The sequence below is a fragment of the Vibrio ezurae NBRC 102218 genome (assembly GCF_000467185.1).
Classification (GTDB): Bacteria; Pseudomonadota; Gammaproteobacteria; order Enterobacterales; family Vibrionaceae; genus Vibrio; species Vibrio ezurae.
On sequence record NZ_BATM01000008.1, the window covers coordinates 115344 to 171896 of the forward strand.

The 56553-nt window shown below is 44.6% G+C and carries 56 protein-coding genes (2 of these 56 running past the window's edge); 25 read left to right on the plus strand and 31 right to left on the minus strand.

Going from position 1 to position 56553, the window contains the following annotated elements; translation table 11 throughout:
* From VEZ01S_RS04255 to artP, 5 genes are all read right to left on the minus strand, one after another.
* Nucleotides 1-906, minus strand: the 5' portion of a protein-coding gene (locus VEZ01S_RS04255) for a long-chain-fatty-acid--CoA ligase (RefSeq protein WP_021712774.1). 759 nt of this gene lie to the left of the window's left edge; only the first 906 of its 1665 coding nucleotides appear in the window; it begins with the start codon at nucleotides 904-906; its stop codon lies beyond the left edge, outside the window.
* Between the two features lie 246 nt (nucleotides 907-1152).
* Nucleotides 1153-1824, minus strand: a complete 672-nt coding sequence (gene artM / locus VEZ01S_RS04260) for an arginine ABC transporter permease ArtM (RefSeq protein ID WP_021712775.1) — start codon at nucleotides 1822-1824, stop codon at nucleotides 1153-1155.
* Nucleotides 1821-2510, minus strand: a complete 690-nt coding sequence (gene artQ, locus VEZ01S_RS04265; protein WP_021712776.1) for an arginine ABC transporter permease ArtQ — start codon at nucleotides 2508-2510, stop codon at nucleotides 1821-1823. Before artQ ends, artM begins: the two co-directional genes overlap by 4 nt.
* Nucleotide 2511: 1 nt before the next feature.
* Nucleotides 2512-3246, minus strand: a complete 735-nt coding sequence (locus VEZ01S_RS04270) for an arginine ABC transporter substrate-binding protein (RefSeq protein ID WP_021712777.1) — start codon at nucleotides 3244-3246, stop codon at nucleotides 2512-2514.
* Between the two features lie 59 nt (nucleotides 3247-3305).
* On the minus strand, nucleotides 3306-4034 hold the full coding sequence (artP, locus tag VEZ01S_RS04275) for an arginine ABC transporter ATP-binding protein ArtP (RefSeq protein ID WP_021712778.1): 729 nt from the start codon (nucleotides 4032-4034) through the stop codon (nucleotides 3306-3308).
* 378 nt (nucleotides 4035-4412) lie between these two features.
* Here artP and VEZ01S_RS04280 point away from each other — a divergent pair, with 378 nt between their 5' ends.
* The 3 genes from VEZ01S_RS04280 (at nucleotide 4413) to recQ (ending at nucleotide 7439) form a co-directional block, all read left to right on the plus strand.
* Complete coding sequence (locus tag VEZ01S_RS04280; protein ID WP_021712779.1) at nucleotides 4413-4706, plus strand: hypothetical protein; 294 nt, start codon at nucleotides 4413-4415, stop codon at nucleotides 4704-4706.
* Between the two features lie 20 nt (nucleotides 4707-4726).
* Entirely contained in the window at nucleotides 4727-5071 is a 345-nt protein-coding gene (locus VEZ01S_RS04285) for a rhodanese-like domain-containing protein (RefSeq protein WP_021712780.1), read from the plus strand.
* Nucleotides 5072-5234: 163 nt separating this feature from the next.
* Nucleotides 5235-7439 carry a DNA helicase RecQ gene (gene recQ, locus VEZ01S_RS04290; protein ID WP_021712781.1) on the plus strand — a complete coding sequence of 735 codons (2205 nt, stop codon included), beginning with the start codon at nucleotides 5235-5237 and terminating at the stop codon, nucleotides 7437-7439.
* 44 nt (nucleotides 7440-7483) lie between these two features.
* On the opposite strand, the gene VEZ01S_RS04295 is transcribed toward recQ, so the two are convergent.
* The 7 genes from VEZ01S_RS04295 to VEZ01S_RS04325 form a co-directional block, all read right to left on the minus strand.
* Nucleotides 7484-9181, minus strand: coding sequence for an RluA family pseudouridine synthase (locus VEZ01S_RS04295; RefSeq protein ID WP_021712782.1), 1698 nt, complete (start codon nucleotides 9179-9181; stop codon nucleotides 7484-7486).
* Between the two features lie 189 nt (nucleotides 9182-9370).
* On the minus strand, nucleotides 9371-11185 hold the full coding sequence (locus VEZ01S_RS04300; protein ID WP_021712783.1) for a bifunctional molybdopterin-guanine dinucleotide biosynthesis adaptor protein MobB/molybdopterin molybdotransferase MoeA: 1815 nt from the start codon (nucleotides 11183-11185) through the stop codon (nucleotides 9371-9373).
* 3 nt (nucleotides 11186-11188) lie between these two features.
* A complete protein-coding gene (gene mobA / locus VEZ01S_RS04305) occupies nucleotides 11189-11758 on the minus strand; it encodes a molybdenum cofactor guanylyltransferase MobA (protein WP_021712784.1) in 570 nt (189 codons plus the stop codon).
* Nucleotides 11755-12483 carry an ABC transporter ATP-binding protein gene (locus tag VEZ01S_RS04310; RefSeq protein WP_021712785.1) on the minus strand — a complete coding sequence of 243 codons (729 nt, stop codon included), beginning with the start codon at nucleotides 12481-12483 and terminating at the stop codon, nucleotides 11755-11757. The genes mobA and VEZ01S_RS04310 overlap by 4 nt, the downstream gene beginning before the upstream one ends.
* Nucleotides 12484-12495: 12 nt before the next feature.
* Entirely contained in the window at nucleotides 12496-13194 is a 699-nt protein-coding gene (locus VEZ01S_RS04315) for an ABC transporter permease (protein ID WP_021712786.1), read from the minus strand.
* Nucleotides 13194-14039, minus strand: a complete 846-nt coding sequence (locus VEZ01S_RS04320) for an ABC transporter substrate-binding protein (RefSeq protein WP_021712787.1) — start codon at nucleotides 14037-14039, stop codon at nucleotides 13194-13196. Before VEZ01S_RS04320 ends, VEZ01S_RS04315 begins: the two co-directional genes overlap by 1 nt.
* 3 nt (nucleotides 14040-14042) lie before the next feature.
* Nucleotides 14043-14897, minus strand: a complete 855-nt coding sequence (locus tag VEZ01S_RS04325; protein ID WP_021712788.1) for a formate dehydrogenase accessory sulfurtransferase FdhD — start codon at nucleotides 14895-14897, stop codon at nucleotides 14043-14045.
* A 130-nt stretch (nucleotides 14898-15027) separates the two neighbouring features.
* Between VEZ01S_RS04325 and VEZ01S_RS04330 the strand changes: the two genes are divergently transcribed.
* The 9 genes from VEZ01S_RS04330 (at nucleotide 15028) to VEZ01S_RS04370 (ending at nucleotide 23880) form a co-directional block, all read left to right on the plus strand.
* Entirely contained in the window at nucleotides 15028-15453 is a 426-nt protein-coding gene (locus VEZ01S_RS04330; protein WP_021712789.1) for a DUF3305 domain-containing protein, read from the plus strand.
* 36 nt (nucleotides 15454-15489) lie between these two features.
* Nucleotides 15490-16182, plus strand: coding sequence for a DUF3306 domain-containing protein (locus VEZ01S_RS04335; RefSeq protein WP_021712790.1), 693 nt, complete (start codon nucleotides 15490-15492; stop codon nucleotides 16180-16182).
* Between the two features lie 232 nt (nucleotides 16183-16414).
* Nucleotides 16415-18100, plus strand: coding sequence for a 4Fe-4S binding protein (locus VEZ01S_RS04340; protein ID WP_021712791.1), 1686 nt, complete (start codon nucleotides 16415-16417; stop codon nucleotides 18098-18100).
* Between the two features lie 8 nt (nucleotides 18101-18108).
* Nucleotides 18109-18708, plus strand: coding sequence for a TorD/DmsD family molecular chaperone (locus tag VEZ01S_RS04345; RefSeq protein ID WP_040890114.1), 600 nt, complete (start codon nucleotides 18109-18111; stop codon nucleotides 18706-18708).
* Between the two features lie 15 nt (nucleotides 18709-18723).
* On the plus strand, nucleotides 18724-18924 hold the full coding sequence (locus VEZ01S_RS04350; protein ID WP_021712793.1) for a hypothetical protein: 201 nt from the start codon (nucleotides 18724-18726) through the stop codon (nucleotides 18922-18924).
* A gap of 12 nt (nucleotides 18925-18936) precedes the next feature.
* Nucleotides 18937-21795, plus strand: coding sequence for a formate dehydrogenase subunit alpha (locus tag VEZ01S_RS04355; RefSeq protein WP_021712794.1), 2859 nt, complete (start codon nucleotides 18937-18939; stop codon nucleotides 21793-21795).
* 13 nt (nucleotides 21796-21808) lie between these two features.
* Nucleotides 21809-22417 carry a formate dehydrogenase FDH3 subunit beta gene (gene fdh3B, locus VEZ01S_RS04360; RefSeq protein WP_021712795.1) on the plus strand — a complete coding sequence of 203 codons (609 nt, stop codon included), beginning with the start codon at nucleotides 21809-21811 and terminating at the stop codon, nucleotides 22415-22417.
* A 55-nt stretch (nucleotides 22418-22472) separates the two neighbouring features.
* Complete coding sequence (locus VEZ01S_RS04365) at nucleotides 22473-23468, plus strand: formate dehydrogenase subunit gamma (protein ID WP_439654001.1); 996 nt, start codon at nucleotides 22473-22475, stop codon at nucleotides 23466-23468.
* On the plus strand, nucleotides 23461-23880 hold the full coding sequence (locus tag VEZ01S_RS04370) for a hypothetical protein (RefSeq protein WP_021712797.1): 420 nt from the start codon (nucleotides 23461-23463) through the stop codon (nucleotides 23878-23880). The genes VEZ01S_RS04365 and VEZ01S_RS04370 overlap by 8 nt, the downstream gene beginning before the upstream one ends.
* Before the next feature lie 91 nt (nucleotides 23881-23971).
* Here VEZ01S_RS04370 and VEZ01S_RS04375 read toward each other — a convergent pair whose 3' ends face one another.
* Nucleotides 23972-25198, minus strand: coding sequence for a DEAD/DEAH box helicase (locus VEZ01S_RS04375; RefSeq protein WP_021712798.1), 1227 nt, complete (start codon nucleotides 25196-25198; stop codon nucleotides 23972-23974).
* 27 nt (nucleotides 25199-25225) lie between these two features.
* Nucleotides 25226-25702 (minus strand): YehS family protein, encoded by a 477-nt coding sequence (locus tag VEZ01S_RS04380; protein WP_021712799.1) that lies wholly within the window; start codon nucleotides 25700-25702, stop codon nucleotides 25226-25228.
* 227 nt (nucleotides 25703-25929) lie between these two features.
* On the opposite strand from VEZ01S_RS04380, the gene VEZ01S_RS04385 reads away from it, so the two are divergent.
* Nucleotides 25930-26232, plus strand: a complete 303-nt coding sequence (locus tag VEZ01S_RS04385; RefSeq protein ID WP_021712800.1) for a DUF3861 domain-containing protein — start codon at nucleotides 25930-25932, stop codon at nucleotides 26230-26232.
* Nucleotides 26233-26365: 133 nt separating this feature from the next.
* On the opposite strand, the gene VEZ01S_RS04390 is transcribed toward VEZ01S_RS04385, so the two are convergent.
* Complete coding sequence (locus VEZ01S_RS04390) at nucleotides 26366-27322, minus strand: AEC family transporter (RefSeq protein WP_021712801.1); 957 nt, start codon at nucleotides 27320-27322, stop codon at nucleotides 26366-26368.
* Between the two features lie 224 nt (nucleotides 27323-27546).
* On the opposite strand from VEZ01S_RS04390, the gene VEZ01S_RS04395 reads away from it, so the two are divergent.
* Entirely contained in the window at nucleotides 27547-29538 is a 1992-nt protein-coding gene (locus tag VEZ01S_RS04395) for a peptidase U32 family protein (protein ID WP_021712802.1), read from the plus strand.
* 519 nt (nucleotides 29539-30057) lie between these two features.
* Here the strand turns inward: VEZ01S_RS04395 and tnpC are convergent.
* The 3 genes from tnpC to tnpA (VEZ01S_RS04410) are packed head-to-tail and all read right to left on the minus strand — an operon-like array spanning nucleotide 30058 to nucleotide 32308.
* The gene (gene tnpC / locus VEZ01S_RS04400; RefSeq protein WP_021712803.1) at nucleotides 30058-31587 is read right to left on the minus strand and encodes an IS66 family transposase; all 1530 of its coding nucleotides are present in this window, start codon (nucleotides 31585-31587) and stop codon (nucleotides 30058-30060) included.
* Between the two features lie 59 nt (nucleotides 31588-31646).
* Complete coding sequence (gene tnpB, locus VEZ01S_RS04405) at nucleotides 31647-32000, minus strand: IS66 family insertion sequence element accessory protein TnpB (protein ID WP_021712804.1); 354 nt, start codon at nucleotides 31998-32000, stop codon at nucleotides 31647-31649.
* Nucleotides 31997-32308 (minus strand): IS66 family insertion sequence element accessory protein TnpA, encoded by a 312-nt coding sequence (gene tnpA, locus VEZ01S_RS04410; protein WP_021712805.1) that lies wholly within the window; start codon nucleotides 32306-32308, stop codon nucleotides 31997-31999. Before tnpA (VEZ01S_RS04410) ends, tnpB begins: the two co-directional genes overlap by 4 nt.
* Before the next feature lie 532 nt (nucleotides 32309-32840).
* Between tnpA (VEZ01S_RS04410) and VEZ01S_RS04415 the strand changes: the two genes are divergently transcribed.
* Nucleotides 32841-33404: a hypothetical protein gene (locus VEZ01S_RS04415; protein ID WP_021712806.1), complete on the plus strand. Its 564-nt coding sequence runs from the start codon at nucleotides 32841-32843 to the stop codon at nucleotides 33402-33404.
* Nucleotides 33405-33604: 200 nt separating this feature from the next.
* Here VEZ01S_RS04415 and VEZ01S_RS04420 read toward each other — a convergent pair whose 3' ends face one another.
* Nucleotides 33605-33784, minus strand: coding sequence for a type II toxin-antitoxin system CcdA family antitoxin (locus VEZ01S_RS04420; protein WP_021712807.1), 180 nt, complete (start codon nucleotides 33782-33784; stop codon nucleotides 33605-33607).
* Between the two features lie 83 nt (nucleotides 33785-33867).
* On the opposite strand from VEZ01S_RS04420, the gene tnpA (VEZ01S_RS04425) reads away from it, so the two are divergent.
* The gene (tnpA, locus tag VEZ01S_RS04425; RefSeq protein ID WP_021712808.1) at nucleotides 33868-34206 is read left to right on the plus strand and encodes an IS66 family insertion sequence element accessory protein TnpA; all 339 of its coding nucleotides are present in this window, start codon (nucleotides 33868-33870) and stop codon (nucleotides 34204-34206) included.
* A gap of 173 nt (nucleotides 34207-34379) precedes the next feature.
* Here tnpA (VEZ01S_RS04425) and VEZ01S_RS04430 read toward each other — a convergent pair whose 3' ends face one another.
* Both VEZ01S_RS04430 and VEZ01S_RS04435 read right to left on the minus strand, forming a co-directional pair.
* The gene (locus VEZ01S_RS04430) at nucleotides 34380-35648 is read right to left on the minus strand and encodes an NRAMP family divalent metal transporter (RefSeq protein ID WP_021712809.1); all 1269 of its coding nucleotides are present in this window, start codon (nucleotides 35646-35648) and stop codon (nucleotides 34380-34382) included.
* Between the two features lie 164 nt (nucleotides 35649-35812).
* On the minus strand, nucleotides 35813-36676 hold the full coding sequence (locus VEZ01S_RS04435; RefSeq protein ID WP_021712810.1) for a DMT family transporter: 864 nt from the start codon (nucleotides 36674-36676) through the stop codon (nucleotides 35813-35815).
* Nucleotides 36677-37027: 351 nt separating this feature from the next.
* Between VEZ01S_RS04435 and VEZ01S_RS04440 the strand changes: the two genes are divergently transcribed.
* The gene (locus VEZ01S_RS04440) at nucleotides 37028-37948 is read left to right on the plus strand and encodes a ParB/Srx family N-terminal domain-containing protein (protein WP_040890120.1); all 921 of its coding nucleotides are present in this window, start codon (nucleotides 37028-37030) and stop codon (nucleotides 37946-37948) included.
* 93 nt (nucleotides 37949-38041) lie between these two features.
* On the opposite strand, the gene VEZ01S_RS04445 is transcribed toward VEZ01S_RS04440, so the two are convergent.
* Both VEZ01S_RS04445 and VEZ01S_RS04450 read right to left on the minus strand, forming a co-directional pair.
* Nucleotides 38042-38497: a DUF411 domain-containing protein gene (locus VEZ01S_RS04445; RefSeq protein WP_021712812.1), complete on the minus strand. Its 456-nt coding sequence runs from the start codon at nucleotides 38495-38497 to the stop codon at nucleotides 38042-38044.
* A gap of 114 nt (nucleotides 38498-38611) precedes the next feature.
* Entirely contained in the window at nucleotides 38612-38998 is a 387-nt protein-coding gene (locus tag VEZ01S_RS04450; RefSeq protein WP_021712813.1) for a hypothetical protein, read from the minus strand.
* A gap of 359 nt (nucleotides 38999-39357) precedes the next feature.
* On the opposite strand from VEZ01S_RS04450, the gene VEZ01S_RS04455 reads away from it, so the two are divergent.
* From VEZ01S_RS04455 to VEZ01S_RS04470, 4 genes are all read left to right on the plus strand, one after another.
* On the plus strand, nucleotides 39358-39774 hold the full coding sequence (locus VEZ01S_RS04455; protein WP_021712814.1) for a MerR family transcriptional regulator: 417 nt from the start codon (nucleotides 39358-39360) through the stop codon (nucleotides 39772-39774).
* A complete protein-coding gene (locus VEZ01S_RS04460; RefSeq protein WP_021712815.1) occupies nucleotides 39771-42557 on the plus strand; it encodes a heavy metal translocating P-type ATPase in 2787 nt (928 codons plus the stop codon). Before VEZ01S_RS04455 ends, VEZ01S_RS04460 begins: the two co-directional genes overlap by 4 nt.
* 208 nt (nucleotides 42558-42765) lie before the next feature.
* Complete coding sequence (locus VEZ01S_RS04465; protein ID WP_021712816.1) at nucleotides 42766-44106, plus strand: hypothetical protein; 1341 nt, start codon at nucleotides 42766-42768, stop codon at nucleotides 44104-44106.
* A gap of 39 nt (nucleotides 44107-44145) precedes the next feature.
* Nucleotides 44146-44574: a hypothetical protein gene (locus tag VEZ01S_RS04470; protein ID WP_021712817.1), complete on the plus strand. Its 429-nt coding sequence runs from the start codon at nucleotides 44146-44148 to the stop codon at nucleotides 44572-44574.
* Here the strand turns inward: VEZ01S_RS04470 and VEZ01S_RS04475 are convergent.
* The 7 genes from VEZ01S_RS04475 to VEZ01S_RS04505 form a co-directional block, all read right to left on the minus strand.
* Nucleotides 44558-45847 carry a BamA/TamA family outer membrane protein gene (locus VEZ01S_RS04475; protein ID WP_255209328.1) on the minus strand — a complete coding sequence of 430 codons (1290 nt, stop codon included), beginning with the start codon at nucleotides 45845-45847 and terminating at the stop codon, nucleotides 44558-44560. The genes VEZ01S_RS04470 and VEZ01S_RS04475 overlap by 17 nt on opposite strands.
* 594 nt (nucleotides 45848-46441) lie before the next feature.
* Nucleotides 46442-47047 (minus strand): HNH endonuclease, encoded by a 606-nt coding sequence (locus VEZ01S_RS04480; protein ID WP_021712819.1) that lies wholly within the window; start codon nucleotides 47045-47047, stop codon nucleotides 46442-46444.
* Nucleotides 47044-47496 (minus strand): hypothetical protein, encoded by a 453-nt coding sequence (locus VEZ01S_RS04485; protein WP_021712820.1) that lies wholly within the window; start codon nucleotides 47494-47496, stop codon nucleotides 47044-47046. The genes VEZ01S_RS04480 and VEZ01S_RS04485 overlap by 4 nt, the downstream gene beginning before the upstream one ends.
* An 8-nt stretch (nucleotides 47497-47504) precedes the next feature.
* On the minus strand, nucleotides 47505-47957 hold the full coding sequence (locus VEZ01S_RS04490) for a DnaJ domain-containing protein (RefSeq protein ID WP_021712821.1): 453 nt from the start codon (nucleotides 47955-47957) through the stop codon (nucleotides 47505-47507).
* A gap of 329 nt (nucleotides 47958-48286) precedes the next feature.
* On the minus strand, nucleotides 48287-49672 hold the full coding sequence (locus tag VEZ01S_RS04495) for an SLC13 family permease (RefSeq protein ID WP_021712822.1): 1386 nt from the start codon (nucleotides 49670-49672) through the stop codon (nucleotides 48287-48289).
* A 518-nt stretch (nucleotides 49673-50190) separates the two neighbouring features.
* Nucleotides 50191-51600, minus strand: coding sequence for a PTS glucose transporter subunit IIBC (gene ptsG, locus VEZ01S_RS04500; RefSeq protein WP_021712823.1), 1410 nt, complete (start codon nucleotides 51598-51600; stop codon nucleotides 50191-50193).
* 251 nt (nucleotides 51601-51851) lie between these two features.
* Nucleotides 51852-52352, minus strand: a complete 501-nt coding sequence (locus tag VEZ01S_RS04505; protein WP_021712824.1) for an opioid growth factor receptor-related protein — start codon at nucleotides 52350-52352, stop codon at nucleotides 51852-51854.
* 238 nt (nucleotides 52353-52590) lie between these two features.
* Between VEZ01S_RS04505 and phnD the strand changes: the two genes are divergently transcribed.
* The 4 genes from phnD (at nucleotide 52591) to phnE (VEZ01S_RS04525) (ending at nucleotide 56073) form a co-directional block, all read left to right on the plus strand.
* Nucleotides 52591-53529 carry a phosphate/phosphite/phosphonate ABC transporter substrate-binding protein gene (gene phnD, locus VEZ01S_RS04510; protein ID WP_021712825.1) on the plus strand — a complete coding sequence of 313 codons (939 nt, stop codon included), beginning with the start codon at nucleotides 52591-52593 and terminating at the stop codon, nucleotides 53527-53529.
* A gap of 116 nt (nucleotides 53530-53645) precedes the next feature.
* Nucleotides 53646-54464 (plus strand): phosphonate ABC transporter ATP-binding protein, encoded by an 819-nt coding sequence (gene phnC / locus VEZ01S_RS04515; RefSeq protein ID WP_040890123.1) that lies wholly within the window; start codon nucleotides 53646-53648, stop codon nucleotides 54462-54464.
* Nucleotides 54461-55261: a phosphonate ABC transporter, permease protein PhnE gene (phnE, locus tag VEZ01S_RS04520; protein ID WP_021712827.1), complete on the plus strand. Its 801-nt coding sequence runs from the start codon at nucleotides 54461-54463 to the stop codon at nucleotides 55259-55261. Before phnC ends, phnE (VEZ01S_RS04520) begins: the two co-directional genes overlap by 4 nt.
* Nucleotides 55261-56073, plus strand: a complete 813-nt coding sequence (gene phnE, locus VEZ01S_RS04525; RefSeq protein ID WP_021712828.1) for a phosphonate ABC transporter, permease protein PhnE — start codon at nucleotides 55261-55263, stop codon at nucleotides 56071-56073. The genes phnE (VEZ01S_RS04520) and phnE (VEZ01S_RS04525) overlap by 1 nt, the downstream gene beginning before the upstream one ends.
* A 75-nt stretch (nucleotides 56074-56148) precedes the next feature.
* Here phnE (VEZ01S_RS04525) and VEZ01S_RS04530 read toward each other — a convergent pair whose 3' ends face one another.
* Nucleotides 56149-56553 carry the 3' portion of a YoaK family protein gene (locus VEZ01S_RS04530; RefSeq protein WP_021712829.1) on the minus strand. It continues 264 nt past the right edge of the window, so only the last 405 of its 669 coding nucleotides appear in the window; its start codon lies beyond the right edge, outside the window; the stop codon is at nucleotides 56149-56151.

Sequence of the window (56553 nt, forward strand, 5' to 3'; positions counted from 1 at the left end):
TGGGTATTTGCTTAAATCAGAGACAAAACTTTTTAGGTCACGCGGGTTGGTGATCAGTAAGTTAGTGCCCCCCATATACATCATTAACATCATGCTGACGGAGTTAGCAAAGATGTGATAAAGCGGCAGTGGGGTGACGGCCAGTTCATTTTCTTTGGCGGTTCTTGGGCCAAAGTGGGCGAACACTTGCAGGACATTTGCAATGATGTTTTTGTGAGTCAGCATTGCGCCTTTTGCCACACCTGTGGTGCCTCCAGTGTATTGAAGATAGGCAAGATCATCATGCTCAAGGGTAGGGGCATTAAACTCCATACGCTTGCCTTCGGTTAATACGCGACGCAGAGAGATGGCGCTAGGAAGGTGATATTTAGGCACCATCTTTTTGACGTATTTCACCACAAAATTGACTAATGTGCGTTTATGGGGAGCCAGCTGGTCGCCAATGCTGGTCAGTATGACGTGCTTGAGGCTGGTTTTATCAATGACTTTTTGTAAGCTGTCACCAAAGTTTGTGACCGCAACAATGATGCTTGCACCTGAATCACGCAACTGATGTTCAAGCTCTCGTGGTGTGTACAGAGGATTGACATTGACCACGACTAACCCTGCTTTTAGCGCTCCGAGAATAGTGATTGGGTATTGAAGAAGGTTGGGCATCATTAGCGCAATTCTATCGCCTTTCTTCGCTTTTAATTCACATTGTAGATAAGCGGCAAAAGCATCGCTTTTGTCATTGAGTTCTTGATAGGTGAGCGAGTGCCCCATGTTTACAAAGGCCGTCTTATCAGCAAACTTGCTGAACGAGTTAACAAACATCTCATTGATGTTATTGTATTTGCTCGGCTCTATGAATTCAGGAACGTCGGTTGGATAAGTGTTTATCCATGGTTTGTGGCTTGTGCTCATTGGTATTCTCACGCTTTTTGTATACGTGCATTTTAATGAAATATTCACAGGAATGAATTGGATTTAATCATTATTCAAATAATATTGAGATCGTTAGGTGGTTTTATAAGCAAATATCTGAAGCAAGATGAGCAGTACGCTTTGACAATTTGACCCTGTTCTCAACAGGTTGGGGGGATTAGGTGATTTGATGCTATTCGTTAGGAGGAGGTTGAGAGCCTAATTCTAGGCTCTCAGAATTTCTGATTATCGAGCGTTTTCAAAAGCCAGCGCTTTACGCTCAATGCGGCGGAACAACAGCGTTAATAGTCCATTTACGGTTAGGTAGAACACACCAGCAACACCGAACACGGTAAGGGTATCGTAGGTCTGTGCGTTGATACGCTGTGCATAACCCATTACGTCCATAATGGTGATTGTGCTGGCAAGGGACGTGCCCTTAAAGACTAAAATCACTTCATTAGAGTAGGCGGGGATGGCGCGACGAATAGCGTAAGGTAAAAGCACTCGCAAACTTTGTGCGTTATTCATGCCCAGAGCACGACATGCTTGCCATTGACCGGATGGGATAGCATTAAAGGCGCCTTTGAATAGCTGCGTACTGTATGCCGCGGTATTGAGGGCCAGCGCGAGCATGGCGCAAAACCAAGGTTGGCTCAACCACTGCCAAATAAAGCTGTTGTGTATTGCTTCAAATTGCCCTGGGCCGTAATAAATCAAAAAGATTTGCACCAGCAATGGTGTACCAGTAAAGAGCGTAATGATGCCACGGCTCAACCAATGTACCCCTGGGGTGCGCAGAATTAAGGTGAGTGTCATCAATAATGCAAGAATACACCCGACGATCAGTGATACGACAGTGAGGTGTACACTGGTCATCAACCCGTCAAGCATTTGATAGAAATGTTGTGAATTCATGCTTTAGTTCCCGCACTGGTTGAGGCTTCTTGCAGAGAGAAGCGTGCGTCGATAATTTTAACGATTTTTTGGGTGATAATCGTAATGATGAGATAAATTGCGGCCGCTGTCGCATACCAAGTAAAGGCTTGGTGAGTCGTGGCAGAGGCAAGCTGAGCTTGTTTCATTAAATCGGTAACCCCGATTAAGGAAACTAGCGCGGTATCTTTGAGTAATACCAGCCATTGGTTCATCAAACCGGGCATCGCATGGCGCACTGCTTGTGGCAATACGATTTTAATAAAAGTACGAGAGCGGCTTAGGCCTAAGGCATTCGCGGCTTCTACATGACCACTTGGTACCGCTTTTAAAGCGCCACGAATGGTTTGGGAGGCGTAAGAGGCGAAAATTAAAGCTAATGCTATCACCCCAGAAATGAATGGGCTGATATCAACAAAATTCCCAGTGATGAGAAAAATGACTTGGGTAGAACCGAAGAAGATAAACAGTACCACCAGAAGCTCTGGCAATCCTCGAATGATGGTAATAAATAACGTTGTTGGCCAAGCCAACCATTTGTGACGAGACATCTCACCACAGGCAAATAATACCGCTAAAATTAAGCCCACGCATAAACTAACAAAAGCAAGTTGGACCGTAGTCCAACTTGCTTGTGCGAGAGACGCGGAGTAACCCGTCAATTCCATGTTACTTACCGAAGTACTTTTCAAAGATGGCTTTGTATTCGCCGTTTTCTTTTACAGTTTTCAGTGCTGCATTCAGTTGCTCAAGTAGAGCTTGGTTGTCTTTATTTACCGCGATACCAAAACCGTTACCGAAGTACTGTTTGTTTGTTACTTGCTCGCCTACGTAGCTAAGTTTGTCGCTTTTCTTAAACCATTCAGCCACAACCGCAGTGTCACCAAATACAGAATCAATACGGCCATTTTGCATATCAATGAACGCATCTTGGTAGCTCGCGTAAGGAACCGCAGTCACACCAGGAAGTTGCTCAATTAGGTATGATTGGTGTGTAGAACCATTTTGTACACCAATGCGTTTGCCTTTGAGTGCCGCTTGGTTTTCAACTTTACCTTTAACCGCGATGAAAGCTGCTGAGTTGTCGTAGTAAGGTTGAGTAAAATCAACTTGTTCTTGACGCGCAGCGGTAATATCCATACCAGAGATAGCAGCATCATAACGTTTGAATTTAAGGGCAGGGATCAAGCTATCAAAAGATTGGTTATGGAAAGTACATTTAGCTTCAATTTGCTTACATAGCGCGTTAGCTAGGTCGACATCAAAACCCTGAATTTCGTTGTTTGCGTCAACGTATTCAAAAGGTGCGTAAGTCGCTTCCATTACAAATTTAATTTCTTGTTGAGCGGCCATCGCGTGCGCTGACGTAAGACCAATCAAAGATGCTAATAAGAGTTTTTTCATTTTTATTTCTCCAGTCAATGCGCTGCCCAAATAACAGTCAGCGTCTTTAGGCTGTTCTATTAGTGGGTAAGGTAATCTGCAAAATTTTGGGTTGTTGGGGTATTAAACACTTCGTTCGTGCCGTTTTCCACAACTTTACCGTCTTCTAAGTACAAGACATGGCTAGCCACTTTACGAGCAAAGTCGACTTCGTGAGTCACCACAACTTGTGTAATTCCGGTTTGACTTAGGTCATTAATGACCTTGGCAACTTGTGAGGTGATCTCAGGATCAAGCGCCGCAGTAGGCTCATCAAACAATAACACATCAGGTTTCATCATTAGAGCTCTAGCAATCGCGACACGCTGCTGTTGGCCACCGGATAATTGCAATGGCCATGCATCGGATTTATCACCCAGTTGCAGCATATCTAAAATTCTGTTGGCTTCTTCTTTGGCAGCGGTTTTTGAAAGGCCGGCCACGCGCACAGGGGCTTCAATTAGGTTTTCAAGAACAGTCATGTGTGGCCACAAGTTGTATTGTTGGAAAACCATGCCCACTTTCTGTCTCAGTTCTAGACCTTGTTTTTCGGTTAAACCTTTCGCAAAGTCAAACGACATTCCTGCGACTGACATATTGCCACTGGTCGCACTTTCTAACAGGTTCAGGATGCGCAGTAATGAGCTTTTGCCCGCTCCACTTGGACCGAGTAATACTAAAGTGTCACCTTTATTGCACGTAAAACTGACGTCGTGCAGTACTTGTGTATCACCGTAGAATTTATTGACCTGATTGACTTGAATACTCATGCTAAAAAACTGTCCTATATCTCTTCAAAGAGCATATTACCAACTTCGCTTGTTTATGCAAATAAAACGTATAAAAAAACGAAAACTTTAGTTTCATTAGCTATTTATGAATAAAATAGCAGTGGTGCTGACTATATATTAAACAGTTATTTGGTCTTTTCTAAATGCAGTCAGAGCTGTGTGTTCATGTTGTGGTTATGGTGACGTTATATTAAACGATTATCCAGTGATAGCGCTGGTTATTTATCCTATTTTAGTTGCGATTTTATAGGTGTCTGATGAATTCTGATGAAGACAGAAATAAATGTGATGTAAATCCTTTGTTTAACTTCGTAACTATGGTGCTATGAGTCATACTCATTTAAAAAAGGAATTAGAATGCGCCTTATAGCAACACGTGCAGACGACTGGAATTTATATCGCGCTGGCGATCAGTACTTTGAATCCAGCATACAGCTGACAGAGCAAGAGCAAGCCACCAATGGCGAAGAGCTGTTGACCAACTCGGGCAACTTAAAACAACTCGCGTTTAATTTAGATTCTATTAATGGCTGGTTTAATGCCAATAAAACCCCAGAGGATTTTCAACGGGTGATCGTGGCATTAGAGCCGATCATTATCCAGCTATGGCAAGAGAAGAAACTGGGCTCTTGGGTCATGGAAATTTATTAATTACGGTTAATTGGTCGAATATGTCTAAATTTTTAGGATTGTGCGCGCTACTGTTTTCCACATTCGTGTTTGCCAGTGAACGAGCGCAACAGGCTTGGGATTGGATTGATTCTGGGGCGGTCGTAATAGATGTCAGAACGCCACAGGAATTTGCCTCTGGGCATTTAGATAATGCGATTAACCTTCCTGTGCAAAATCTGGCGCACGCCGATCTTTCGTTTCTTAAAAATCGCGATCAGCTAGTGGTGTATTGCCGAAGTGGCAACCGCTCTGCCAAAGCGCAGCAACTGTTGCTGACGCAGGGCTATAAACAAGTGCATAATGGCGGCGGATTGCAAGAAATGTTGTCAGCAAAGCCTGAATAACTCTAAATTCACACTATTGCCAGTCTTGGTAATAGTGTCTTATTGCTATCTTTTCTTATACCAACGCAGTGTTTAACTGATCATTCTAACTCGCTAGAATGATCAGTTAATAATTGCGATGGGTATGCTTACCTTTCTATCACATCGATTAGGATGACGCGCTTTGAGCCACTTTGAACACACCAATACCGAATACAGCCACTCTTCACAGCCAAACTCTCTACAACCATTAGACGTTTTGAAAAACGTGTTTGGCTATGACAGTTTTCGTCATCAGCAGCAAGAGATTGTGGATAGTGTGGTCAGTGGGCAAGATGTTCTGACCTTAATGCCAACTGGTGGCGGTAAGTCGATTTGTTATCAAATTCCGGCCATTGTGCGCTCAGGCGTTGGGGTAGTGGTGTCACCTCTGATTGCCTTAATGAAAGATCAGGTCGATGCATTAAGACAAGTGGGCGTGTCGTGCGCGTTTTTAAATTCCACTCAAGACAGATATGAGCAGATGGAAGTGGAAGCCTTAGTCACCCGTGGCGAGATACAACTGCTGTATGTCTCTCCTGAGCGTCTTTTGATGGAGCGCACCTTAACTCTATTGGAGCAGTCGAATCTCTCCCTATTTGCCATTGATGAAGCGCACTGTGTAAGCCAATGGGGACACGACTTTAGACCTGAATACCAACAGCTGTCTATCTTGCCGCAACGCTTTCCTAATGTGCCGCGCATCGCTTTGACCGCCACCGCCGATGAGCGCACCCGACAAGAGATCATCAGTCAGTTGCAACTGGGCGATGCTAAGGTGTTTGTACACAGCTTTGATAGACCCAACATCCGTTACCACGTCAGCGAAAAATCCAACGCCAAGCATGAGTTATGGGATTTTATTGAACAGAATCATCCGCAAGATGCCGGGGTGATTTACTGCTTATCGAGAAAGAAAGTTGAAGAAACCGCCGCTTGGCTAGCGGAAAAAGGTCGAGTGGCCTTGCCTTATCATGCGGGCATGTCCATCGAGCAAAAAAATCAAAATCAACAGCGTTTTTTACGTGAAGATGGAGTGATTATCGTCGCGACGATTGCCTTTGGCATGGGAATAGATAAGCCAGATGTACGTTTTGTCGGCCATCTAAGCTTGCCAAAAAGTATCGAGTCCTACTATCAAGAAACCGGTCGTGCAGGGCGTGATGGCGCACCCGCAAACGCTTGGATGGCGTATGGCTTGCAAGACTTAGTGATGCAAAAGCAAATGCTGGAAAACTCTGACGGCAGTGCGCAATACAAACAAGTGCAGGTGGGTAAGCTTAATGCACTGCTTGGTTATTGTGAGTTGAGTACTTGTCGTCGCCAGACATTGCTCGGTTACTTTGGTGAAACTCTCGAAGAGCCGTGTGGCAATTGCGATAACTGTTTGCATCCGCCCAAAACGTGGGACGGCACCCAAGCGGCGCAAAAAGCCCTTTCAACCGTGTATCGCTCCGAGCAGCGATTTGGCGTGACCCATTTAGTGAATGTTCTGCTCGGTAAATCCGATGATAAAATTAAACGCTTTGGGCATGACAATTTATCCACCTTTGGTATCGGCACTGAACTAACCGCTGAGCAGTGGCGCGGCGTGTTCCGCCAACTTATTGCGATGAATTATCTAAAAGTTGAAGGTATGTACAACAACCTAAAACTGACGGAAGCTTGTCGCGCGGTGCTTCGTGGTGAGCAAAGCATCGAATTTCGTGAATTGCGCAAGAGCAAAAAGAAAAAAGCCAGTAGCAGCAAGAAAAGCAGCGCTTTGTCTGAACAAGATTCAGCCGTGTTTGAAAAACTGCGCGAGCTTAGAGCAAGTTTGGCAAAAACGCAGAATGTCCCTGCCTACATTATTTGTCACGATGCTAGCCTTGCCGAAATTGCACTGCAGCGCCCAGATAGCCTAGACGCATTAGGGCAAATCTCGGGCTTTGGTGAGGCCAAACTGGCGAAATATGGTGAGGCAATTGTGCAACTTATTAATGAGCAACCTAAGCCTACACCTACCTTAAGTGCGACTGAGCAAACCAGTTTGTCGCTGTTTAATCAATATCAAAGCATTGAACAGGTCGCCGCAGAGCGCGCTATTGCGACTACTACGGTGCAGAGTCATCTGGCAAGTGCGATAGAGCTTGGTTTGTGCCCATTACAACAAGTGATTGAGCTTGATGACCCAACTCTTGAGCAGTTAGGTTCTGCGATTGTTTTGCTTAATATCTTGAGCGAGCAAAAGCTAAAGCCGTTATTTGAGCACTTTGAAGGCAAATACGACTACGGCGCATTGCGCTGCATCGTTGCGCACTTTTCCTATCAGCGACAATTGACGCAATTATCCAAGCAGTCTGCTGAATAGAAAGCAAAAAACGGAAAGCAAATAAATAGAAAACGAAGAAAAAGCTAGAACGGAATATCCGCAGTAAATGTCATCCACTCCTTAGTGACGGGGTGGGTGAAGCTTAATTGCTGAGCATGTAAATACAGTCTAAGGTCTTTTTTGCCGTATAAGCTATCGCCAATGATGGGCATGTTAAGGCCATCTTGATGGGCGCAGTGGACGCGAAGTTGGTGAGTACGTCCGGTTTTTGGGTATAAAAAGACCTTTGATTTCCCGTCCATAACCTCGATTAACTGATAATGAGTATGCGCGGGTTTTCCGTGTTCAACGCTCACCCTCTGTCTTGGTCTATCTAATAGGTCGGGACACATTGCCAATTCAATATCCCCCTCATTTTTTATGTGAGTGCCGTCGATTACGCCGTCAATAAGTGCCGCGTAGCGCTTAGTCACTTCACGGGCAATAAACTGTTTTTGCAGATGTTTGTTGGCACGTTTGGTCAGTGCAAATACCAATAATCCAGAGGTCGCCATGTCTAAGCGGTGCAGGGCAAACGGGCCTTCTGCATCGCTATAGATTTGCTTCAGGCGATGCCACGCTGAATCTTGAATATAGCGTCCCGGCACAGACAAAAAGCCTTCCGGTTTGTTGACCACCACAATATGCTTATCTTCATAAATGATAGGCAGAGGCTTGTCTTTGGCTGGGTTTTCCAATAGCGGGTTATCATCCACGGATAACCCTTTTAGCATATGCGACAAAATAGGGTGGCACTTACTCATGCACGAGGGGTAAAACTGCTTATGCTGACGTATCTCTGATTTTGGGGATTGTCCCCACCAAAATTCCGCCAGTGCAATTGGGGCGTAATGATTTAAATAGGCGTATTGCAACAGCTTTGGCGCGGCGCATTCCCCTGCACCTGCGGGTGGCACTTTAGACGCGGTTTGAGCAAAAATTTGATTGAGATCTTGGCGCTCATTATCGGCATTTAAAAACGAATATTGAGTGAACAGCTTATGTTGCATCTGGTTAGAAAGATGCGCTCTGCGCGAGCGAAGCTCACTGATTTGACGCTCAAATTCTTCTATTTCCAATGTCAGCGTGGCTTGTTTTTCCGCCCACAGCGATTTAGTTGCTTTGAGCTGATTTTTCTCAAACACGCTTTGCTTGGCAAGTTGCTGCTCTAGCTGCTGGTAATCATCAAGGCTTAAGTCTTGCTTGGCTTGTGAGCGCTGCTGTTTTCTCAGCTTTCGGCTGTCTGCCATTTGCGCTTGCTGAGCTTGAATTTGCGCGCTGGCTTGGCGGTTAATCTGGGTAAGCTGCGCTTTTAACTGAGCAATATCGACGCTGTTGGTAAACGCATTTAGCTCACTTGATACCGCATTGATTTTGTCAAACTCTTCTCGAACAAAACCTTCACTGTTGAGCATGTCATACACAGGTGGCACAAACCCCTGATGATGATTGGAATCATCAATCTTGCCAGAAAAAGCGCTTAAAAAACCCAGTTCACCGTCGCGATTTTTTACCACTAACACGCCAAACATTTTACCTTGTTTTTGAGACGTGCTTGATGACGCGTTTGACTCTAAATCAAACTGGCAGTCAAAAGCTGAGTGCAACTGTTTTTGCAATTGCTCGGAAGCTAACACGCTTAGCGGGTGGGGCTCATAATAAAAGGGGAATGTGAATCGCTTTGGCAGCGCAACTCCAGTGATGGATTGCTCAAATGGCGTGAAAAGCGGGTCGCTGCTCATGGGATAAGGTCTACCTATTATGATACGTTGGCGCGTGAAGATGCGGTTTTAGCTGATTGTATTGAATCCCATCGAGAACCGCCAGTGTATGTTGATGATCCCTATGTTGATATTCCCTATGGCGTTAGAAATTGAGCACCATAAAAAAGGGCTCTATCAATAGAGCCCCATAAACCGTTAGCTAATACTCTAGATATTAAGCGGAATGATGGTGATTAACTCACCCGGCTCAACTTTGGCGTAGAGCGGATCAATTTCAATCAAACAATTCGCTTCACTCATCGAGCGTAAAATGCCAGAGCCTTGTTTTCCTGTGCTCGATACCACCAATTGCCCTAATTCATTCAACTGATAGATACCGCGAGTAAACTCGGTGCGGCCATGACGAGAGCGCAAAGCTTCGCTGGCTATGGCGCGTAATTTGGTCGGTTGCCAGTTGCTTTCGCCTTGCATTTTATGGATAGCGGGGCGCACAAAATTAATAAAGGACACCATAGTCGCGACAGGATTTCCCGGCAGTCCGAAGAAAGGGGTATCGCCGATAGTGCCAAAGGCAAGAGGGCGACCTGGTCGCATATTGATGCGCCAAAAATCGATATTGCCGTTTTGCTCTAAGACATCTTTGATGTAGTCGGCATCACCCACAGACACGCCGCCAGTCGTCAGCACCATATCGGCGCTGACTGCGGCTTTAGAGACCGCGTGTTCAATCGCTAAATGATCGTCTTCTAAAATGCCTAAGTCGATAATTTCACAATTAAGTTGGCTGAGCAGTCCCATCAAAGCGTAACGATTTGAATCATAGATACAGTTTTGTTGTTGTGGCTGACTTGGGTGCTGCACCTCATCTCCGGTAGAGAAAATCGCCACTTTTAGCTTGCGTATCACCGCACATTCATTGATGCCAAGGGAGGCAATCATGCCCATTTCGGCGGCGCCAATTTTTTGGCCTTGGCTAAATACGGCTTGCCCAATGCTGAGATCTTCTCCAGCTGAGCGTACGTTTTGTCCCGCTTTCACTAATGCGCCGTTAAAAGTGACACAGTGTTGCCCGTCTTTTTCAAAGGTATCGGATTGCTCGCGCATGATGACGGTAGTGCCGTTACTTGGCACAGGTGCGCCAGTCATGATTTTTACCGCTTCACCGGCATTCAGTTCAGATGGATAGCTTTGGCCTGCCATCACTTCACCAACCAGTTTAAAGCTTTCCAGCGCCACATCTTGGTCACGAATCGCGTAGCCATCCATTGCGGAGTTGGTGTGCTGAGGCACATTGATGCTTGAAACAATGTCTTGTGCTAATACGTGATGTAAGGCGTGGTCAATTGCCACTGTTGTGCTCTCAGTCAGTGGTGAGACCGCATTTAAGATGCGCTCAATCCCTTGCTCAACCGACAGAAAAGCCGGTGATAGGGTATCGCAGCATTGTGCAGCAGCATTGGCGTCAGTGCCATCCTTGCTTTGCTTAGAAGGCGCTACGGTTTGGATGATAAAGCGTGCTATCGCATCAAGATCGTTGATATCAAATTGAGGCAGCGCCGCATTAAAGCCCTTGCTGAGTTCTTTTTCGGTATCGATATCGGTGGCAACGGCAATGATATTGTCGTCATTAGGGTGCATCCACGGATTGTCTAACGCTTGACGGCGCAGTTCAATTTTGGGAAATGACTGACTTTTAAAACCTTCAATTAAAATCATATCGAGGTTTTGGTGATCAAATTGCTCTAACAACTCTTCAAAAGTGGCTTCTTCGTCAGGGGTTTCGGTGATCATGGCATGACGGTAGCGCGAGCTAATATACATTTGTGTCGCGCCCGCTTTACGCAAGCGATAACTGTCTTTGCCTTGTTGGTCGATATCGAAATTGTGATGCGCGTGTTTTAGTACGCCGAGTTTTAGCCCTGCTTGAGTCAGCTTTGGAATGATCTGCTCAAGTAAGGTGGTTTTTCCTGTGCCACTAAAAGCAGCAAAGCCAAGGATGGGAGTATTACGAATCGTCTTCATAGATTACTGCTTAAATTGTTGGAGTTCTTGTTGAGAATTAAGGTTCACGAAGCTGTCTTTGATGTCACTAAAATCGATTTGGCGTGTGTTACAGCGGTCGTAAAAGAGAATGATTTTGCGTTCGCCATCGTCTAAAAATTGCTGTAAACGTTCCAGTACGCGGCGGTGGAATACGGTAAACACAGGCTGAACAAAGTCACCATCGTGGGCAACAAGGATCTCATCGTCGTCACTGATTTCTTGTTGCATGCGCTGTATCAGGGTTGGCGAAATTTGCGGGCAATCACAAGGTACAAATCCCACCCAATCACTGTCAACGTGAGTTAATCCGGCGTGAATACCGCCCATAGGCCCAACAAAGCCTTGATAATGATCGGCAAAAACAGGTGCGTATTCCTGATAGCGTTCTTGGGAGCGATTGGCGTTGATGTAGATAGAACCTGTATGCGCTTTTAGCACTTCAAGCACATACTCGATAAGAGGCTTTTGATTTAACTCGACCAAGCCTTTGTCTTGTCCCTGCATACGTGTCGCTTGACCGCCGGCCAATACCACCCAACTGATTGACTTCATGTATCGTTACCTAATTTATTATTTGTTATTGATTTTAGATTTTTTGTGTCTTCATCGATGACTCTAAGGTGAGGGGTTACCGTCAGCCCTTGATTTTCGATGGTCCACTGAGTATCACAAAGATTGGTGAGACCATTTTGCTGGTGGCTGGTGATCACGATACTGGCGCCTCTGTCTAATAGATCTTTGGCAAGGGTGATGATCCCTTGTGTTGATTCAAGATCCAGTGAGGCACTCGGTTCATCCATTAGCAAAATAGACGGATTGACGATCCACGCTCTGGCCATTGCCAAACGTTGTTTTTCGCCGCCCGACAATACCGAGCAATGTTCATCGGCAAGGGATTCAAGCCCTACCATTCTCAGCGCGTTGATCGCTTGACTGCGGCCGTGTACACCACGTTTGGAGGAAAAGGGCAGTGCATAACGAATATTGTCTAGTAAGCTGGCATCAAACATGTACGGAGATTGGTGTAAATAGACCACATCTTTGAATAACTTACGTGAAAACAGTCGATAAAAGGTAGATATTTCGATGCCGTTGATCGTTCCGGTGCTGGGTGTGGTTAAACCGGCCAAAATTTTAAGCAAGGTGGTTTTGCCGACACCGTTTTGTCCTTTAAGGTAAATAGCGTTACTCGGTCCGATTTGCAGGTGAGGAATGTGAAAGAGCACTCGCTCTTCGTAACGCTTGGATAAGTCTTGAGTTCTTAGCTGTATGGTCATTGATTATCGCCTCTAGACTCGTAGGTGACTTTGCCCGCGCAGTGCGGTTAAAACAAAATTTAAGATCAATGCAAGTAGCAATAATACGATGCCCAATGCCACCCCTTGCGCGAAGGCGCCACGTTGGCTTTCTAATGCAATGGCGGTTGGGATATTTCGTGTGTGGCCCAAAATATTGCCCCCAACCATCATAGAGCACCCCACCTCAGTGACGATGCGAGAGAAGGCGGTCACGACTGCTGCAATTAATGCAAAACGTGTTTCCCACATTAACGCTCTGAAAATCTGCGGATAAGACTTTCCAAGCGTGATAGAGGTTTCCACATTGCGCATGTCTACGCTTTGAAATCCCGCCTGCAACATTGAAATAAGGATAGGCATTGCGATCAGTATTTGTCCAAGAATCATCGCTTTTTGTGTAAATAGCCATTGCCAATCGCCGAAAGGTCCAGAGCGTGACAAGGTCATATACAACAGCAACCCAATAACGACGGTAGGAACCGCTTGCAAAGTGTTAATGATCGAGGTGAGAAAGTTCCTTCCAGGAAAGGGAACGTAGGCCAGCAATAGTGCCAATCCTATCGCGGGTAAGAGTGATAAACACAATGCAAACAATGACACGCTAAAGGAGATAGAGACTATCTTCCATAGCGTAGGATCAAAATTTAGAAGCAGTCGAACTGCTTCTATACTTGTGTCACCAATATCCATTATTTTGCTGTTTTAGCGTTGGCAGTAAACAGTTTTTGCCCTTTTACTTGGAAGTCATCGATCAGCTTTTGCGCTTTATCGCTGATAAACCACTGGCTAAGCGCTTTTGCACCCGCCACATTGAGTCCAGTATAACGGTCAGGGTTGACGCGGATGATCTGGTATTGATTAAACAATGCAGGGTCGCCTTGCACTAAAATATCAAGATCTAATTTCTCTTGATACGCAAGCCATGTCCCTCTATCAGTCAGAGTATAGCCTTGTAGCTCTGAGCTCATGTTTAGGGTTGGGCCCATGCCTTGACCAATTGAACGATAGTTCGACCAATCGTGTGCAGTATGATTGATAGCCCATAGCGCCAGTTCTTTCTTGTTGGTGCCAGAGTCGTCACCTCGAGAGATAAACACCGATTTGCTGTTGGCGATTTTCTCTAGTGCTTGTGCAGCATTATCGGTATTGGTTAGTTTTGCTGGGTTGTTTTTTGGGCCAACGATAATGAAATCGTTATACATCACTGCGTGTGGGTCGATGCCAAAATTCGCATCTAAAAAGGCCTTTTCAGCTTTAGGGGAGTGGGTAAGAACAATATCGACGTCGCCCATTTCACCCATCTTTAATGCTTTACCAGAGCCGGTGACCAGTAATTGTACTTCGTAGCCAGTCTGCTGTTTAAATTTAGGCAAAAGGTAATCAAGCAACCCTGAGTGATAGGTGCTGGTGGTGGTGGCCATTTTTAGTGTTTTTGAATCAGCGTGTGCGGGAATCGTAAACAATAGCGAGCACATTAATGCGGTGATGAGGGATTTTCTTTGTTGAATGCGTTGTAACAATGTGTGGAAAAACATCAGTTATTTATCCTTTTTGAGAGTGTCGTGAGGAGCGGTTGATTTACCGTCAAATTCTATTTTTTCAATACCGTGATAGACCTGAAAACGCAGTCCTTTTGCACGAGCGATGATAGTGATACCAAATTGCTCTGCAAGTTCCAGTCCCATTTGTGTGACGCCTGAGCGAGACAACAGCGTAGGAATGCCCATTTGTGCGACTTTGATGACCATTTCTGAGGTTAAACGACCAGTGGTATAAAAAATTTTATCGTGTCCTGATTCACGGCCCAGCCACATTTCTCCGGCTAAGGTATCCACCGCATTGTGACGTCCTACATCTTCGACAAAGGAGACGACTTCCCCTTCTTTGCAAATCGCACAGCCGTGCACAGCCCCTGCTTTTTTATAGGTATCATTGTAGTGGGTGAGTGCCATCAGCGTTGCATATAAGCCACTTTGTTTGATCTTAGTTTGGGGCACTTGGTAGTTTTCTAAGCTTTTCATGACGTTGCCATACATGGTGCCTTGACCACAGCCAGAGGTTACGGTTTTCTTTTTTAAGGCTTTTTCGAGAAAATCTGTGTTCTCTTTGGTGACGACCGCCACACTGTTTGTTTCCCAATCTATTAACACTGAATCAAGTTGGGTAGGGTCTGTTAGGAAGCTTTGGTTTTTCAAATAGCCCAGCACTAAAGCGCTAGGGTGAGAGCCTAACGTCATGAGAGTCACGATTTCTCGCCAATTAAGCAAAACAGTCAGCGGACATTCACACGCAATGTCTTTACTTAACGGTTCTCCGTATTCATCAAAAACGGTCACGGTTTGAGTTTGTACGGGAGGCTGACCAACGGTGACGATATTAGGAGTTTGAGGCATTTGAACATCCTTTTCTATACTGAATAGTCATTGAGGGAATGTGCCAAAGAGGAGATGTCTGTTTGCACACCATCACGGCGACTCACGTAGAACTATATAAATAATAATAAGTTAGATTAACGAGGTAGTAATGAAAACGGAAGATAATTGGCCTGTTCGATGTCATATAATCCAACATCAAACACAAAATTCTAAATGGCAAACCAGTAATTGGCAGGTGGCAGAGCTATTTCTTGACCCAAGCGCGAGTGATCTTGGTGTGGAGTCCGAGATCCAACTGTTTAAAGATGAGCGTACTGACTACCGTTTTAACCTTAACTCCGAAAACCCTAAGTTGTTTGTGGTACTGGAAAATGACATCGAAACGTTAAGCCTAGTCGGTGTGAGTGTTTCCCAAAGTGTGGCAGGCAGTTATTTGGATGGTGATTATTTGGTGCTCTCCGTTGACCTGCCTTTGGCGGTGCAAGCATGGATGGAAGCGTATTTGGCGCGTCATGGTGAACTTATTGAGCACAAGCGAAAAAAGCGCAAGGGGGCAGGCCGTGCCAGTCAATAATGTATTTTATATTGGTGTTCTGTTGGGAGAACTGCGATGAGTCGAAGCTTATTTCAACGAATACTGCACAAGCATGCTGCGCCCGTTGATCTTGAACAAGAGCAGCCCACGCAAAACTCTTCAATACCGTCAGCGGTCCCTGATGAAGATGCCAGCGTAACTAAAGAAGATAACGCTGAATTAGAAAGCGCAGAGTCAAACAACAGTGAGCCTGCTAAAGAAACGCAGGACGAACCTGAGCACTCTATTACAAATGAGAGTGCTGCCGATAACAATGAAGTGGCAAGCGAGCGTGACGAAGAAGAGCGCCAGCAAGGCCACGCGATGTCTGCGCTGCTTGCCTCTGATTCGGCGCCAGAAATTAAAAAGCGTGCATTGCGCAGTTTGTTCTTTAGTGGACAATTTAGTGAAGTGGACGAGCTCAATGATTATCACCAAGATTTTAGTCAAATCAAACCCTTAAGCTCGGACGCTGCCAGTCAATTAAGACAGTGGGCCGGCGACAAAGTCGACGAATTAACGGATGAGTCAAATGAAGGCTTAACCGAAGAAGAAGTCGGGTCGTCTGCAATAGAAACGGAAGGGGATGGGCTATTAGAGGACAATCAAGAGGCGATGATTGAAGTTGAGGAGCAAGAGGTCGAGTCGCTGAGTGAAACCGCTTTAAAACAAGATTTAGCTGATAAAGCGTTCGTGAATCACCCGTTAGATAAACCCAACAAGCCTTAAATCTAAATGAGAATTATTATCTATAATGATGTTTTTTTTGAATTAAAATGCTTATGAAATCACAGACTTAACAATTTTATCTGCTTAATGCCTCAAATTTATTATGGATTTAACAACCTCATACAAAAATTCTGCAATCCTTAGATGAAACGATGCGCTTATATTATACCAATCACACTGTTTAGTTCGGTTGGTATTAGGCTCGCTTATTTATTAGATTTACGGGATTCGAATGCTCAAGGAATTTTTGGCCCAATCAACATCAACGAATGGTCAAGCGCGTCATTACGCATGTAACAACACATTAGAACTTTCAAATCTTATCCCGCCAACGGTAAGTTATGAAAGCCAAGGGGCATTGCTGATCATTATCAATGAACACGATGCCACCGAGCAAAGCTTAAGCAGTCTGCAACAGCAATTCTCATCCATGGCATCGGTTACGTTTGCGGTGCCTTTAGGGGCGAAGATCAATAGTGTCATCAGCCCTTACTTTTTCTCATTAGCTCAATTGTCAGGATACCTAGGACGTTTTTCTTTTCATATTTTGCAAAGTAGCTCGATCTCTAAAGTCGAACTGGCACCTGTGGCTATCGGACAGCCGCATTTTGATGTCGTTCTGGATTTGAGTGCAGAAGCACTCATCGATAATGAAGTCCCGCCCGTTGGTTATTTTCCTGTCGGAAGAGGCTACCCGAAACTTGATGATGCTATCGAAGAGATTAAAGCCTTAATCGGCACTTTTGATAAACCCAAATTCTTTCGTCTTGATACGGATAAGTGCGCGCACAGTTCTCGCGGCGTAAAAGGGTGTGAGCGTTGTATTCTCTCATGTCCTGCTGGGGCGCTTTCAAGTGAGGGGCGAGATGAGACGGGTTACAAAATAGAAATTAACCCATACCTTTGTCAGGGAGTAGGGACTTGTGCCACTTCTTGTCCGACAGGGGCGATTGAATACGCTTTACCTTACCCTAAGGACACTCAAGGATTTATCGAACGCACTTTGCACAATTATCAAACGCAAGGTGGCCGCGATCCTATTGTGCTGTTTTGCAGTGATGAGCATGAAACTTATAACGTGATGGCATTAAGAGCATTGCCTGACAATGTGATTCCTATTGTGGTCAATGAATTGCCATCTGTGGGCATTGATACTTGGTTTGCGGCGTTAAGTAACGGTGCTTCACAAGTCTTATTTGCGGCCAGTCGTCGCATGCCAGCCACCATCATTCGCGTTTTAAATGAAGAAGTGAGCATCGCAAAAACCCTATTAAGACAGTTGGGTATTCATGCGCAAAGCATTGATATTTTGTACCTTGAAGATCTTCGAACAAGTAAACCGACCCTAATTGAAACGCCATTGAACGTGAAGGTAGGGGAAGTGCAAGGTGACAAGCGTGCTCGCTTGTTTCAGTCGTTAGATGCATTAGCGCAAACATTTACTCCATTACAAATGCAAGCTGGGCTACCACAAGGCGCTCCTTACGGCACTGTCGCGTGCGATACCGATAAGTGTACCTTGTGTATGGCGTGTGTTGCGGTTTGTCCGACGATGGCACTGCACAACGAAGGACAATTGCCAATGCTCAGCTTTATTGAGCAAGATTGCGTGCAATGTGGGTTGTGTGAAGGAGCTTGCCCAGAAGATGCCTTAAATTTGACTCCTAGAATTAACTGGGATCAACCGCTTCGTACTACTGCTATTACCCTAAATAAAGATGAGCCTGCATTGTGCTTACGTTGTCAAAAACCGTTTGCGCCTAAGTCAATGATTACGATGTTGCAGGGGAAATTAAAAGGGCACAGTCACTTTTCAAATGACCAAGCCATACGTCGAATTGCCATGTGTGAAGATTGTCGCGTTGCCGATATTTATGACGAAATGGCGAAAGATCCTACAAAACAGCTAAAATATTAAGGGTGAGCATGCATAATCAAGTACCCCAATCACCGCGATCAGACATTTATTTGCTGTTAGCTACTTTGTTCAGACAGGCACCGGATGCGCAGTTAATGCAATGGTTAGCCCAGCTAGACAATGAGGATGAATCAAGCGCGATGAGTGCTGATTGGCAGGCATTGAGTCAATTAGCACAACAGAGTTCGCTGGCGTCGGTGCAAGAAGAATATCAAGACCTATTTATCGGTATCGGACGAGGTGAGGTCATGCCTTTTGCTTCGTGGCATCGAAACGGCGCATTAATGGAAAAACCATTAATTGATTTACGCCAAGATCTTTTTGCATTGGGCTTTGAGCGCAATGAAAGTGTGAAGGAACCCGAAGACCATATTGCGGCCTTATGTGAGGTGATGGCAATGTTGGTTGAGGAGAATTCACATCAGCAAGGTGTATTTTTTAATCGTCATATCGCCAGTTGGTATAACGATTTAGTGAAACAAATTCAGGGCGCAAAAGCGGCTGAGTTTTATCGGGTTGTCGCGAACCTTCTTGCTCGATTTATGGAGTTAGAAGAGGTGGCGTTGAGCGAACAGAATATTGCGGTTCGCTCTAGTGAGTTGGATTAGGTTGAGGATGGAGTCATGAAAAATAAAAAAGAAATTGATAGTCATCGCCGCAGAGCGCTAAAGGCTCTGGGTGGCGGCGTTGTTGCAGGAGCGGTATTGAGTACAGCAACAGCATCGGCAAAGGCGAGTCCGATTAAGGTAGAAACTGAACAATCGGAAGATAAGTCGGGTTACAGAGAAACTCAGCATATCCGTGATTATTACGATTCACTTTAGGAACCCATCACTATGAAATTGACTAAACGCTCAGAAACGACCTCAAGTCCGAATAAAAAATTTGGTATTAGCCGTCGTACCTTTATGCGTAATTCATCACTGGCGGCAGGCGGCGCGGTGGTGGTGGGTGCAGGATTGCTGGCACCAGGCATGATGAGAAAAGCGCAAGCTCAGCCAGAAGCTAGCGACGCTAACGTAGAAATAAAACGCACCATTTGTTCCCACTGCTCTGTGGGCTGTGGCATTTATGCCGAAGTACAAAATGGTGTTTGGACAGGCCAAGAACCCGCTTTTGATCATCCCTTTAACCTTGGCGGTCACTGTGCAAAAGGCGCAGCTTTGCGTGAGCATGGGCGAGGAGAGAAACGTCTTAAATACCCAATGAAGCTAGAAGGCGGAAAGTGGAAAAAGCTCACTTGGGAACAAGCGATAAACGAAATTGGCGACAATGCCCTGAAAATTCGCCAAGAATCAGGGCCTGATTCAGTGTATTGGCTTGGCAGTGCCAAGCACAATAACGAACAAGCCTATATGTTTAGAAAGATGGCGTCGTTGTGGGGTACAAATAACGTCGATCACCAAGCTCGTATTTGTCACTCCACGACCGTATCTGGCGTAGCCAATACTTGGGGCTACGGTGCGATGACCAATTCCTTCAATGACATGCATAACTGTAAATCGATGTTGTTCATTGGCTCGAACCCTGCTGAAGCTCATCCGGTTGCCATGCAACACATCTTGATCGCGAAAGAAAAGAACAGCTGTAAGATTGTGGTGGCGGACCCAAGACGCACCCGAACTGCGGCTAAGTCTGACCATTATATCGCGTTGCGTCCGGGTACCGATGTGGCCTTTATCTGGGGCTTGCTATGGCATATTTTTGAAAACCAGTGGGAAGACAAAGAATTTATCCGCCAGCGTGTATTTGGCATGGATGAAATTCGTCAAGAAGTGGCGAAATGGACGCCAGATAAAGTTGAGCACGTGACCGGTGCGTCTAAAGATGAAATGTACAAAACGGCGAAGATGCTTTCGGACAACCGACCAGGCTGTATTGTTTGGTGTATGGGCGGAACCCAGCACACCACCGGAAACAATAACACGCGTGCGTACTGCGTATTAGAGCTTGCACTTGGCAATATGGGCAAATCGGGAGGCGGTGCTAACATCTTCCGTGGTCACGATAATGTACAGGGCGCAACTGACCTTGGCGTATTATCACACACGCTACCGGGTTACTACGGCTTAGCTCCGGGGGCTTGGAAGCATTGGTCATCGGTGTGGGATTTGGATTACCAGTGGGTTCAAGATCGTTTCGATCAAACTAAGTACCGCGGTAAGCAACCGATGAACAACATGGGTATTCCTGTATCTCGTTGGGTCGATGGTGTACTCGAAGACAAACAAAACATCGAACAAAACGATAATATCCGCGCTATGTTCTACTGGGGACACGCGGTGAACTCGCAAACTCGCGGTACAGAAATCCGTAAGGCGATGCAAAAGCTAGAGATGATGGTGATTGTTGATCCGTACCCAACGGTGGCTGCGGTAATGAATGATCGTACTGATGGTGTCTACCTTCTTCCGGCGACGACTCAATTTGAAACCCATGGTTCAGTCACGGCCTCAAACCGCTCTTTGCAATGGCGCGATCAAGTTGTTGAACCTTTGTTTGAGTCAAAGCCTGATCACGAAATCATGTATTTATTGACCAAAAAGTTGGGTTATTCGGAGCAGATGTTTAAGCACATCGCCGTGGAAAATAATCAACCCGTTATCGAAGATGTCACACGTGAATTTAATAAGGGCATGTGGACGATAGGCTACAGCGGTCAAAGTCCTGAGCGTATTAAAGAGCACCAGAAAAACTGGCACACTTTCCACAAAACAACGTTATCCGCTGAGGGTGGCCCTGTGAATGGTGAAACCTATGGCCTACCTTGGCCATGTTGGGGGACGCCGGAGATGAAACATCCGGGGACGCATATTTTGTATGACACTTCCAAACCCGTTGCACAAGGTGGCGGTAACTTCCGTGCTCGTTTTGGGGTGGAATTCGAAGGTGAGAACTTGCTTGCTGAAGATAGCTACTCTAAAGGGTGTGAGCTGGAAGATGGTTTCCCAGAATTTAGTGATAAGTTACTAAAAAGTTTAGGCTGGTGGGACGACCTTACGGCTGAAGAAAAAGTCGCCGCAGAAGGCAAAAACTGGAAAACTGACCTTTCTGGCGGTATTCAGCGCGTGGCCATTAAGCATGGCTGTATACCTTACGGAAACGCCAAAGCGCGTGCGATTGTCTGGACATTCCCTGATCGAGTTCCACTGCATAGAGAGCCATTGTATACACCGCGTCGTGATTTGGTTAAAGAGTACCCTACGTGGGATGACAGTGAATCTATTTATCGCTTACCTACCTTATATAAGAGTATTCAAGACGTCGACAAATCGAAAGAATACCCAATTATTCTGACCAGTGGGCGCTTAGTGGAATACGAGGGAGGGGGTGAAGAAACCCGTTCTAGCCCATGGCTTGCTGAGCTGCAACGTGAAATGTTTGTCGAAATCAATCCAAAGGATGCCAATGATCTTGGCATCAAAGATGGTGAGATGGTGTGGGTTGAAGGTGCGGAGAAAGGTCGCGTGCATGTGAAAGCGATGGTAACGCGTCGCGTCAGCCCAGGTATTGCCTTTATGCCTTTCCACTTCGGTGGCAAGTTCCAAGGTGAAGACTTAACTGAGCGTTATCCTGAGGGCACTGTTCCTTATGTCATTGGTGAAGCTGCCAACACGGCAACCACTTATGGTTATGACCCAGTTACACAGATGCAAGAAACCAAAGTTACTCTGTGTAATATTCGAAAAGCGTAAGGAAACCTAAATTATGGCTAGAATGAAATTTCTCTGTGATACCAAGCGTTGTATCGAATGTAACGGCTGTGTCACTGCATGTAAAAACGAAAACGATGATGCCCTTGAGTGGGGCATTCAACGCCGCCGTGTGGTCACTCTCAATGACGGTGAAGTAGGTGAAAGCTCTATTTCTGTTGCGTGTATGCACTGTACCGATGCGCCGTGTAAAGCGGTGTGTCCGGCAGATTGCTTTGAGTACACCGCAGAGGGGATCGTGCTGCACAATAAAGATCTGTGTATTGGTTGTGGCTACTGTTTATTTGCTTGCCCATTTGGCGCGCCCCAATTTCCACACACTTCTGCCTTCGGTGAAAGAGGCAAGATGGACAAGTGTACATTCTGTGCTGGTGGCCTTGAAACCGAAAATGGTTCAGAGGAAGAGCTAGCAAAATATGGTAGTAACCGTATTGCTGAAGGCAAGCTTCCTATGTGTGCTGAGTTGTGTTCGACCAAAGCCTTGTTGGCTGGTGATGCAGAAGTGGTTTCTGATATCTTCCGTCAACGTGTGGTTGAGCGCGGCGCAAAAGGTGCAGGTTGGAGCGATGGTGAAGATATAGCGTTTGATGCAACTAAGAGCTAGCAAAAGGAGCAATCGAATGCAGTTTGCGAAACAATCGACTGTGACCTTGTTAGTGATGCTAGCCAGTATCTTGATGATGTTTAGCATGCCAACGTATGCCGAGCAAAAACATAACGACACGGCACAAAAAGAGATGGTACAACTGGCCGGTGCTGATTACTGGCGTGAGGTCAAAGGTGGGGTAGAGGGCACGACCACTTCGGCCTCTCCTGAGCACGGCGTTTTGATCAGTGTACCCGGCCAAACGTGGTTCATTCTAAAAGAGAAGTGGATGTCTCCGGCGGCCGCAGTAGCGATCTTTGGTAGCATCATGATGGTGGTATTAGCTTACTTTTTAGTTGGACCATTAATGCTCAGTAAGCCACGAACAGGACGAAAGCTGACACGCTGGAGTCGCATGGATCGTGCGTTACACTGGACAATGGCATTTACCTTTTTAACCTTAGCATTTAGTGGCTTGATGCTGGTGTATGGTAAACACTTTTTAAAACCTTATATCCCAACGGATATTTGGGGCTTAGTGATTTATACTGCGAAGCAGTATCACAACTATATTGGTCCGATTTTCTATATTTTGCTTATCTTTATCCTATTAAAATGGTGGAGAAAGTCCCTGTTTACGAAAACCGATGTGCAATGGTTTATGAAGCTCGGCGGCATGGTAGGAAAACACAAAGGTTCACATCCATCAGCAGGCTTTTCTAATGGTGGTGAAAAAGCCATCTATTGGCTGTTGATTGTCTTTGGCGCAGTGGCGGCTACCAGTGGCGTTATTTTGGATTTTCCAATATTCGATCAAACGCGCCGTGATATGGAAATTGCCAATTTAGTGCATATGATTTCGGCATTGATTTTGATTTGTGGTTTTGTTTTCCATATCTATATTGGTTTAGTGGGTATGGAAGGCGCGCTTGAAGGAATGGTCACGGGTAAAGTTGATGAAACTTGGGCGAAAGAGCATCACGATCAATGGTATGAGGAAGTCAAAGATCAATTAGAAGAAGCTCCAGTGAAAGGCAGAAGTAACAAAGATGGGGTCAGCAATGAATAAACATCATAAAGGAATTTGGTATGCTTACATTGGCAGTTTTTTAACCCCGTTTACCTTAATGCTCTCAGGTGTTATCGCTATTGTTTATGCGGGTTACCGTTTAGATAAAGATGAGGATGGTGAGGTTGTCAACTCGCACTACTACGGTTTGATACGAAGCTTTTTCTTGTTTCTGACTTTCTTTGTGGTGCTTATTGTCACTATTGCTACCTCAAATGGCGTATTGATTGGCGTTAATGACTATTGGATCAAAAACAGCGCAATTGAAGAGATCGCCTACTTTATTCCTATTATTGGGGGCGTGATATCAGCGATTGCCATTGTGATTTGGTTTGTGCGCATGTTTAAGGGAATGCGTCTGTTAAGAGATGACAAACCCATAGTACAAAAGAAGTCGTTGCATCAGTTTTAATACGCGCTTTAAACACAAACGCCAAGCATTTTAGCTTGGCGTTTTTTGTGGTTTGGCGTTGTAACGTTCACCGCTTAGGCGAGCGAGTATGTTAACGTTTTGGCTTACTCTTAAACTGTTTAATACTTTTTTTGGCTTGAGTTCGACGATTGGCTTTTTTATCTCTAGGAGCACGTTTACTTTGTCCAGAGGAAGGCTTATCCGTGACAGGGAAACCCTCAAGCTCTTGCAACGCGAGTTCTCGCTGTGTTAATTGACGAATCGCACTTAAATACTCAGTCTCGCCATGACACACCAATGATAGGGCAATGCCTTTCTCACCCGCTCTAGCGGTACGTCCAATGCGATGCACATACGCTTCGGCGTGTGATGGCAGTTCTACGTTAATCACCACAGGTAGGTGTTCAATATGAATACCCCGAGCGAGAAGATCAGTGGCGATAAGCACATTGACCTGCTTTTGTTTAAACTGCTCTAGCGTTATTTCACGTTCTTGCTGAGATTTATTGCCATGTAACGCCGCCGCTACAATACCGGCTTTATTCAGTTTTTTGCACAATGCGTCAGCGTTGTCTTTCGCGCCAATAAACACCAGTACTTGCGACCACTGATGTTTCTTCAACTCAGAAATCAGCGCATTGGCTTTACTGCCTTTATTGACGAGATAGAGTGTTTCTTCAATACCTTCAACTAGGCTGTTTGTCACCGTTGTTTGAATATGCTTTGGTGCGTTAAGCAGTTGCGAAGCTTTTTGTTGTAGCTCGCTTGAGAAGGTGGCAGACAACATGGAAGTTTGACGTTTCTGCGGCAACAATGTGACTATTTTTTGAATATCAGGCCAAAAGCCCATATCCAATAATCGGTCAGCTTCATCCAACACAAGGCTGTGTAAACGGCTTACATCAATGGCTTTTTCTTGTAGCAAATCCAGCAGACGTCCAGGCGTTGCCACTAAAATTTCCGGTGATAATAAGAGCGTCTGCTTTTGCATCTCTTTATCGACGCCCCCACAAAGCGAGATAGCTGTAACGTCTATCGTGTTGGCGTAGGGCAATAAAGATTCACAGACTTGCTGAGCCAGTTCTCGCGTTGGCACTAATACGATGGCTTGTGTTGTACAAGGGCTTAGTCGCACTTGCTCAAGCAAAGCAAGGCCGTACGCCAAAGTTTTACCACTGCCTGTTTGTGCGATTGCTAACACATCTTGTTTTTCCAATATGGCAGGAATAGTCAGTTTTTGAACTTCGGTTAACGTCTTAAAATGGGTGGCCAAAAGAGCGTTAATTTCAGAGCAAAAGGGTAAATTGGAGTGCGGCATAGTCATGGTCTTATTTGTGTTTGTCAATTAATCGTTTTGCGTATCTGTTGGGCGAAGTTGCAGTTGTACACCCGTTAAAAAGTTACGCAGAATTTGGTCTTTACACTCACGGTAGTGCTTGTTTTCAGGCTTACGGAAAAATGCACTTAGCTCATGTTTGCTGACATTTAAGTCGGCCACTTTTAGCGTGTCTAAAATGTCTTCAGCTTTCATGTTTAACGCAATGCGCAGTTTCATGAAAATCATATTGTTGGTTAAACGAGACTCAGGCTTAGGTTGCTCGCCTTCACGTTTACCGCGTTTGATATTGATAAACCCGTTGAGGAAAATAGCTAATTCTTTGTCGATGATCTTACAAAACTGTTCGTCTTCCTCTCTCTTCAGCCAGTTACTCACTTGAGATCGCGTCACCTCAAGATCAGCGGCAGCAAATACATTAATCATGTCAGCGTCTTTAAGGTCAAAAGTGTAGCGAATACGGCGTAAAATATCGTTATTAGTCAAAATAATTCCTAATGGAGTGGGTGACTCAGTAAAAGTGAGGGTGCACCTTAACACAGACCCTTGGGTGAATATAAATATTAGTTGGATATTCTGGGGTGATGTTGGGATCCATAGTGTTTTTGCTATTTGATAAGAGCATGCGTTACGGCGTCAGCGATAATTAAGTTGACCAAATCAACTACTTTAATTATAGTTGTCATTGTCAACTTAATTCAAAGGGGTCATCTATGATTCGCAAAGTAAGAAAAGATCATCACTACAGCGTAACTATTGAAGAAACTACCGCAGAAGGCGAAGTACAAAAATTGCAATTTGAATTCGAAGATCGAGAAGATATGTTTAACGTTGTGGCTATGGTTAATAAAGGTACCGACTTAACGGCTGAAGAGGCAACAAGAGTAGGGGTTGCGCTGAGATTGCTTGGGCCTGTGATGATGGTGAATCGAAAACACACGCTGTTTTCTGAGTTCATGCCTCACTTTAAGACGTTTATGCAGAGTTTTAAAAAGGGCTTAAAGGCGCAGCAATAACTGCAAAGTGATTAATGCAATCAATCAAACTGAACGTGATAAGCGAATGAGAATTTTATTGGATGGGAAAAGAAACAAAGGTCGCATAAGCTGCGACCTTTGTTCGTCTAAGTACTGTTTGAAGTTCTCGCGGTTAATACAGTAAATTCATACTGTTTAGAATCACCAAACCAATAGTGGTGGTAATAACCGATAAGATAGTGGTTAGAGCGATAATATTGGCTGCCAGAGTTGAGTTTCCGCCCATTGAGCGAGCCATAATATAACTGGCGGCGGCGGTTGGCGCTGCGGTCATAAAGAAGATGATTCCTAGCGCTTCGGCGCGAAACCCTAGAGCATAAGCCAATAAACAGCTGAATATTGGTGCGACAACCAGTTTAATTATTGTCGCTAGCCAAGTGGCGAACGTTTCTGCTCGCAGTGATTTAAGATCCAGTGAGCCACCCGTACACAGCAGAGCAAGAGGCAAGGTCATACTAGCAAAGTAGTGACCGGCGTCTGAGGCAATTTTTGGGATAGGTAAGCCAAGTGTTGAATACAGTAATCCGGCAATGATTGAGATGATCAGAGGGTTGCTAGTAATACTTTTGCTCATGGCTTTTAACGCACTACTGCCTGATTGTTCCCCTTTAGGTGTTAACGATACCACGGCCAAAACATTATAAAGCAAGGTGGTAGCAGCTACATAAATTGCGGCGGTAGCCACCCCATCACTGCCGTAAATATTGGCGACGTAGGCAAGGGCAATGATCCCAGTGTTAGAACGAAACGCTCCTTGTATGGTCACGCCGTTGTCTTTGTTTCCCTTTAATATCACACCAATTAATGCAGTACAAAATGCAAAAAACAGTAAGCTGCTGCCTACAGTAAAGCCCACTAACGAAGCGCTGGTGGCAAAGTCGTGATCCGCTTCTACAAGGCTAAGAAATAGCATAGTAGGCAGGGTAACTTTAAACACCAGATTGGACGCACTTTGTATAAAGACGTCATTAATCACCGATGTCTTTTTTAGGACAACACCCATAACTAAGATTAAACAGATTGGCCCTGTGACCGAGATAGAAAAAGCGAGCTGATCGAAAAGTCCCATAAATGCCTGCAAAATGTTAAGTGTGACGGGAAAGGCTCAAAATTGTGGTTTTGTACTACAAGTGAGCAAGGCGCCTATAATGCCATGATTATCACTGGCTTGTAAAAGTCATTCCAGCTTACGCTGATTGAGTTGCTGTATCAGAAATGAGAAATCTATGACCTGAGGTTACTTTTTGAGTGATATAACGTAAGATGTGCGCCTAATTTTCTCGGGGATACAGTGTGAAAAGAGAACAGTTCGAACTATTGGCACCAGGTGGTGACTTAGATTCAATTAAAGCTGCAATCGCTGCGGGTGCAGACGCGATCTATTGTGGCTTAGATAGGTTTAATGCTCGTAATAGAGCAACCAACTTAACATTGGATAACTTAAACGGTGTCATTGAACTGGCGCATCAACATCAATGTAAAATCTTTGTCACGCTTAATGTATTGATATTAGAGAGCGAGTTACCTGCTATCGTGCGTCTATTAAGTCAGTTGAACACGACCAAAGTAGATGGCGTTATTGTGCAAGATTTAGGTTTGGCCTACCTGCTTAAACATCATTTTCCCGAGCTAGATGTACATGCTTCTACACAGTTAAATACGCACAACGAAGGACAAATACTGTTCCTCAATCAGTTGGGGGCCAGTCGCGTCAACCTTTCGCGCGAGCTTAATATCACCGAGATTAAGCACCTTGCGCAATTTGGTTTGCAGCACGATGTATTGATGGAAGTGTTTGTGCATGGCTCCTACTGCATTGGCTTTTCTGGATTGTGCTATATCAGTTCTGCAAGAAACGGCGCATCTGGCAACCGAGGTCGATGCAGTCAGCCTTGTCGCGATCAGTATCAAACGACAGAAATGGGCAGCCATTACCCGTTAAACTTAAAAGATAACTCTGCCTTTGGCGATCTCGAAGCACTGGTTGATGCCGGTGTGTATTCATTGAAAGTAGAAGGGCGCATTAAAAAATCTCACTATGTGTTTACTGTGGTGGATAATTGGCGCAAGCAAATAGACAGATTTTGCGATGGTGAGCCGCTATTAACCGATAAAACTGAGCTGTATACCGTATTTAACCGCGATTTCTCGAACGGCTTTTTGCAGGGTAACTTTGGCAAAAACATGTTCATTGATAACCCAAGAGATAATGCAGTCACGCATTTTTCTAAAGTGTATCAATGCACCTCAGAAGAGCAGGTCAACAGCGTTAAAACCAAGCTTTACGACGATAAAACGCAAATCATTGAGCATGTGGCTAAGGCAACCGCTGACTTTGATGTGACCGCCGAAACTGGACATGGTTCAACATTAAAAAGTGGTATTGATACCTCGAAGATTTTAACTTTGTCTCATCATCAGCCAGAGAACTCAGTAGCGCACCTTTCAGTGCTAATTTCATCGCCAGAAGATGTGAGTTTATTGTCTCATTCCGATGTGGACGTGTATTACCAAATGCCAATGGGCGTAAAGGCAGAGCTGGCGAAACTTATCACACTCTTTACTGAGCACCCACAGCTTAAACCTTGTTTCCCTGCCATTTTGATTGGTGAGGATTTCTCCGCATCAATAGAGTTTTTAGCGGCTGTGCGCCCTGAAATGTTAATCACCAACAATGCAGGTGTGGCGTATCAAGCGCAGCAGATGAATTTAGTATGGGTGGCAGGCCCGCACATGAATACCTCAAACTCATTTGCGATGCATTGTCAGCAACAAGAATTTGGCGCAAGTGGTGCCTTCATCTCTAACGAATTGAGCAAAGTGCAAATCCGTCAGTTAAAGCGTCCACAAAACTTCAGAACCTTCTACAGCATTTATCACCCAAATACTTTACTAACCAGTCGTCAGTGTTTGTTCCAACAAACCGAAGGTTGTAAGAAAATCAAAGTGAATAAAGGCTGCTTAAAACGCTGTGAAAAACGCACTTCAATTATCAATCTAAAAGATAATCCGTATGTCATTCAAAAGCATAAAGGCAGTCACAACAGCATCTACAGTGAGCACAATGTGCTGAACTTAGAAATACTTGCAGATTTCCCTAACTTGCTGACCGATGTGATGATTGATCTTCGAGACATTCAAACTGAAACGCAAGTGGCAGTGTCAAAAGGGCAGTTAATCGAACTCTTCTTAGAGGCACTCAAGCAGAGTGAAGAGGGGGCAGTGGGTAATGTCCATCGGGCGTTAACACCAACGGTTAATCAGCAGTACCATAAAGGTATATAGATAGGTTTTTATTCTCTTATTTAGGATGGGACAGAAAAATCGTGATGCAAGCTATTGCGCTTTAACCTTGCAAGCGCATAAAACGCCTTAATGCAAAGTCACACTAGAGTCATTGAGGCGTTTTTTATTTGTTTTATGCGTATTTTTCGACACAAAGCTTCAACACAGTATTGGACAATTATGTGTCAGGTATATTACTAAATTAGGATATAACGGATTTGCTTAGGTATGAGACATCAACGCCCAATTAAGGGGTGAACAACGCTATCACCCAACCTAAAACACTGTGTCATAAACACTAAATTTGAAGAAGAAGCAAAAGGGCCAAGCGTTGTGAATCCTTCTTAAATTGCTTGTAGGTTTATGAAGCCATCGATATCACAGAGTTTGCAAGGCGCTTCTCGTTTCCAAGCTTAGTCGTATAATAACGCTCGTCGATACCAAATAGGACGTATTTTAGGTCGTCTTCTGATGATATTGAAAACTGTATGCGCCCCATGAACCCACGGGGCAATATTACTAGTGCTTGAAGTTCCAAGGTAGGAGCGCATCGATATCTGGCTCTGCTTTCGCCAACTCTTTCATGCACTTGACCATATAGTCATAGAGGATAAACCCATTAGCTTTTGCCGTTTCGACGATACTGTAAAGCATTGCGCTAGCGTCAGCACCATTTACCGTGCTCGAGAATAACCAATTTTTTCGGCCAATGACCAGCGGTTTAATTGCGCGTTCAGCACGGTTATTGTCTATCGATAAGTGACCGTCATCGATGTAGCGGATCAGCTTCGGCCATTGCCCGAGCGTGTATTTTATCGCTTTGCCTAATGGGCTAGAGCTTATCATTTGCTGGGTCGTCATCCACTCGTACAGTTCATCCAGTATCGGCTTGGCATGCCGCTGACGCTCTGCTCTTCGTGTTTCAACAGACGCACCTTTTAAGCGTGATTCTATCCCATAGAGCTTTTGGATTTTGGCCAACGCTTTATCTGCTTTGCCTGACTTACCTTTGCCTTGAAGCTTCTTCGCATCCATGAACTTACGCCTTGCATGCGCCAAGCAGCCAACATTGGTCACTTGGTGAAGACCGTCATAGGCCGCATAGCCATCGGTTTGCAGATAGCCATTAAAGTTACCCAAGAAAGCAACAGGACACGCCCTCGCGCGACTGTTTTGGTAGTCGTACAAGGCGATATTCTTCACGTTGGGGAGTGTGGCATCTGGGGAGTCTGCGCCTGACCAGTAGAGCCACATGTAACACTGCTTATCTTCCTTGAGAACATTGAGTGGCGTTTCATCCGCCTGAACCACTGCTTGCTCTAGTAGGTGCGTTTTCAAGGCTGCGTAAAGTGGAGCGAACTTCTCACTGACTTGGATAATCCACCTTGCTATGGTGGTGCGTGATAGTTCTATACCCGATTGGGTAAACAACGACTCTTGTCGATATAATGGCATTGCGTATTGATATTTGCCAAGGATGATGTTGGCGAGCAAGCTTTCTGTCGCGAAGCTCTTAGGGATAATGCTTTGTGGCGCTGGCTTTTGAACGATGTGGCTTTTTTCTTCTGTTTGCTCACACTGACAGCAAGCATACTTAGGACGAACATATTCCAACACTTTAAGTACCGCTGGCGTAAACTCTAGTTTCTCACTGCGGTCTTCACCGATTTTATGAAGGTCATGATTACAGCAAGCGCATTGCTTTTCATGGTCGTCTAAATCAAGTTCGATAACCTCACGGGGCAAGGTCTTTGGAAGTGGTTTGCGTTTACCGCGCTTCTTCGTTGTGGTGGTCGTCGTGACCTCAACCTCTTCTTCCTTAGCGGCTTCACATTCCACTTCGTTGAAGAGGTCACCTTGAGATTCATCGTAAGGCTTTAACGCCTCCGAGCGTTTAGCGAACTGGCGGTCGAAGGCAAGTTTGAGTTGTTCAAGTAGCGATTGACGCTCTTGTTTCAATTGGGTTTTTGACGCCATCAGTGCTTTCACCATCGCTTGTAGCTCGGCAACATCTTGACTTTCAGGGTTGATATTTGGCGTCTTTTTCATGGCATTTATTATACTAAAATTATGCCGTTAATGCTTGGTGGATAAGGCTTTATTATCGTTTAAGTCATTGTGAAATTGTTTATTTTAACGGGTTTATGGCCGATAATCGTGAAGCCAGAAAGCAGTCTATCAAGCTCGAATTGAGTGAGGGTAAACACCTCATTTTTCTCTTGTGTAGGCCACTTGTACTTGGCTTTTTCGAGGCGTTTATACCAAAGAGCAAAGCCTGTTTTATCCCAGTACAATACTTTGATTTTATCGCGCTGTTTGTTGGTGAACAGGAACAGTGCACCACTCCCCAAAAATAAGTCGGTGTCATTTTCAATAATCGCAGCGAGACCGTTAATGGACTTTCTAAAATCGACACTCTCACGATACAGGTAAACCTCTGGTGCGCTGAGCATACGTTTCATGATAACGCACCGATAAGCTCTGCGAGATAGGCCACTGGCGTGCCTTGCGGAATGCTCAGCTCAACATCATTGACAAGCAGTGTCATGTTAGCCGTTGCAATTTGAGCTTGATACTTCGTCGTCTTTTCGACGACTTCAGCTCTAACGAAGCCTTGATAAACCTCAGTTTTGTTGAGTTGTTTACGTTTGGCATAAAACGTTGAAGGATTGACTTCCTTGAGCTTACAAAATGCAAGTGTAGACAATGAGCTAGATTCAGATTGCTCGATAAGCGTTTGCCATTCTTGGGTGGTGCGTCGTATACCCATTTCAAATCTCCTCATAGTTGGAGACTTGATCTTATTATTCGTTTTAGGAGATTAGAATGCGGGGTTTATGACTCGCTTACCATATTTTAAGCTAACACTACACTATTACAACACCGACCAACACCCATATTGCGCCACTAAATTAAAAAATCAGAAGTATATTAGTTCTTTAATCGTATCGAAAATTCACTTTTTACTATTCGCAAAAAAATTTCTATCACATGCGTAAATTGAACTCAACCTTTACACTTTTCGTTGACTTATTAAGTCTGTCATAATTGTCAAACCAGATGTTAAATTCTGACAAGAAATAAGTCCACGTCCTAAATAGCACCCTAGTTTACGTTAGTGGGTTACAGTCCCCTGAGGGACAAAGACAACTAAGTACTACTGCGTAACTATACCCTCAACTTTATAGCATCAATAAACACCATGGATAGATAGTCGTAGAAATATTATATCCCTTACGTGAACCCTTGGAAGTTTAAATTAATTATGGGTAAAATAAAATTACACTTTAGAGGAATGAAATATGACCCCAAAACCTATTCTTGCCAAGATTGCCGCTACAATATGGTTGATTTTCGGCTGTGTTATGGCGATCACTTTACTTTTCTTGGCATCTAAGTTTGAAGGTCAAGAAGCAACGCTATTACTGTTCTCACTAATCATACCCACAGCATTCATACTTCCCGCGTATAGAATACTGATAAATAAGGCTAAAGGGGTAAAACTCACTTCTGTTTTAATCTTTTGTTTGAGTTTAGCTGTCATTTTTACTCAACGAATTCCAACTGAACAGTTTTTTATTCACCTAGCACTATTGTGTACATCTTTCTTAGGGTTTATTGGCGACAAGAAATACAAAATTTATGTGAACAATGCGAATACTAGCAAAAAATTTGCAGACCCAACTCGATTCCAAATTCTACAAAAAGGAATCTCGTTAGTTGTTGTTGATTCTACCAAGTTAACAGCAAGAGATGATTTGAATAAACTTTTCTTAAAAGGGTACATACTAAAATCTGAGATTAATGCAGATACTCCAGAAGAGGCTTTGGCATATTTTGAAAAACAGAATCTTAGTAGCACATAACCCACTGTTCCGGAAAGTTGAACAACCCGTCAAAATAGAGCATATAGTGCTACTAGGTTAAGTGATAATAGATTGGTTCGCGTTGGGAGCTAGCATGACATACCAGCCCATAAATATGCAGTCGGGCTGTATTGTCGAGGTGGGTATTACATTGCGTTCAAGAACGGTCGGCCAGTCTTTTTCTAACTCACATTGTGACACTAGAACACGCGGTGAGAATCAGAAAATAAACCATGCCTTCGGGTTAGCTCGTTACAAGCAGTGAGAGCTTCAGCATTTTGCTCTTGCCACTCTTCCTTAGTGCGTTGGGTGACCCCTTTCCCAAGGGTATTTTCCATAGTCGCTTTGTTTCGGGCTTGTGTATTGAATGATCTTCTCATGCCATTAATCGTAAACGGTTAATTAACCCCACGTACCAAGCTAACTGATTGTCTGCCATAGTATCTCTTTCTAAGGAGGTACTATGAATCAACAAGATAAACGGGCGTATTGGACAACCATTATTGAGAAGCAACAGCGCAGCGGCTTAAGCATCAAACAGTTTTGCATTGATAACAGTATTAGCTATCAAACCTTTTACTATTGGGCGAAAAAACTAAACCAGCCAGAGCCTCAAACTGAAGTACAGCCGATTGTCGTTACTGAGCCTGCTAAAGATAGCTCGACGTGTGTGATCTTAACCTTTGGCAATGGCATTCGAGCGGAGTTACCTGCCACACTCAGTCCTCAACAAATTAGTCAAAGGGTTGAAGTAATATCTACGGGGTCAGGTCTTTGTTTTTGCATAATATTTTACCCCTAGCAAGGAGAGGGGCATCAATAAGTTCACCAACACTCCCTGATTACAAACAAAAAGCACAAATTTAAAACCTAACTCGCATAAAAAAGGGGCTCAATGCGCCCCTTTAATATTACCAACACCAAAGCGCAATGCCTTGATTGCGATGATTCCATTTTTGCTATCAGCAGAATGGTTTACATAAACCACTTCCACCATACAAATAGAGCCAAGAAACCAAACAAATAGATAAGTCCAACAATGGACAGTGCTTTCAGTTTTGGTCCTACCGCAAGCTCAGCAGGTAGGGGAGTGCGTGTAACCAAAATAAAGTTCAGCAGGGCAAAAAATGGCGTTGTAATAAAGGCCAGTACCATTGCAAAGTTCAGCATTGGTAGCAGTGCTTTGGCCAAAAAGACCACGATAAACAGAGCCAATAGTGACACGACAAACATCCAAACTTGATTGGTCATTGGGTGAATGGTTTGGTTTTTACGTAGCAATCGTTGAGATTCAGTAATAACGCGTGAATAGCCGTCAATCACTGTGATGGTACTGCCAAAGATACAGAAGAAGGCTATCACTGCCACCAAGTAGCGCGACCATTCGCCAATGGTAGAAGCGTACAGGCCAATTAGCTGATGAGAAAAACCAACTCCAGAAGCTTGCAGTTCAACACCTGAGCCATGTAGCAATAGCGCGCCTAAAGAGACAAACACTAAGGCTAAGATTGCTGTTCCAATATAACCCACATTAAAGTCAAATAGCGCCGATTTTGGCGTCACCTCTTGATCTCTGCACTGACTTTTTAGCCACATTGACGTTAGGCTCGATATTTCGATAGGGGCGGGCATCCAACCCATAGTCACGACAATAAAACCAATTGCGGCAAGCGTCCAAGGCGAGGGTGATACAAAGTCTGGTTCTGGCGTTACAGGATTACCAAACGCTATCGCCACTGCAATTAAGGTGGTGATAGTTAATACCACCATGATGATTTTTGATAAGGCGTCTAATGCTTTGTAGTGCCCGACAAATAAAATGCTTAAACAAGTGACTAACACTATGATCGACAATGTGGTCATCGACAGGTCAAATGGAATGAAATAGGCCAATAAACTGGCGCTAAACATTAGCAGAGCGGCGGTGTTGACCACAGAAGAGATCACACTCAATAGGGCAAATAAAATAAGGTAAGGTTTGCCCAAATTAAAATAGCCTTCAACTAAGCTAGTCTTTGTGCCAACGGTATATTGAACGCCTGCTTTAAAAAATGGGTATTTTAAAAGGTTAACAAGCAAGATCAAAATAGCCAGTTGCCAGCCGTAAATCGCACCGGCTTTGGTGGATGCAACTAAGTGAGAACCGCCGACAGCAGCGGCGGCGGCCATGATACCGGGACCCAACGAGCGGGCTAGCGTTCCTAATCGAGAAGGAGAACTAGACGGAAGAGTAGTGTTTTCCATTTGCTTATTTACCTAGTGAATATTTTTAAATATCACTTATAAATATCACACATTAAACAAGTGTCAATAAATACATACACTCCGTTTAGAAAATTATACATCACAACTCAAATAGAATGTTTTATAAGCTGTTTTATAGGTTTATCAGTTACCTCATTGCATCCTTAACTGCTGGCGTTATTTGTCTTTGCGGATTTTTTATATAAAGTCAGTGCGATTCCGCCAAGGATCAGCATCATACTCATCAGTCCGCTCAATGTGAGTGTTTCGTTAAGAAAAACTACGCCCATTAGCAAAGCAATTGCCGGTACCGTTAATTGAGATAACGAGGCATTCAGTAAGCTCATTTTCGGCACTACGGCGTACCAGAGTACATAGCCGACGCCAGAGGTGAGTGCACCAGATATCACACCATACAGTAGACCTTGGGGGATTAGATTATCGGGTGAAAGTAGCCAAGGAATCAGGCTCAGAGAGATGATCGATGCAATGATAAACCCTTTGGTAGTCGCAGGAAGCGCAGCATTGGCACGTTGACCTAATAAGGTGAATCCAGCCCAACTTATCCCTGACAACAACATGCTTAATACCGGCCAAAAACTAAAGCCTACCGCAGAAGGGTTGACTAACCACACGAACCCAGAAAAAGAGAGCAAAATTCCAAGCCATTCTATTGAGCTAAAACGATGTCCGCGAAATAAATGTGCGCCTAATAACGAAAACTGCACCGCGCCAAATAAAATTAAAGCTCCGGTACCTGTAGTGAGAGAGGTATACGCTACGGAAAACAGCAAAGCGTAAAGAAATAAGCACACTCCAGACCATATTCCCAAGGACCACTGTTGATAAAATCCTTTAACGCCTTGAGTGCAGAGTAATATTACACTCAAGGTCACAGCGCCAGACATGATGCGAACTAAGGTAAAGACTTGCGCTGACGCTGCGCCGTCAATAAGAGCCAGTCGAGACAGCAAAGAGTTGGCGGCAAAGGCAATCATCGCAAGGCCTGTTAACAATAAAATGCGCATCAATAAGCACCAACGTAATCAAGTGAAAATGCACCAAATGAGAAAGTGGTAATCAATTTGTTGATAACGTTTTTTGCGTTGTGAGTGTCTTTTGAAGTGCTAATCATTATTTCCTTATACCGAAAGTAACCGCTGCTTTAGCTTAAGAGTGATCAAGGTAACATAGGGCTGATGAGGCATAAAATACAATTCATTATCAGTCCTAACTTGTGGTTATAAATAAAAGTTCATATTAAAAGTGACACATCTTCGTCATATGCCAGTCACGCAGTGTTCCTAAGATATCCATAACTTGCGCTAGGGCATTTAGCTTTATGCGTATTTTCAATGATCAATTGTTATGGATAGAAAATGAATTGTTTGAATAAGTCTTTAATCGCTTTGACCGCACTTGTCAGCATGCACCCGGTATTTGCACAGGATATTTCACAAGTAAAGCAGGGTGATGTGTATCAAGCTGTACTTTCCGAGTTAAAGCCAACTCAGCCATCAATTGGTTATGATCAGGTGTATTACAAGCTTGGGCGTTACCAACACGACGTTAAAAAGCAGTTCGATGAAATCTGTGAGGCAAATGGTCAAAAAGGACTGGTTTCTTTTGATACTAATTCTAAGCCTTCAGACCCAAGCACATTTGAATGTGAAAAGAACGTTGGTGATGTGCGTAAAGACATGAAAACCATCGTAGTTGCGCCAAACAACGCTATCTACCTAACGGATGGACATCATACTTTCAATACCTTCACTCATATGTCTGGCGGCGGTAGTGACTTTAAAGTGCACGTTATCGTAGAAAAAGATTATCGCCACCTAAAATCTATGGATGAGTTTTGGGCAGAGCTAGAAAACGACAAAAACGCATGGCTGTTTGATCTTAACAACAAGCCAGTTGCACACACAGATTTGCCACAGCAACTCGGCATGAGCAACTTTGCTAACGACCCATACCGCGCTCTAATGTACTACTCACGTGACGTGAGCTGGAACAAGCCTAAGCAACCGGTTCCTTTCCTAGAGTTCTACTGGGCAAAAGAGCTAAAGCCAGTATTTGACATCAACCGCTTTGATCTCACTACTGAAACAGGCTACATGGAAGCTGTAAAACAAGCCGCTGACGTGATTCTAGCGCTAGATACCACCAACCTAGGTGGCTCAGGTCTAAGTGCTAAAGAAATGGGACAATTTGATAGCTTTGATAATAAAGAATTCAAAAAAATGACCCGCAAGACTAGCAAGCTGAACTACATGTTAGGTTATAAAGCGTCGTTGTAATGTGATTGCTTGGCTACTTGTGGCAATAGCTCAGTAAAGGCTCCTTAGTTGGAGCCTTTATTTTATCTAGGGAAGAGTCATTAAGGTTGCTTGTTAATACTGAGCGTAAACGCGAGTACTGCCATCCTCTAAAAAGGCAATCACCTGAAAATCTTTATAGGCTTCACCTTCTTTTGCCATACCCGGTGAATGCATTGGCATCCCCGGAGCGCTTAAACCTTTCACGTCAGCTGGGCGCTCTTTGAGCAGTTTGGCTATCTCTTTTTCTGGCACATGACCTTCAATTAAGTAGCCGTCGATAATAGCGCTATGACAAGATTGCAACTTGCTTGGTAGCGAATGCTGTTGCTTGATTTCATGCCATTGATTTTGTTCATGAACTTCTACCTGATAGCCTTTGCTTTGCATGATTTCAGCCCACTCGGTACAACATCCGCAGTTCGGTGATTTATACATTTGGAACTGAGTGTTGGCGTAGCTTAGGCCTGTGAATAATAGTGAGGCAGAAAGCACGGAAGTGGTGCGCATTGTTTTTAAAAAGGTATTCATTGTGTACTCCAGTGGTATTACTCGCAAGATAGGCGGGTGATACGTTTTGTTTAAGATGTGCTGTGTTTAAGAACAGCTTTTTAAGCATTATTTGGTTGGTGTTGATTGATAACGCTAAACAATAGGAGGACGAATAGGTTGTTGCAGGTGCGGGCTTAGTAGTTGCCATTTATTACGCATCAAGGGGTCGGTACTTGTAATAGAAGTTAAAGCTAATCGAGGGGATGCGCTCAAATCGACCACAGTGCCACAGCTTTGTCCTGAACAAAGGTGCTCAACACAGTCATGCCCCATCTTCACATTGGTATGGTTGGCGCAGTGCACTTGTGCTGAATGCGCGGCATGACTCGATTGTACGCTTTCAACATTCGCTTGCGTTATTGCATTTGCCGGCATTGCGTGCTGAGAAAGGGAATTAAACGACGGCGTCACGCTGGCTACTAGCAGAGCTAGCATCCCCAAAATGGCGTAAAAATTGATGTGATAATGTCGTTTAATCATTGTACTACTCTAAACCTTGTCCTTTGGTTATAGCTTAGACGGTCTTTTTTGGTCAAGGTTAATATCATTTGTCGTGATGTAAATTAAATAACAGCAAATCAGCGAGTTAAACTGTTTGACCTATGCCTAGCACACAGGTTTTAGACTGTTACGGGAAATCATAAACAAAGGAAACAGATTATGGGTTGTTGTAATAAAGCGCCATCGGGCGGTACTCGTTCATTGTCACTATTTTTGAAGTTGGTAGCCGCAATATTTGTGATTATTTTCGTGATCGCACTCGTAACAAAATAATCGCTTGACCTATGTGTTGCTCCTAGGTTTTACACTAAGCTTAAAGTAACAATGAGAGATGAAAAATGATTACTTCAAAACTTGCCAAATTAGCCAATGTGTCACCGGATACGGTGCGTTACTACACCAAACGAGGTTTGATTGTGGCGACGCGAAACCCTGACAATGGTTATAAAGAATATGACCGCGCTGCTTTGCAACGTTTAAAGTTTATTCATCAAGCTCGTGAGATAGGTTTTGCGCTAAAAGAGATTGAAGCTATTTTGGCGTCAGCGGAGGAAGGAACTTCTCCTTGCCCCCAAGTAAGGCAAATGATGACCGAAAAAATCACCGAAACCGAACAGCAGATCTTAAGGCTGCAACAACATGTCAGCATGTTGAAAACCACCTTTGCTAGTTGGGAAAGTTTAAGTGATGGCACGCCGACCGGAGAGTCAATTTGTTGCTTGATTGAGTCTTGGACTAAGGACGACAACGCATGAGTCATTTTAGTCTGCGTCTTGCTGGCGTATCGTGCCAAGGGTGCATCAATAAAATAGTTAAAAAGGGACAATCACTTGATGAAACCTTTGCCATTGCAAGCACCGTTGCCAATAAAACAGAACACAATACGGACTACATATCAGCGCGAGTGAGCACCGCTCTTTCTCTGGATGAAACGATAAATCTGATTGAATCGGTAGGCTTTACGGCTGAGCAAGGGGCATTGCCATCTTATGTTGGCGCTGTGCAAAACGTGTCGTGTCAAAAATGTGTAGGCAAAATTACTGGTGCGTTGCGTGAGCTCGATGAACTGGCTGAAGTCAGCATTGATTTAGACACGCAAAGCATCGAAGTGATTGGTTTGTTATCGCCTCAGCAAATTACATCGAGCTTAACTGAGCTCGGTTACGCGCCTAACCATAATGAAGCGCAGACTTCTATTGAACAAGACAATAGCACTAATACAGCACCGCAACAGGTGAACAGTAGCGAGCAGTTAGTGCGTTTAAACTTATTTGGCGTGACTTGCGCAAGTTGTGTCGCAAGCATCGAAAAGGCGGTGAATTCAGCTATTGCAACTGAATCTGGGCATGAATCCATAACCATTAATTTTGCCAACCGCACCGCAAGCGTTTATTCCTCATTAACTGAGTCTCAACTTGTACAAACCATAGAAAACGCTGGCTATGGTGCATCTGTGATTGTGGATGAAACGGCCGCTGAATCTGAGCGTGAGCAAAGACAGCAACAAGAATATCAACACAAAATCAGGCACACCATAGGGGGTTTAAGTTTAGGTGTCCCTCTGATGCTGTATGGCATGTTGGGCGGTTCGATGACTGTGAATACCACGCAGCAACAACTGGCATGGGGCTTGGTAGGTTTGCTGACGTTGGCGGTACTTTGGTTTAGCGGTCGACACTATTTTATTGGCGCAAGCAAGGCATTTAAAAATCGCAACGCTAACATGGATACTTTAATTGCCTTAGGCACAGGCTCAGCGTGGCTGTATTCCATTGTGGTAGTGCTCATGCCTGCGTTATTGCCTGACAGTGCCCGTCATCTGTATTTTGAAGCCTCGGCCATGATTATAGGTTTGATTAATCTTGGGCAAGCATTGGAATTAAAGGCGCGCGGCAGAACCTCACAAGCGATTAAACGTCTGTTGGATTTACGCACCAAAACCGCGCTAGTGATAAAAAACGGTAAAGCCATTACCTTGCCCGTGGAGGAGGTGCAAATCGGCGATTTGGTATTGATTCGCGCCGGCGAAAAAATTCCAGTGGATGGTCAGGTTATTGAGGGCGAGTCTTTAATCGATGAATCCATGTTAACCGGTGAGCCGATTCCGGTGCTGAAATCCATCAAAGATACGGTATCGGCAGGCACTATTAATGGCGAGCAAAATTTGACTATTCAAGCGTCGAAAGTGGGCAGTGATACTATGCTGGCACAAATTATCGAGATGGTGTCGAATGCGCAAAACTCCAAACCTGCTATCAGTCATTTAGCGGATAAAGTATCGAGCGTGTTTGTACCGACGGTGATGATCTTATCCATCATTACTGCGCTCATGTGGTACAACTTTGGCCCTGCGCCAACGGTGATCAACATGTTGGTCACGGCTACTTCGGTACTTATCATTGCTTGCCCGTGCGCCCTTGGCCTTGCCACGCCAATCTCAACCATGATTGGCATTGGTAAATCAGCCGAGTTTGGCGGTTTGATTCGTAATGGCGACGCTTTGCAAATGGCAAGTAACATCGATGTGGTGATTTTGGATAAAACTGGCACCATCACCCAAGGCAAACCCAGTGTTGCCAATGTTGAGCATGTGCGTGAAAACCCGTTTACTCTGGACTATCTTACGGCGCTTGAGCAAGGCTCTACCCATCCATTAGCAAACGCTGTGGTTAGCTATTGCGCGCAACATAAATCGTCAATTGCGCCTTTAGCCGTGGCTGATTTTATTAATCTAACGGGTCGAGGTGTCACCGCTAATATCGATGGTCACAGTTTGTTATTGGGCAATCAAAGACTGATGCGTGAGCAGGGCGTCGATATTTCCGATGTTGCAGCACAAGCCGAGCAGTGGGAAGCGATGGCACATACTGTGATTTATTTTGCTATGGACAAGCAGTTACACACTTTACTCTCTATTAGCGATCCTATTAAAACTGAATCTGCTTCGGCGATTGCCGCATTAACTCAGCTTGGCATTAAAGTGATGATGTTAACCGGTGATAACGAGCACACCGCCAAAGCCGTAGCGCAGCAAACAGGCGTAGATGAATTTCATGGCGAACTGCTACCGCAAGATAAACTGCAATGGGTTGAAACCCTGCAACAGCAAGGTTTAGTGGTGGCTATGGTGGGGGATGGCATTAATGACGCGCCAGCACTGGCTAAGGCCAATGTTGGATTTGCAATAGGGCAAGGCACTGATGTGGCTATTGAAAGTGCTGATATCACCTTAATACGTGGTTCGCTGTTTGGCGTCTCTCAGGTTATTGAAGTGAGTAAAGCCACTATGCGTAATATCAAACAAAACCTATGGGGCGCATTTATCTACAATTCGGTGGGCATTCCTATTGCCGCGGGCGTGTTGTATCCGCTGTTTGGCGTGTTATTAAGCCCAATAGTGGCAGGGGTCGCGATGTCGCTATCGTCAATTACGGTAGTGAGCAATGCCAATCGATTGAGGTTGTTTACACCGAAAACACAGGAACCTTCACAAGGGTTAGCACAAGCAATAACACAAGGAGATCAGGCTAATGGTTAATCTAATAGGCATAGCACTGATTGGGTTTATCGTGTGGTGGTTTTGGCTGAAGTAACGGCGTACTTGTAAACACCTGTTAATATCAGTTTCGTTTTTATTAGGTAATTCAAATATCTATATACCGCAAATTGACTTACGCTATATAATTAGAAGGGTGTTACTATAACCCTGTAACGTCTTGTGAGTGGTATTAAGGATGGCTGAGTAAATGTTAGATTTGAAGATAACGGCAAAAAAGAGTATCGAGTTACAACAAACTCTCTCGGCCGCTTCACAATCGGAAACCACGGTTGAGTTTGTTATCCCAAGCAGTATTGATCTTGGAGATACTTTTTCTGCGGGTGATTTCTTTGATAACGCATTTACTCAAACGCGCCGCTTTCACAAAGGAAAAAGCATCAGCTTAATGCTGTTGTACATCAAAATACTGGAAAAAGAACAGCTTCCTTACGAGTCATACAAAACCTCTATCAGCTTATTCGCGTATCTCTTTATCAATGAGATACGCTCTTTTAAGACCACCCAAGAAAAAGAAGAGCAAGCAGTAGAAGAGATCATTGCTAAGGCAAAAGGTCACTCCAATATTTTGACCTCATTCCGTCGTTTTAAATTAGAAGATGACCAAAAGTTTGAACGCTTTCGTAAAGTAGACGCCATTCTCTCTTATGAATTTGAGCAATATTTGCTAAGACAAACTGCGTATGTGCAAAACATCAAAGGGGCGACAGTTGCCCGCGATTATTTGTCACAACTTTCTATAGCCGAAGATGAATATCGCATCACACAAATGTACGAAGGGATTTACTCGGTAAAAAGCATAGAAGCGGAAGACCAAGAAAAGCTCACTCGAATTTTTAACCAAACTGACCTGCAAAAGAAATTGCTAGAGTTGCCACTTCGCGTACATAGCAGCAGTAAGCGAGTGGGGGAGAAAGAGCGTTATCTGTCCCTTGCCATTGCCACTGGCCTGATTATGTTAGGTTTCAGTGTGGTGATTTTTCAGTTTCGTTTAATGGGGCTGGATACTGACTTGCAGTTTGTATTGGCGTTCGCCGCGCTGTATGTGGTGCGTGATGTGTTTAAAGAGAGCATTAAATCTTGGGTGTTTGATAAGATCATTCGTAAAAAACCGCGCGTGGTGTCCACCTTTAGTAAGCCAGATAAAAAAACAGATATTGGCTCGGGAGAGACGTGGTTTAACTCGCAACCCAACTCTAAGTTGGCGATAGCAAACCGTGAGAACATCTCACTGTTTTTTAAAGAGATCGTTAATTTGAAGAACTTTGAATACAACGGTTTTAAAAAGATAAAAACCAGCACCACCGTCGATCTTGGCCCAATTATGCGCTGTTTCCCAAGTGAAAATCGCGATATGTATGTGTACTCCACATCTAATAAATCACGTAAAGTGAGCATTTCACGTCGTGGTCGAATTGAAGTGAAAATTCATGAAAAGAAAACCGAGCCGGGCGGTATTAAAGAGCGCACCGCACGTTATCGAGTGACCTTTGATCGCACTAAGATCATCAAACTTGAACCTCTGCAATAGTCTCGTTTCTTTGTGGTTGGTGGGTAGTGAGTGGTGAATATGCCCGAACTTAGTTTTGAGCAGTGGGCTCTGATTGCCGATATTTATACGCCTGTGCTAGTTGTTATCAGCTTGAGGCTGCTTTATTTATCGTCAGGAGATCCAAGGAAAGCGGACATCAAAGCATTGTTAGCTACGACAGCAGTTGTGTACGCTTCCATGCTTTTAGATGACTATCTCAGTATTTGGCCGACGTTTAATGCAGATTACAGCACTCATAGTGGCATTGCTTTGGTGTTTGTAGCGCACATTGTGGTTAAAAGTGCGTGGCGAGCACGAATGCTCGCCATCGGCTCATTATTAGCTTATCTGCAATTAATGCATCATCAGCACTATCACACCTATTTAGATATGAGCTCAACGCTTGTCTATTTACTGCCACTATTTTGGTTAACTTGGCGTCAATTTGCACCTAAAAGGGCTGATTAACCATAAACCACATGTAACTGCCTTCCTCTGACATCGCATAATCAAGGCGCACCACTAAACCTGCTGCCAATGCGCGCACCGCAAAGCCACCATCTAATTTCATGTCTGAGGTAAGCTCGCCCAAATCGTAACTTGGCGCAACTTGTCCCGCCTCGGCAAAAGCGACTAACTGGAACCAATCTATATTTAAAAACCTTAGCCAAGAGACTTCTTTGATTGGGTTGTGGCGCAAGGTATATCGGTATTCTGCGGTGGCGTACAAACTGGCTTTATCATGGAAGCGGTTGGAATCAAAGCCGCGCATTCGATATAGACCACCGAGCGTTGCGCCTTCGTTATACGGCGGCGCGTTTTCAACTTGGCTATTTTGCGAATCAACCGAAGTGACTTTCCAAGAAGGCGAGTAGCCTGTCCAAAAATTCAAAGCGATGATGCGTTGCAGTGCCCAATTGCTCTCGCCGATGGAGATGTATTTACTCATATCCAGTTCGACAAAATCCCATTTGCTGTCTTGAGAGATAAGTGTGCCTTCATAGGAGTAGCCAATGTATTGACGGCTACCCATGGAGGGATTGGGAGAAAAATCGGTATTATCGTATTGAATGCCGAGCTCAAAAGCGTTCATATCGCCGTCTTGTTTGGCTTCGCCTGGATTGGTGTAGGATTGATAGCGATTAAACTGACGCAGTAATAGCACCGTTGAACCCGTTTCTAGAGGGTTCCAATAAATGCTACTTGGCGCATCGGTTAATAGGCCATTGCGCAAATGATAATGCGCTGTGGGGGAGTGCTTGGCCGAACCTAGGGGCAGGACGTATTCTATTTTGAAATCCAACCAGTTTGAAAAGCCATCCCCTTGGATATAATCATCTTGGCTTGAACCAGAACTGCCCGGTCTTGGATTATCGTTTGGCCAAGGCCCTGCGCCTAGGGTATAAGCGCGCTGATCAGGAAAATAGGCGTACATGCCAGAAACAGAAACAAAAGCCCGATCGGCAAACCAAGGTCGATAGTTCCAAAGCCCAGCGGAAACGCCGTAGCTCTCTTCGCCTCCCCAAGCGGTTCCGCCAATCACCAACTGCTCTTGACCAATCCCTTGAACTACGCCGCCGACACCAGCATTTAAGCCCATGGTTTCAGTCGAAAACAGATACGGCAGTGCCATGGCGTTTTTAGTATCGTTAGCATTTTCGGCGCGAGTAATGGTGTATTTCATGCCTACGGGAGTGGCGGCATCGACACAAAATGACAAAGCTAAAGTTGGCAGTAGCAAACTGCGACCGAAAACTTTAGTTAAGGTAGGGGGTATATAATTTTTTTGTTTATTCATCAGTAAGATATGAGCATCCTGCTCTCGTTAATTAACGTCCATTGATGATGATACAAATAAAAAACGCCAAGGAAAAGATAAGAAACTGCATGTTGTGCAATGGGTTTGTTTTGCGAGGTTAAATGATGAATAAAGAGGCAGTGCTGGGCCAAGCCATTGCGCTTTCCTGTTGCTTTAACCTAGTAAATGCACTCAAACGCCTTAATGTATGGTCACTCCAGACACATTGAGGCGTTTTTTACTGGGACAGAAATTTGTTCTGTGACGTACTCTTAGGCACAAAGATCCAACTCGTTATTGGACATTTCTGAGTTACGGAGATCTACCCCGCCAACACTGATTTGGACAGAAGTAAGCTAAATTGTATCTTTAATTCAAACATTATAAGAAATTAACCCCTGCGGTTGGCTTCCATGCTTACTTCGCTTCATCAAGCTGTTCGTCCATTGCAGAGTTACTCGTACTGTCAACCTATAAATTAAGTCGGTGATCTGTTACTGCACTTAACTCTCCCTGCTCTCTCAACGACGCCGATAATCAGCCTTTTTTGTCGTTGCGGTGCTCCTCTGTGTGGACAGGACGCAACAACAGTTCCATGTTAGTGGTTTCGGCTGCCAGCTCAGGGCGATCCGCAACTCGCTGTTTATGGTGAACCTCCGTTTTTTGATTCGTTGTGCTCTCTCCCGAGCGCTCACACTTACCGTCTTTTCCTTCGCTAGCCAGCTTGCGACGATACGCTTGTTTAGCTGCGTTGGACTTGGTCTCTACTGTGGTGGCAGCGATCGCACGTCGCTGAGTGGACTCAGGTCGCGACAGTACACTCTGGGTGTCTTGGTGGAACTTCAGAGCCTGTGCTTGCTGCTCAGCATCGGCACTTTGCATATTAGGTAAGTTCCATCCTCTTGCGGTGGAGACGCGCACATAGCGCTCACCATCGATTGTGGGCACTTTGTCACTGGTTGTCTCCGAGGCTTTTTGCGCCACATCGGCAGGATCAAGCCCTGTGGCCTCTGGGACGTCCTTTAAAAGCATGAAGTGCTGTGTGTTTGTGACTTGGGTGTCAGTGCGCACTTCAACAACGGTTGCACCAGACACTTCGCCGACAGGACTCAAAGTTTCTGGTATTAATGGCGTGTCACTCATGCATCATCCTTTTGTTGGTTGCCGATTTTGACAACAGTTTGATAAGAGATGGCAGCCACATCTGCGATCAGTTGACTGGTCGCCTCGTGCTTGGCCTGCTGCTTCGCATCTCGAGGCTGCTCGTAGCGTTCATCAATGATCTCCAAAGTCAAGCCTTGCGAAAGAAACGTTTGATCGTTCTGGTGACGGACCTCATCGCGGTCAGCTTCGGCAACTGCTTTTCGAAACGCACGCTGATCGGTGCCCAGTGCTTGCGCGAGAGCGCCCGTGTTATAATACGGTGTGTGCGTTTGGCTCTCAGGATTTACTTCGCTAAACGATTCATCTAGAAGATTTTGGTTGGCTTCGTCAATGCTGCCGTCGATATCAAGAGAGACTGTACTTTTCTTAGGCGTCAGCAATTCAGAGAGTGCGACGTGCGCTTGGGGCAGTTGGTGGTTCGACATCATTGCCTCGCTTACAACGTCATCAGGCTGTGTAGTTTCTTAAGGTTGTCGAACGCTACAGCGGCTCGTGGATCGTGAGGGTTTTTGTCTGGGTGTACTTTGCTCGACATTTGCTTAAACCACTGTTTTGAGAGTCTTTCATCGCTGTACATGTCCGAAGTGATCCCTAGCAGTTGATTGCGGCGCTTTCCGTCTACCTCATTAAGCAGGAAAAAGAGTTTGTCTTTTTCTGTCTTAAAAAATGAGATATCCGCCGTGCTAGAGGTAGTGTCTGTAGTTGCTAGTAGATGCTCTGTTGTCTCCTGCGCGACCTCGTTCACACACTCTTGGACGCTTTCTTGTACAGATTCTTTCACACCCTCAGTCTTTATCTCGGGTGTCGAGTTTTGTTTACGAACAAAGTAGAGGTGGCCAACCAGTCCTACATTAACTAGCAGAGAAAGAGTAAAGAGCAGTTCGATCATTATTGGAGATTCCTTTTATTCATGCGCAGACGCGCCATGCTTAGTCTTTGGAAGATTAAGAAATTACTAGAATATATGTTACGAGTCTATTGCTTTTCCCTCATCAAGTTGAACTCCTGTAACTGTGCTAGCCAAGATCTAACGTCCTAGCACATCTATGGACAGAATGAGTTTGCCAACACTTCCAGTGTGCAAATAATAGCTACAAACTTTAAACCTAAGCCCCATGAAAAAGGAGCTCATAAGAGCCCCTTCAGTAATAGCAGCACCAGAGCGCAATGCCTTGGTGCTGGACTGCCTCTTTGTGTGAATTGCTCGTAATAAATCGGCTACCAGAATACTGTCGCAATAAAGGTAAGCGCTACAATACACGCTATATTCAAGATAATACCCACTCGCATCATCTCTTGTTGCTTGATATGTCCTGAGCCAAACACAATCGCATTTGGCGGGGTGGCGACTGGAAGCATAAAGGCGCAGGAAGCGGCGACCGCAATCAATACCGAAAGTATGACAGGCGACATGCCAAACACTTCTGCCACCGTGGCAAAAATGGGAATCAGTAGCGCCGCACTGGCGGTGTTGCTGGCAAACTCGGTTAAGAAGACCACAAACAGCGCAATGATGGCGATAATAAACAAGATGCCAAAATCTGAGATAAGGCTACTTAGTGTATTGGCCAAGAAAACACTGGTGCCGGTGGCTTTTAGAACATTGCTTAAACAGATGCCGCCGCCAAACAAGATCAATACGCCCCAATCCGCGGTTTTTTCTATGTCTTTCCAGTGCACGACTCGTGCAAAGCCGACCAAGACGATCGCACATAACGCCACTATGGTATCAAAGCGCGAAATGCCGCCTAACATGGCGTTGATGGGTTTGCTAAATATCCAGCAACATACGGTCAACGCAAAGATAGACAAAGTGACGATCTTGCCTTTATCCCACACTACAGGCTCACGGTTTAACTCGAAGGTGCCTTTTAAGTTTGGCTTTAGCACTAAATAAAGAGTAGCAACGGCAATAGGCAGTAAGATGACGGTTGCTGGAACGCCAAATGCCATCCATTCGCTAAAGGTCAGTCCCACTTCGGCTGCTGCAATGGCGTTCGGCGGCGAGCCGACAATAGTTGCAATGCCGCCAATACTGGCGCTGTATGCTACGCCAAGCAGAACAAAGACATAGGTTTTTCGCTCTTTACCGGCATCCACTTTGCTGAGTACGCCGAGAACCAATGGAAGCATCATAGCGGCTGTGGCGGTGTTACTGATCCACATGGATAAGCCAGCCGTCACGCCAAACAACATAAATACTGCGGTGCTCATTTTGCCTTTTGCCATAATGAGCACTTTGTCGGCAATCACCTTATCGAGCCCTTGTACATGCATCGCTGCAGCAAGCGCAAAGCCTCCTAAAAAGAGAAAGATGATTGGGTTAGAAAAGTTGTTGAGGGCGGTTTGGGTATTAAAAATATCAAAGGCGACCGCTAAAATAGGCACTAAAATGGCTGTGATAGTCACGTGTAGTGCTTCGGTTAACCAAAGTACGGCGATAAACACCAATATGCTAATACCAAGTACTACCTGTGGTTCAAATGGCAACAGGTTATATAGAGCAATAAAGAGCACGATATCAGCGAGGATAATCATGCTATTTTTATGCATTAGCCATTCTTTGGTATTGGTAGGGAGGGGGACGGTGTCATTTTTATGCATTTTCTTTCTCCTCTTTTATATACCCATTGCTGTCTTTAACGGGTGCAGATGACGCGTTAATAGCCAGAGTGAGCTTTAGCCTTTGACGTTGTTATTTTTTTAATTCGCTTAATGTAGGGTGTACCACTTTGTGGTTATTAAATAGTCACATTAATTGTGGGTATATGAAACGAGGTTATTGCAATATTGTTAACTGAGGTGGGGTGTAGAGGGTTTTCTGATTTGGAATGTGTTGCTTATCACAGCTTTATTGCAAAAGAAGTGAACTTGCGAATATCCATCACAGTAAATCAGTGAGCAGAAATCGCGCAGGTAAAATGTTCGAGAACAAGGCAGGGTTTTTCGATAAGTTGTTATTCTATAAACAAAAACTCTAACGCAGTTACTGAATCGTTTAACACGCTAGAATACCCGTTATTGTGTACGAGAAGTTAAGGTGCGTGCGTAAAATCGTCTGGGCAAAAAAAGAGTGGCTCCCTAAGGAAAACCACTCTTATCGTGCACATTCTTATATTGAATTAGTTATTTTTCATGTGCTTAAGCATTTGTGTTTTATACACATCACTATTGCCACCAAAAATGGCTTGTACGCCAGTACCTACACGCACGACGCCAGCAGCACCGAGTGCTTTGAGTCTGTCATTATCGACGTGCTCTTGGTCTTTCACTTGCATGCGAAGGCGAGTAATACAGGCATCGACTGATACGATATTTTGTTTTCCACCAAAGGCGGCAATAAGCTCTTTGGTAAAGTCGTCACCTTCTAGTTTTTCAGATGAGTCTTGCTCGACGTCTTCACGACCCGGCGTTTTCAAATCGAAGAACTTGATAAACCAGCTAAATACGACGTAGTAAACCGCAGCATAAGCAAGACCAAGTGGAATGATCATCCAACCTTTTGTTGAAATACCGTAGAAGGTTAGGTAATCAATCAGGCCAGCACTAAAGCTGTAACCGTGTTTCACACCTAGAATAATACATAGTGGATAAGCAAGGCCCGCCATGATGGCGTGGATTGCGTATAGCGCAGGAGAGATAAACAGGAATGCAAACTCTACTGGCTCAGTAATACCTGTAAGGAATGACGTTAGAGCCGCAGAAACCATGATCCCCATCACTTTGACTCTATTTTCTGGTTTTGCCGCACGACCCATTGCAATGGCCGCCGCTGGTAAACCAAACATCTTGAACAGATAGCCACCTGCAAGGTTGCCAGAGTTTGGATCGCCGGCGAAGAAGCGAGGGATCTCGCCGTGGAAAACCTGACCTGCTGCGTTAGTAAAGTCACCCGCTTGAAGCTGAATGATAACGTTAATCACGTGGTGTAAGCCAAATGGGATCAAAGCACGCTCGGCGGTGCCGTACGCCCAAAATGCCATGACTGGGTTTTGTTCTGTAGCCCAGTGACCAAATGCATCGATACCTAGACCGATAGGCTGCCAAATAAAGGCCAGCACTATACCTAACAGTAACATAGCAAAGGAAGTGACAATCGGTACAAAGCGTTTACCGGCAAAGAAGCCTAAATACGCTGGCATCTTAATGGTGTAGAAACGATTGAACATATAGGCGCCTACAGCACCTGAAATGATACCACCGAGTACCCCCATATCGATGTGATCGACACCCAGTACGCCAGCCATTACTTTTAAGGTTGCAATCAGTACGTAATAACCGATACCTGCAGCAACGGCCCCCACGCCGTCATTGTCAGTAAAGGAAATAGCGACACCGAGTGCAAAAATAAGTGGCAAGTTGCCGAATACAGCGCCGCCGGCTTCCGCCATTAGCTGTGACACGATAGGTGGGATAAACCCGAAGTTAGCAGAACCGATACCCAGTAAAATGCCGGCAGCGGGCATGGATGCTATTGGCAGCATTAATGCCTTACCAACCTTTGAAAGGCTCGCAAAAAAGTTTTTGAACATATGATTTCCCTGATGTTATTTTTTTGATTTCGCGTCGAAAACTAACGGTTTTAAAGGAATTACTCAAAATGTATATATGCAAAATAATTCTTTGTTTTTGATACGAAAAATTGTTTTTTATTTAAGCGGAAAATCACTGAAAACCCCCTTTGTAAATCAAGAGTAACCATTAAAACTTGTGAATTAGATCGCTACTACTTAGGGGGTAAATTGAGGGATATTAGAAGTGAGTCGGTTAAAATAGTTAAGGGCTAGAGTAGGTGAGCGTTTCGCCAATAATTCAAAGACTCTTCTCTGGTTTTACCATACTTAATTGCGGTATCAAGCATGCCTTCTTGAAACTGGCGGCCTAAGTCTTGTTGCCCAAGAAGTGTCAGACTGCGAATGATTCGGGTAATGCATCGGTGACTGTGATCATCATCATTGAGCCAACTTTGCTCATGAATACTGAGTTTGTTTTTGGGGACGACGGCGCCGTTTTTAATTTGCATATCATAAAAGTTAAGCATGATATGCAATGAGCGACGTTGGGCCTTTTGCAATACTTTGCAGGTTAAAAAATAGTCGCGCGTCGATGAGCAGACCAAAGGAACAAGGGGCTGAAATTTACTTGGGGTGTCAATCGGAAATAACCATTGTATGTATTCCCGATCGTGTTGGAGCCAAAAGTCATCGAGTGACCATATTTGCTCTATGTTTCTTTGTTTATGGTCGAGATGATGACCTAGCATAAACCGGCAAAGAACATTCATGTTTTGTGGATACCTTTCCAAAGCTACTGGATAGAGTAGTGTATTTCTGTCATACGGAATATTAACTGTGGTTTTTATAAATATCCATTCTATACAGTTATTAATAATAACTATTTACATTTAAACTTTCAAAGTAGTTAACGAAGCGCATACACAATTATTTCATAAAGCTTAAATTTAACTGTCATTAAACTCCACTAACTTACGTCCCAACTTGACACCGTTTAGGAAAAAGACAATGAAGTTAGTGAAGACTGCAGTTGCGACTGCATTAATGTTCTCTGCAGCCGTTTCAGCTATGGATGCTCGATATCAAGACCGCACTGGTAACCTAGTGGCTGACGTTCCTCAAAATGAAGCTGAGTGGGCTAACCCATCAACTCTTATTTTTGCTTATACTCCAGTAGAAGACCCAGCAGTATATGCAGACGTATGGAGCGAGTTCCTAGCGCACCTAGAAAAAGAAACGGGTAAGAACGTTCGTTTCTTCCCAGTGCAAAACAACGCCGCTCAAATCGAAGCGATGCGTTCAGGTCGTCTACACATTGCCGCATTTAACACAGGTTCTACACCGCTTGCAGTTAACTGTGCCGGTTTTGCTCCGTTTACCATGATGGCGGGTAAAGATGGTTCTTTCGGTTACGAAATGGAAATCATCACTCACCCTGATTCTGGCATCAAAGCAGTAGAAGATTTGAAAGGGCGTAACCTAGCGTTCACTTCACAAACTTCTAACTCTGGTTTTAAAGCACCTTCAGCAATTTTAAACGCGGAATATGGTCTAAAGCCTGATGCTGACTTCAAACCTGCATTCTCTGGTGCGCACGATAACTCGATTTTGGGTGTAGCGCATAAAGATTATGACGCAGCGGCAATTGCTAACTCTGTACTAAACCGCATGCTAGCGCGTGATGTTGTGAAACCTGAGCAATTTACCTCTATTTATAAGTCTCAAACGTTCCCAACTTCTGCCTACGGCACAGCGCACAACCTAGCGCCAGAGCTACAAGAAAAAATTCAACAAGCGTTCTTCACCTTTAACTGGGAAGGCACCAAGCTTGAGGAAGAGTTTGGCCGTAACGGTGAAGCGCAATTCATTCCAATCACTTATCAAGAACATTGGGAAGTGATCCGCACTATCGATAACGCAAACAACGTGTCTTACACGTGTAGCTAATTGCTGCGTTTGTCGTTAAGTAGTCACACTGGATAGGTAGGGCTTTCAAGTCTTACTTATCCAGTATTTTGTTTCAACAGGTTTATCAAGCCTTCTAAATTCTCCAAATGGAAGTTATGTCTACTCTAATTCTTAAGGGTTTAACCAAGCACTATTCAGCATCGGATAAAGCATTGACCGATGTGAGCTTTACTGTCGAACCCGGTGAGGTCGTTGGTTTAATTGGTCCGTCTGGCGCGGGAAAATCGACGCTAATACGTTGCATCAATCGTTTAACAGAGCCAACAAATGGTCAGGTCATTTTTTCAGACAAAGACCTAGTCCAATTATCTAAATCTAATCTGCGACAAGCGCGTCGTGAGATTGGGATGATCTTCCAAGAATATGCGTTGATTGAGCGTCTAACTGTGATGGAGAATGTACTCTCTGGTCGTCTTGGCTATGTGGGTTTTTGGCGCAGCTTTGCTCGTCGTTACCCAGAGCAAGATGTACAAGCGGCCTACGCACTGCTTGATAGAGTAGGGCTGCTAGAGCACGCCAACAAACGTGCAGACGCACTTTCTGGTGGTCAACGCCAACGTGTGGGTATTGCACGAGCGCTGGCACAACAACCAAAATTATTACTCATTGATGAGCCAACCGCGGCACTTGATCCAAGAACGGCTCGTCAAATCATGCGTCTTATTAGTGAAATCTGTGAAGAGCATCAGCTTCCTGCCATCATCAACATCCACGATGTTGAATTGGCGAAACAATTTGTACAACGCATTGTCGGCCTGCAAGCCGGTGAAGTGGTGTTTGACGGTAAGCCAAGCGAGCTTAACGAAGATGCGCTGACCAAAATCTACGGTCAAGAAGATTGGAGCGCATCGACAACGGACAGCGATGAAGAAGAAGAGATCATTGCCGCACCATTTACTGAGGCATTGGCATGAGGGGCAACTATCCAACTTACTGGAAAAAGCCAGCACTGATCAGTAGCGCATGGTTGCGCTGGGGCATTACGTTATCGGTAGTAATCTATTTATACCTAGCCACACAATCGGTTGAGATCAATTGGGCTCGAATCTACGAAGGCAGTGAGCGCGGATGGCGCTTTATATCGGCATTTTTTAACCCCGATTTTACTGGGCGTTGGGACAACATCTCGCAAGGTTTGGTGGAAAGTTTAACCATGACTTTGACCTCAACTGTTGCCGGTGTGATTCTTTCTGTGCCTTTTGGACTTGGCGCAGCGAAAAACTTGGCCCCTAAGCCAGTGTATTTGTTTTGTCGTGGCTTTGTTGCGGTAGCGAGAAGCTTCCAAGAAATCATCATCGCTATTTTGTGTGTGGCTTTGTTTGGGTTTGGTACTTTTGCCGGCTTTGTGACATTAACTTTTGCCACCATTGGCTTCTTAGCCAAGCTGTTTGCTGATGAGATTGAAACCATTGATCCTGCGCCATTAACGGCGATGAAAGCCACTGGCGCATCATGGTTACAACAAGTGAACTATGCTGTGCAAGCACAGGTGATGCCACGTTTTATCGGTTTATCTATGTATCGTTTGGACATTAACTTTCGTGAATCAGCGGTGATTGGCATTGTTGGTGCTGGTGGTATTGGTGGCACATTGAATACGGCAATGGATCGCTATGAGTACAGCGCCGCTGCCGCCATTTTATTGATCATCATCGGCATTGTTATGTTGTGTGAATACACCTCAACCTTGATTCGTAAGCGAGTACAATAATGACCCAATTAAATTCTTCGCTTACTGTTTGGCGAAAGTACGACGAAAAACAGACTCTGCTTCGTTGGAGTGCATGGCTCGCCTTTGTGGCATTGGTCGTGTACGCATGGCAGTTGATGAACCAAGACACCATTTGGTACTTCGTGACCGATGCGCCGAATCAAATCTCTGATATTGGTTCACGTATGTGGCCGCCGCGTTGGAGCTACCTTGAGCATTTATGGCTTCCTCTTTGGGATACGCTAAACATTGCTACGTTAGGGACATTACTCGGAATTGTGATGGCGTTTCCGGTGGCGTTTCTTGCAGCGCAAAATACCACCCCAAGTGCGCTATTTATCAGACCGATTGCACTGTTCATTATTGCGGCAAGTCGCTCTATTAACTCACTAATTTGGGCATTGCTGTTAGTTGCAATTCTTGGGCCTGGTTTGCTAGCGGGTATTATTGCGATTGCACTGCGTTCAATCGGTTTTATCTCAAAGCTGATGTACGAAGCCATTGAAGAGGTGAACGTTACACAAGTATCAGCGATTCGCGCAACGGGGGCATCGCCACTGCAAGTGTTGGACTATGGCGTATTGCCACAAGTCATGCCAAGTTTCATCGGTACAAGCTTGTTCCGTTGGGACATCAACATTCGTGAATCTACAGTGCTGGGTTTAGTCGGAGCGGGCGGCATTGGCTTGAAGCTTCAAGAATCTATGGCGGTACTGGCTTGGCCTCAAGTAACGGTGATTTTCTGTGCAATTTTGGTAACGGTTGTTATTTCAGAATGGATATCGGCAAAAGCACGCCACGCATTGATCTAGTATAAAAATACAATAAATGAATAAAGGTACTGAGCCCGATGAAGGCTTGGTACCTTTTTTTGTTTACGATAGAGGTTATTCGATTTCAGGGTGATGCTTAATATAAATCCGATAATAAAAAGCAATCATTACGCACAAAATTGACGGCATAAACAGGGCGTAAAACGACCCGTGCAGATAAAGATAGGCACCCACGCTACCACCGAGAATAAAACCAACGGTAATGTAGATAAAGAGCATCAACTTTCTTGAGTTAACCTCTTCGCCCCGTAAATAATGACCTAGCATCAAACCAAGGTCGGTGATGATCCCAGTAAGGTGAGTGGTGCGAACGATGGCGCCGCTATACGTTGTTACCATCGCATTTTGTAATCCACAGGCGGCTGCGGCAGTAAAGTCGCCGTAATCACTGCCGTTTAACAGTAAATAAATGGTCAGCAACAGCAAGGAGGCTTCTAGCAGTAACGGTGTTTCGTAATG

What these genes read in the sequence shown, in the direction of transcription:
- phnD (WP_021712825.1), top strand. Translation starts at nt 52,591, where the DNA reads ATGAAGTTAGTGAAGACTGCAGTTGCGACTGCATTAATGTTCTCTGCA.
- VEZ01S_RS04485 (WP_021712820.1), bottom strand. Translation starts at nt 47,496, where the DNA reads ATGATGTCGAACCACCAACTGCCCCAAGCGCACGTCGCACTCTCTGAA.
- VEZ01S_RS04455 (WP_021712814.1), top strand. Translation starts at nt 39,358, where the DNA reads ATGATTACTTCAAAACTTGCCAAATTAGCCAATGTGTCACCGGATACG.
- VEZ01S_RS04495 (WP_021712822.1), bottom strand. Translation starts at nt 49,672, where the DNA reads ATGCATAAAAATGACACCGTCCCCCTCCCTACCAATACCAAAGAATGG.
- artP (WP_021712778.1), bottom strand. Translation starts at nt 4,034, where the DNA reads ATGAGTATTCAAGTCAATCAGGTCAATAAATTCTACGGTGATACACAA.
- VEZ01S_RS04480 (WP_021712819.1), bottom strand. Translation starts at nt 47,047, where the DNA reads ATGAGTGACACGCCATTAATACCAGAAACTTTGAGTCCTGTCGGCGAA.
- VEZ01S_RS04325 (WP_021712788.1), bottom strand. Translation starts at nt 14,897, where the DNA reads ATGCCTCAAACTCCTAATATCGTCACCGTTGGTCAGCCTCCCGTACAA.
- fdh3B (WP_021712795.1), top strand. Translation starts at nt 21,809, where the DNA reads ATGGCTAGAATGAAATTTCTCTGTGATACCAAGCGTTGTATCGAATGT.
- VEZ01S_RS04365 (WP_439654001.1), top strand. Translation starts at nt 22,473, where the DNA reads ATGCTAGCCAGTATCTTGATGATGTTTAGCATGCCAACGTATGCCGAG.
- VEZ01S_RS04430 (WP_021712809.1), bottom strand. Translation starts at nt 35,648, where the DNA reads ATGGAAAACACTACTCTTCCGTCTAGTTCTCCTTCTCGATTAGGAACG.
- VEZ01S_RS04450 (WP_021712813.1), bottom strand. Translation starts at nt 38,998, where the DNA reads ATGATTAAACGACATTATCACATCAATTTTTACGCCATTTTGGGGATG.
- VEZ01S_RS04335 (WP_021712790.1), top strand. Translation starts at nt 15,490, where the DNA reads ATGAGTCGAAGCTTATTTCAACGAATACTGCACAAGCATGCTGCGCCC.
- VEZ01S_RS04285 (WP_021712780.1), top strand. Translation starts at nt 4,727, where the DNA reads ATGTCTAAATTTTTAGGATTGTGCGCGCTACTGTTTTCCACATTCGTG.
- tnpB (WP_021712804.1), bottom strand. Translation starts at nt 32,000, where the DNA reads ATGAAACGTATGCTCAGCGCACCAGAGGTTTACCTGTATCGTGAGAGT.
- VEZ01S_RS04465 (WP_021712816.1), top strand. Translation starts at nt 42,766, where the DNA reads ATGTTAGATTTGAAGATAACGGCAAAAAAGAGTATCGAGTTACAACAA.
- VEZ01S_RS04470 (WP_021712817.1), top strand. Translation starts at nt 44,146, where the DNA reads ATGCCCGAACTTAGTTTTGAGCAGTGGGCTCTGATTGCCGATATTTAT.
- phnE (WP_021712828.1), top strand. Translation starts at nt 55,261, where the DNA reads ATGACCCAATTAAATTCTTCGCTTACTGTTTGGCGAAAGTACGACGAA.
- VEZ01S_RS04370 (WP_021712797.1), top strand. Translation starts at nt 23,461, where the DNA reads ATGAATAAACATCATAAAGGAATTTGGTATGCTTACATTGGCAGTTTT.
- VEZ01S_RS04420 (WP_021712807.1), bottom strand. Translation starts at nt 33,784, where the DNA reads ATGAGAAGATCATTCAATACACAAGCCCGAAACAAAGCGACTATGGAA.
- tnpA (WP_021712808.1), top strand. Translation starts at nt 33,868, where the DNA reads ATGAATCAACAAGATAAACGGGCGTATTGGACAACCATTATTGAGAAG.
- tnpC (WP_021712803.1), bottom strand. Translation starts at nt 31,587, where the DNA reads ATGAAAAAGACGCCAAATATCAACCCTGAAAGTCAAGATGTTGCCGAG.
- VEZ01S_RS04375 (WP_021712798.1), bottom strand. Translation starts at nt 25,198, where the DNA reads ATGCCGCACTCCAATTTACCCTTTTGCTCTGAAATTAACGCTCTTTTG.
- VEZ01S_RS04505 (WP_021712824.1), bottom strand. Translation starts at nt 52,352, where the DNA reads ATGAATGTTCTTTGCCGGTTTATGCTAGGTCATCATCTCGACCATAAA.
- VEZ01S_RS04355 (WP_021712794.1), top strand. Translation starts at nt 18,937, where the DNA reads ATGAAATTGACTAAACGCTCAGAAACGACCTCAAGTCCGAATAAAAAA.
- VEZ01S_RS04460 (WP_021712815.1), top strand. Translation starts at nt 39,771, where the DNA reads ATGAGTCATTTTAGTCTGCGTCTTGCTGGCGTATCGTGCCAAGGGTGC.
- VEZ01S_RS04340 (WP_021712791.1), top strand. Translation starts at nt 16,415, where the DNA reads ATGCTCAAGGAATTTTTGGCCCAATCAACATCAACGAATGGTCAAGCG.
- artM (WP_021712775.1), bottom strand. Translation starts at nt 1,824, where the DNA reads ATGAATTCACAACATTTCTATCAAATGCTTGACGGGTTGATGACCAGT.
- VEZ01S_RS04315 (WP_021712786.1), bottom strand. Translation starts at nt 13,194, where the DNA reads ATGGATATTGGTGACACAAGTATAGAAGCAGTTCGACTGCTTCTAAAT.
- VEZ01S_RS04350 (WP_021712793.1), top strand. Translation starts at nt 18,724, where the DNA reads ATGAAAAATAAAAAAGAAATTGATAGTCATCGCCGCAGAGCGCTAAAG.
- VEZ01S_RS04295 (WP_021712782.1), bottom strand. Translation starts at nt 9,181, where the DNA reads ATGAGCAGCGACCCGCTTTTCACGCCATTTGAGCAATCCATCACTGGA.
- VEZ01S_RS04435 (WP_021712810.1), bottom strand. Translation starts at nt 36,676, where the DNA reads ATGCGCATTTTATTGTTAACAGGCCTTGCGATGATTGCCTTTGCCGCC.
- VEZ01S_RS04345 (WP_040890114.1), top strand. Translation starts at nt 18,109, where the DNA reads ATGCATAATCAAGTACCCCAATCACCGCGATCAGACATTTATTTGCTG.
- VEZ01S_RS04415 (WP_021712806.1), top strand. Translation starts at nt 32,841, where the DNA reads ATGACCCCAAAACCTATTCTTGCCAAGATTGCCGCTACAATATGGTTG.
- phnC (WP_040890123.1), top strand. Translation starts at nt 53,646, where the DNA reads ATGTCTACTCTAATTCTTAAGGGTTTAACCAAGCACTATTCAGCATCG.
- VEZ01S_RS04270 (WP_021712777.1), bottom strand. Translation starts at nt 3,246, where the DNA reads ATGAAAAAACTCTTATTAGCATCTTTGATTGGTCTTACGTCAGCGCAC.
- VEZ01S_RS04330 (WP_021712789.1), top strand. Translation starts at nt 15,028, where the DNA reads ATGAAAACGGAAGATAATTGGCCTGTTCGATGTCATATAATCCAACAT.
- VEZ01S_RS04320 (WP_021712787.1), bottom strand. Translation starts at nt 14,039, where the DNA reads ATGTTTTTCCACACATTGTTACAACGCATTCAACAAAGAAAATCCCTC.
- ptsG (WP_021712823.1), bottom strand. Translation starts at nt 51,600, where the DNA reads ATGTTCAAAAACTTTTTTGCGAGCCTTTCAAAGGTTGGTAAGGCATTA.
- VEZ01S_RS04300 (WP_021712783.1), bottom strand. Translation starts at nt 11,185, where the DNA reads ATGAAGACGATTCGTAATACTCCCATCCTTGGCTTTGCTGCTTTTAGT.
- mobA (WP_021712784.1), bottom strand. Translation starts at nt 11,758, where the DNA reads ATGAAGTCAATCAGTTGGGTGGTATTGGCCGGCGGTCAAGCGACACGT.
- phnE (WP_021712827.1), top strand. Translation starts at nt 54,461, where the DNA reads ATGAGGGGCAACTATCCAACTTACTGGAAAAAGCCAGCACTGATCAGT.
- VEZ01S_RS04390 (WP_021712801.1), bottom strand. Translation starts at nt 27,322, where the DNA reads ATGGGACTTTTCGATCAGCTCGCTTTTTCTATCTCGGTCACAGGGCCA.
- VEZ01S_RS04385 (WP_021712800.1), top strand. Translation starts at nt 25,930, where the DNA reads ATGATTCGCAAAGTAAGAAAAGATCATCACTACAGCGTAACTATTGAA.
- artQ (WP_021712776.1), bottom strand. Translation starts at nt 2,510, where the DNA reads ATGGAATTGACGGGTTACTCCGCGTCTCTCGCACAAGCAAGTTGGACT.
- VEZ01S_RS04445 (WP_021712812.1), bottom strand. Translation starts at nt 38,497, where the DNA reads ATGAATACCTTTTTAAAAACAATGCGCACCACTTCCGTGCTTTCTGCC.
- VEZ01S_RS04440 (WP_040890120.1), top strand. Translation starts at nt 37,028, where the DNA reads ATGAATTGTTTGAATAAGTCTTTAATCGCTTTGACCGCACTTGTCAGC.
- VEZ01S_RS04280 (WP_021712779.1), top strand. Translation starts at nt 4,413, where the DNA reads ATGCGCCTTATAGCAACACGTGCAGACGACTGGAATTTATATCGCGCT.
- VEZ01S_RS04310 (WP_021712785.1), bottom strand. Translation starts at nt 12,483, where the DNA reads ATGACCATACAGCTAAGAACTCAAGACTTATCCAAGCGTTACGAAGAG.
- VEZ01S_RS04490 (WP_021712821.1), bottom strand. Translation starts at nt 47,957, where the DNA reads ATGATCGAACTGCTCTTTACTCTTTCTCTGCTAGTTAATGTAGGACTG.
- tnpA (WP_021712805.1), bottom strand. Translation starts at nt 32,308, where the DNA reads ATGGGTATACGACGCACCACCCAAGAATGGCAAACGCTTATCGAGCAA.